The sequence below is a fragment of the Moraxella oculi genome, from assembly GCF_023336735.1.
Classification (GTDB): domain Bacteria; phylum Pseudomonadota; class Gammaproteobacteria; order Pseudomonadales; family Moraxellaceae; genus Moraxella; species Moraxella oculi.
Map to the genome: position 1 here is coordinate 115,344 of NZ_JAMBAQ010000003.1, position 57,671 is coordinate 173,014.

The following is a 57,671-nucleotide window of genomic DNA, read 5'->3' on the forward strand; positions in this document are numbered from 1 at the left end:
GATGTATTTTTTTTACCCCTAGTATTGTAGACATCATTAGGGAGTTGAATGAGCGAACCTATGCTAATTAAAAACAATAAGGTCGACGCAATAATCCATATTATGTTTGATGTTGGGTTTAAGAAACTAGCACCAACAAAGGCACATAATGCCATACCTAAACTATTGTATTTATTATCGTACGATAATAAAGTTTTATTGTCTAAATTTGGAGCTAGTTTATTTTTTGTATCAATTAAGTATGACACATAAGCACCATTAAATAATGATAGGGAAATTGCATTTAATGCTTCGGCTATATAAAACTGCCAAATATTAGAAGCGAATGCTGTCGTTAATAACCATAACGCACCAAAAAAAACTCCCAATATTGTGGATAGTTTGCGACTGTACCTGTCAGTAATATAGGAAAGAGGTAGGTCAACAATCATCATGAGACCAAATTGAAATGATTTTAGCAGACCTAAATCTGTTAAATTTATACCTTTACCTAAAAGATATAAAACAGAGACGCCTCCAACAAGCATGCGAAAACTACCAAAAGCCACGCCATAAAAAATGATAGTGCGTAATATTTTTGGCATGGTGACTATTTCTGACACAAGCAGTCCTTACGTGGATAAAAAACCTGCTCTTCAGTTCTTAAGCTGTCAAAATGTATGCCTATTCTCTTATTTTTTGATAAAATTTCTCCAAATCCACCCAAATAGCGTAGTATATCTCCAACCGCATACATGGCTGCAATGTTGCTAACAGGAGCGTAAGTGGCTGGTCTAAAATTTCTTTCAATGTCAGTAATAATTTGATGGAAAGGATCTCTCTCTGTATTGTCTGGCATATATTGAGTGCAATTGAAACAGGAGGTTATTTTTGGGATATAAAATGGACCAAATGTAGAAATATCGTTAATATAACCTGCATTAATATAGGCTTGTTTCTTTTTAACACAAGCAAGATTAACCCAATTAATCAGGTTGTTTGGCGTATCTGCTGATAGTATGTATAAATCTGAACTGTCTAGCTCTAGGATGTCATTCTCTGATTTAATGTTAAGATGCTGTGTTGTAATTTTAATTTCTGAGTTTCTTTTGATTAGCTCTCTGCTTAATATATCAATCTTTGCTTGACCGATGTCACTTTCACTAAAAAGCACTTGTCTTGTTAGATTGCTAATCTCTATAATATCACTATCAACCAAATGAATATGACCCATACCTGCAACTGCCAAAACTGATGCGATATGATTTCCAATGCCGCCACACCCAATGACCGTTACAGATGATTTCTTTAATTTTTCTTGAACCAATATCGGGTTTGCACCTTCATGGCTAAAATATAAGAAGTTTCTACTGTATCTCTCATCTGGATTAAACGCACCATGTATCATAATTAAGTGATTTTTGTAGATAATTTCAAAAGCTTCTTTGGTTTTTTGAATATGGAAACCTATTTTAGAAACTATTAATTTTTCCATATCCTCTTTGGTGCTTGGAGATAACCACTCATGTAAAATTAGTGCAATATTCTCCCATAACAATCTATCCTTGATTAGAATTTGCTTGGATCCAATACCAATAATACCAAAGTCTTGGTATGTTCCAATACTTGCATAATGAGCTGTTTGATATAACATATCTGTATCCCTACCTGATTGAATAATTAAAGAAAATAAGAAAAGACATTAGCCTCAATTATTACCCAGCTAACGCCTTTTATTTCAGATTGGCGTGTAGCCATCTTATTAGTTACGAACTGCTGCGATCATGGCAACTTCCTTGTCTATTGTGGGTTTTTGATGTACAATATGCGAATGATACGCTACTGCAAACTAAACAAATACAAGCAACCGTTTAGTTTGATTTAATTATATTCTTAATTAAATTTGATGTCAGTCATTTATTTTATGAAATATTTTTATATTTAATGAAATAAGATGTTATATTAGGCTATAGAATGACTGAACAAACCAAACCCAATTTTACCGAAACCAAATTAACCGAAGCCAAAACCATCATGTACAATATGCTCACCAAAGTCGTTGAGATTGGGGTATCGGATTTATTTATCACGGCAGAATTTTTGCCCAGCGTCAAACCCAAGGCTTGATGAAACCGCTTGGCAAGCAGGTGCTAAGTGCCGACAAAACCAAATTGTCTGTATGCAGTATCATGAACGATTATTAGCGTGATGAATTTGAACTTGAAAAGGCAAGCCCTTGAAGTGATTTTAATTGGTGAGATTCGAGATACCGAGACGATGGAGTGTGCCATTGCCTTTGCTGAGACGGGCATTTGTGCCCTGGTACGCTCCATGCCAACAACGCCAACCAAACGCTTGACCGTGTCATCAACTTCTTCCCGGAAGAACGCCGTGGACAGCTTTTGATAGATTTTTCTAGCAATATGAAAGCGATTATTAGCCAGCAACTCATTCGTACCGAAGATGGCAAAGGTCGGCGAGCGGCGGTGGAGATTATGCTTAACCACTCGCCTTGTGGCAGATTTGATTTTAAAGGGTGAAATGCACGAGTTAAAAGCGATTATGACAAAAAGCCGTGAAGCGGGTATGCAGACCTTTGACCAAGCCTTGTTTGATTTGTATGACGAGGGGGTGATATCGTATAATGAGGTGATTCATAATGCCAACTCTGCCAATGAACTTCGCCTACAAATTAAGTTAAAGGCAAAACGCCGTCCTGATGAGCAGGGGGGTGGCTTTTCGCTTCATAGTGATGCCCCTGAGAAGGAAGATAGAGAAGAAAGAGCAATCTAGGTAATATATGAGAATTGCTGTGAATACACCAATAATGCAATTACCCTTGTCTTTTGAATTGCCAATGGATAATGGAATTGCTGCGCCTAATCAAAATAGCAAACCTATTCAATTTATTGATTTATTTGCAGGGATTGGGGGTTTTCATCAAGCCTTGCACAATCAAGGGGCAAATTGTGTGTTTGCAAGCGAATGGGATAATAAATGCCGAGAAACTTATCAAGCGAATTTTCATCAAATTTCCCTCAATTTATTTACTCAAAATCATTTTGCAGGTGATATTACCAAGGTTAATCCAAGTTCAATTCCCAATCACGATGTGTTATGTGCAGGATTTCCGTGTCAGCCTTTTTCCATTTCAGGAAAACAAAAAGGATTTGATGACACTCGTGGTATTTTGATTTTTCAAAAATTAAAACCAAAAAAATCAAATTATTAAAGACTTTTTAGATAATGATGATTTTGAGTATCTTGACCCAAGTGAATATACTTTATTGGATAAATCATTATGGAAAGCCCAAAAGTCAGGTTTGATTTTTTGTGGTTATCGCAATAAATCCATTCGTATCAATGGCACTCGCCCCAATACCGAACATTTATCAAGGGTGCATAAACAGTCCAATCGTATTTATCATACTGACGGCACACACCCTACATTACCTTCACAAGAAACTTCGGAGCGGTTTTTTATTTATGACGGTATTGGTGTTAGAAAATTGACCATTGATGAATGTTATAAATTACAAGGGTTTAATAAAAATTTTCAAAAAAATGCTCAACTATCAGCCTGTTACAATCAAATTGGCAATTCAGTTGCTGTGCCAATGATTGAAGCGATTTACGAGCAAATTTTGGAGCAATATTTTAATGACTAATATCAACCCAAGACAAACTTTATTGGATATTTATCAAAAATCTGATGATATTTCTGATATTAATATTGATAAAAATATCAATGAGCAGTTACAATTTATTTTAAAAAGAATTACAAAAAATAAAGGGGTTTATACGGTTTTAATTACTTTGGCATTATATAAATATCTTTATCCTACCCAAGATATTAGACAGTACAAAATAGAATTACCAAACGGATTTTTTGGCAGAAGTTTTGATTTTAATTATGTTACACCAACTTTAAAAGAGATTGGTTTGCCTGCAATGGCGGAAAGTGGCTGGCTAACAAGAAGTTTAGAGCAACCATATCCTTATGATATGAATTATCAGGGTGAAATACGAGACTTAAAATCGGAATTTTTACATATTGTAGCCTATATTCAGCAAGGTCAAAATCAAGCCTATGATGTTTTAAGAATGCTATTAAATGGCGGTATTTTATTTAAACAAGCCAATGAGATTGCCATTCAAAAAATTGACAATCAAGAAATTCAAATTTTTCAAATCATTGAATTATTAAGACAACATTTTGAATTTAATTACCAAACACACGGTGGGTCAAAATTACCTGTGCTTGCATTTTATGCTATTTACCAAATTTTAATCCAAGAATTAAGCCGTTTTCAAAATTGTGAATTAGGAAAATTGGGTTCTCATACCGCATCTGATATAACTTCAAAAAGTGGTGGTGATATTGAAGTTTTTAAAAATGGGAAAGTTTTTGAAGCGCTGGAAATTAAACTGAATAAAGCTCCTGATAGCCATATGGTAAGAATTGCTTATGATAAAATCAACAAATTTGGCATAAGTCGTTATTATATTCTGTCGGGATTGCCTATCAACCCGAGTGAATTAGATGAAGTCAATAAGTTGATTGATGAAACTAGACAAGAATACGGTTGCCAATTGATTGTCAATGGCTTATATCCAAGTTTGAAATATTATTTGCGTTTGATTTCTGACCCTAAGCTATTTTTAAATCTATACATTGATTTGGTTGAAAAAGATAGTGAGTTACAAATTATCCATAAACAAAAATTGCAAGAACTGATAGCGAATATGGTTTAAGAAACAACATAGATGGCTTTGTGGCGATTGGGATTTGTAATGGCTCTACCAACCCCCACAAATCCGCCCAAAAATCGTGTATAATACGCACCGAAAAAGTGGTTTGCCAATTTAAGTAAATTTGAGAATGATTATTAAGAGTAGCGTTTACTTACATTGATAAATCAAAAAATAGCCAGTCCGCCCTACCAAGCAGGGTAACAGCTAAACAGGGCAATAGACTAGCAAGCAAGGTGGCTTTATGAAAATAGTAACCGACAAAACCCCCAAGGTCGCCATTGAGGCGATTTTAACGCCCCAAGAAATTGACGGCATTCATCATCACATTCATCACTACCCACAGGCTCGTGCGGCGGTGCTTGATGCCTTAAAACTGGTACAAAAACGCAACGGTTGGGTCAATGATGCTCAGCTTCATGCCATTGCTCAGATGCTCTCCATGCCCGTATCTGATGTTGAGGGCGTGGCGACATTTTTTAACCGCATTTACCGCTCACCAGTCGGTCGCCATGTGATTTTATTGTGCGACTCTATCGCCTGTTATTTGACGGGTTTTGAGGCAGTGGAAAAAGAATTGAAAGCTCAACTGGGCATAGAGTACGGTCAAACGACACCAGATGGACGCTTTACTCTATTGCCAATCTGTTGCTTGGGAAATTGTGATAAAGGACCTTCCATATTGATTGATGAAGATACTTATGGACCTGTTGAAGCCCATGAAGTCATGAAAATTTTGGAGCAATATCAATGATTTATAATCATATCAATAACAAAGCGGATTTGGCAAGCCAGATTCAAGCACGCCAAAAAGGACTTGCTCCCAGCCAGCTAAACCGCCAAAAAACCCCCATTTGGGGCGTGGGTCTTGAAAATGGACAAGCACCAACAAGCTTAACACACCCTTTAACATGGCGACTGTATCATCACGATGCTGTATTAAAGTTGGCTGATTATGAAAGATTGGACGGCTTTCAAGGCCTAAAAAATGCGTTAGCAAAAACCCCAAAAGAAGTGGGTGAAATGATTAAAACCGCCAATGTGCGTGGGCGTGGCGGTGCAGGTTTTAATGCAGGGTTAAAGTGGACATTCATGACACCACCTGATGGTGGCGTTCGTTATTTAATTTGTAATGCGGACGAAATGGAGCCAGGGACTTTTAAAGACCGCTTACTGATGGAGAGATTGCCGTTTCAGCTGATCGAAGGCATGCTGATTACTGCTTATGCGATTGGGGCGAGTGCGGGTTATATTTTCATTCGTGGAGAATATTTAATCGCTGCTGAGCGGCTACAAAACGCCATTGATGAATGCCTTGACAATCATTTGTTGGGTGATGGTATTTTGGGTACAGATTTTAAATTTCACTTACACATTCATACGGGGGCAGGACGCTATATTTGTGGCGAAGAAACTGCTTTGATAAATTGCCTAGAAGGCAGGCGAGCCAACCCACGCACCAAACCACCATTTCCCCAAGTGTCAGGAGCGTGGGGTCGCCCAACGGTGGTTAATAATGTAGAAACACTCAATAACATGCCTGCCATTTTAGTCAATGGCGTGGACTGGTATCTCAACTTGCCAAAAGCAAAAGGCAAATCTGAGACTCCTGGGACAAAAATCATGGGGTGTAGTGGGCGTGTCAAAGATGCGGGGCTTTGGGAATTGCCATTTGGTTACACCGCACGAGAAATTATTGAACTGGCTGGCGGTATGCAAGATGGCTTAACACTAAAAGCGTGGCTACCTGGCGGAGCGAGTACCGACTTTCTGACAGCAAGCGATGAGCATTTGGATTTGGTGATGGATTTTGACCCCATTATGAAAGCAGGTAGTCGTTTGGGAACCTGTTTGATGATGGTTGTTGATGAAACGCAAGACATGGTCAGCCTTTCGCATAATTTACAAAAGTTTTTTCAACGAGAATCTTGCGGTTGGTGCACACCTTGCCGAGATGGGTTGCCGTGGGGGGTGAAAATTTTAGACAGTCTTGACAAGGGGGAGGGTGAACAAGGCGATATTGAAAAACTCTCTGAGCTTACTCGTGATTTATGGCTTGGTAAGACCTTTTGTGCCCATGCACCAGGAGCGATGGAGCCTTTGATGAGTGCATTAAAATATTTTCGCCCAGAATTTGAAAGTAAGTTGGTTAATAACGGCAATAGTGAACAGGAGCGTATCTGATGGCGGTCATTCATATAGATGGCAAGAGCTATGAGGTGGACGGTAGCGATAATTTGCTCCAAGCATGTTTGAGTTTGGGCATTGATGTGCCATATTTTTGTTATCATCCAGCTTTGGGTTCAGTGGGGTCTTGCCGTCAATGTGCGGTCAAGCAGTATAATAATGAAGATGACTATAAGGCAGGTCGCGGACGGCTGGTCATGAGCTGCATGGTTGCTCCGACCAATGACATGTACATTTCGGTAGATGATGCGGAAGCTAAGGATTTTAGAAAACGCATTGTAGAATATCTGATGACTAATCACCCACATGACTGCCCTACTTGTGAGGAGGGTGGTCATTGTCATTTACAAGACATGACTTATATGAGTGGGCATAGAAGTCGCCGTTATCGCTTTACCAAAAGAGTGCATCATAACCAAGAGTTGGGAGCATTCATCAACCATGAAATGAATCGCTGTATCGCCTGTTATCGCTGTGTGCGTTTTTATAAAGATTATGCTGGTGGCGAAGATTTTGGCGTGTATGCAAGTAATAATCGTGTTTATTTTGGGCGTGATACTGATGGGCAGTTTGAAAGCGAATTTAGTGGAAATTTGACGGAAGTTTGTCCAACGGGGGTGTTTACTGATAAAACACATTCTGATAGATATAATCGCAAATGGGACATGCAATATGCCCCAAGCATTTGTCATGGTTGTTCAACAGGGTGTGGTATCTCAATCGGTGAACGCTATGGCGAGTTACGCAGAGTAGAAAATCGCTACAATCCTGATGTTAATGGCTATTTTTTATGCGATAAAGGGCGCTTTGGCTATGGTTATGTCAATCGTGCCGACCGCCCAGTCAAGCCATATGCCAATACCATTGCTGGTAAACAGCAACTTGATGCCAATCATGCCCTAGACCAAGTGGCAAGCTTTCTTAATGGCAAAAAAATCATCGGCATAGGCTCGACTCGTGCCAGCCTAGAAAGTAACTTTGCTCTAAAAAAACTGGTTGGAGAGGCTTGGTATAGTACGGGTGAACGCACAGCCATTAAGAATTTGGTTGATTTGGGTGTCAAAATCATGCAAAACAAAGACATTCATAATGTGTCTTTGGCACAGATTGAAATGGCAGATAGCGTGTTCATCTTGGGCGAAGATCTGACTCAAACCGCCAGTCGTGTCGCACTTGCGGTGCGTCAAGCCGCCAAAAATAAAGCTCGGCAAATGGCAGCAGCTCTTCGAACACAAGAGTGGTTGGCAGAACCCGTCAAGCGTATCGGTCAAGAAAATCACAGTCCGATTTATGTAGCAAGCGTCAATGAAACAAAGCTCGGTGACATCGCCAAAGTGGCAGCTGTCGCCACCCCAAATGACATTGCCAAGCTTGGTTTTATGGTGGGTGATGTTATCAAGGCATATGCTGATGAATTAACGCAAATCACAGAATTAGAAAATGCCATTTTTGCCAAAGAGCAAGATTCAAATCTACAAATTGATGATGGCATGGCATTGGAGTTTTTGGCACATCACATCGCTTATGATTTAGTCATGGCGGATCGTCCATTGGTAATTTCTGGCACGAGTTTGTCATCAAAGGCGGTGCTGCAAGCAACTGCCTACATTGCACAGACTTTGACGGTTAAGCGTGCCCAAATCGCTCATGTTGAGCGTAAGTTTATTGAGGTGGAAAATGCCAAAATTCGTGATGAGGTGATGCGTCAATTTGCCGATCCTGATAACAGTGCCAAGGTTGATGGAGAGCATCCGACCGAAAGAAATCCTGATGATTTTGAAAAGGCACTACAATCTCGCTTGTTGAAAGTGAATACTCACTATGCCCAAAAGACAGGTGTTTACATCGCCATGCCTGATGCTAACAGCGTGGGGTTGAATTTATTGGGCGGTCGTGCGATTGAGGAGGTTTTGGCAAGTGATTTTGATGTCTCGGTGGTGCTTGAATGTGATTTGGCTAATTTGACACCAGCTCAATTTGACCAAATCATCAGTAAGCCTTTGGTTGTGCTTGATCATCAAAGCTATGACTGGCATGATGAGGCAGATTTTGTCTTATCAAGTGGATCATTTGCTGAAAGTGATGGTACTCTTGTCTCAGCCGAAGGGCGGGCAGGGCGATTCTTTGCCGCTTATGACAAAAAATATTACGAACCAAACAGTGATGTTAAAGACAGCTGGCGATGGTTGCATGCATTAAGTAGCACGCTTAATGCCACTTCGTCTGCCAGTGAGCCAAGTTGGCATCACTTGGATGATGTCATTAAGGATCTTGTGGCAACATATCCGAAGTTTGAGATGATCAAGCATGTCGCCCCTGAATCAAGCTACCGCATCACAGGTTTGAAGATTGCACGCGAACCACGGCGTTATTCGGGTCGCACCGTTCTGCGCGCACCCATTTCCATTCATGAACCAATGCAGTCGAAAGATTTGGATTCGGCACTGACTTTCTCAATGGAGGGGTATGTAGGCGACAGAACAAACGCAAATTTAATTCCCTTTGCATGGGCGGCAGGCTGGAATTCACCACAAGCATGGAATAAGCTACAAGGCAAGGTTGGTGGCCATCTAAAGGGCGGTGATGTCGGCATTCGCTTGTTTGATCATTTGCCAACCAATGAGATGGTTTTTGAGAAAGTGATGGTGGATAAATCTTTGATTGGCGGCATGACTGACAGCAGGGTGTCTCTTGTGCCCATTTACCACCTGTTCGCAAGCTCGCCAATGACGGCTCGTAGCCCCATTGTGGCAAATCAGATGAAGCCTATTAGCTGGTTGATGGGATATGATGACGCTGCTCGCTGGATGATTGACGAAGGTGATGAGTTGACCATCACTCAGAATCAGACAAGCATTACTCTACCTGTGGCATTAACGGAATATTTGGCAGATGGCTGTATAGGGTATGTGGCAGGTGCGGTGCCTTTTGATTCTTATGTGCCAGTAACCATAAAAAAGGCTGACAATGATCACTCTGTCTTCATGCCAGCGTATGCACAAAGCATGGCTAAATTGGCAAGTGTGAAAAAACAAACGATTTTTACACCAAAAGCAGGCTTTAATAATCAGCCATTTTCTCAAATGATAACCAACCAAAACATGGAGGTTTAAGATGCGTGTGATTCCTGATATGCCCTTGATTTTTGGTGACTTATCTTTTGAGTGGTGGTCTTTCATTTATATGACGCTACAGACTTTGGTAATTTTCTTGGGTCTTGTGATGGTCGCTGCCTTAATGATCGTCTACGAGCGTCGCATGTTAGCACTGTGGCAAGACCGTTATGGGCCGAATCGTGTTGGCTGGCAGGGGTCTTTGCAACTCTTTGCGGACATGCTGAAGATTTTTTTTAAAGAAGATTGGACGCCAAATTTTGCTGACAGACGCATGTTTGTTCTGGCACCTGCGATTGCCATGTTTACCGCTTTGGCAAGTTTTGCCATCATTCCGTTAAGCCCTGCCTTGGGTGCGGCAAATTGGGATATTGGTATTTTGTTTTTCTTTGCCATGGCGGGACTTGCGGTATATGCTGTGATGTTCGGTGGCTGGGCAAGTGCCAATAAGTTCTCGCTGCTTGGCGGTTTGCGTTCGGCTGCTCAGACCATCAGCTATGAGGTTTTCTTAGGGTTGTCGTTAATGGGCGTGGTGGCAATGGCAGGTTCGTTTAACTTGCGAGATATTGTCATGGCTCAAACGGAAGTTTGGAATGTCATTCCGCAGTTTTTTGGTTTTTTATGCTTTGTGGTTGCAGGCGTGGCGGTGACGCATCGCCATCCATTTGACCAACCTGAAGCCGAGCAAGAGCTTGCCGAAGGCTATCATGTGGAATACTCTGGTATGAAATTTGGCATGTTTTTTATTGGTGAGTATGTCAATGTGGTGGTGATTTCAGCACTCATGACGACTTTATTCTTTGGCGGTTGGTTGGCACCATTTAATTGGGACATTGCGTTCATTCCGCCTGTTTTTTGGTTTTTGATTAAAACTTTATTTTTTATGACTTTATTTGTCTTGGCTCGTGGCTCTCTCATGCGTCCACGCTATGACCAAGTGATGAATTTTGGCTGGAAAGTGTGTTTGCCAGTTACTTTATTGAATTTGCTGGTGACAGCGACTGTGATTTTATGGTGGGGAGTGTAAAGTGTTTGCTACTTTAAAAAATACGGCAGTGGGCATTTTTACCATCGTGCGTTCTATGTGGATGGTTAATAGTCATGCAACACGCAAAAGGGATACCATTTTATATCCTGAAGTTCCAGCCAGTGAAATTGTGCCACCTCGTTTTCGTGGTCGAATTGTTTTGACAAGAGATCCAGATGGTGATGAACGCTGTGTGGCGTGCAACCTTTGTGCGGTCGCTTGCCCTGTTGGTTGTATTAGCCTACAAAAAGCCGAGAGAGAAGATGGACGGTGGTATCCTGAGTTTTTTCGCATCAATTTTAGTCGCTGTGTCTTTTGTGGCATGTGCGAAGAAGCTTGCCCAACCACAGCGATTCAATTAACGCCTGATTTTGAGTTAGGTGAGTACAATCGTCAAAATCTCGTTTATGAAAAAGAGCATCTTTTAATCAGTGGTGTGGGTAAATACCCTGATTATAATTACTATCGAGTTACAGGCATGGCAACCCAAGATAAACCAAAAGGGTCGCATGAGCATGAAAGTCAGCCGATTGATGTACGGAGTTTGTTGCCATGATTGAATTATTAAACAACCTGCTGGCGAGTGGTGAGATTGTTGGTTTTTATGCATTGGCCTTGGTTGCAATATGGTCAAGTCTAAGAGTAGTAACGCATGCCAATCCTGTCCATGCCATCTTATCCATGATTGTCAGCTTGCTGGCTGTTGCGGGAATTTTCTTTATCATTGGTGCTCCTTTTGCTGGCGTGCTTGAAATGATAGTGTATGCTGGGGCAATCCTGGTGTTATTTGTTTTTGTCATCATGATGCTTAATTTAGGTACGGACACTTTAGAAGAAAAAACATGGCTGACTGCCAATGCGTGGGCGGTGCCATGTTGTTTAACTCTCATCATTGGTGGTGTGCTTGTTAGCTTCTTAATGAGTGGTAAGCATGTCATGATGATGGATACGACCATTGAGATTAAGACGGTGGGTGTCAGTCTGTTTACGCAATATGTTTTATTGGTAGAGATGGCGGCGTTCTTATTGCTAGGTGCATTGGTGGCGGCGTATCATTTGGGTAAAAAAGCACTTGATGATGAGAATGTCAGTCATTTTCAAGATCAGGTAGATTTTCATGCCAACAAGGAGAATCCATGAGTACGGTTTTAACATCTGCGCAACCAACTTTGGGCATACCTGCCGAGCATGCACTGATTTTGTCAGCGATTTTATTTGTTATTGGCTTGGTTGGTGTGATGGCACGGCGTAATGTGCTGTTCATGCTGATGAGTCTTGAGATCATGATGAATGCAGCGGCACTCGCCTTTGTTGTGGGTGGTAACATGTGGGCTAAGCCTGATGGGCAAATTATGTTTATTTTTGTATTGACTTTAGCAGCGGCTGAAGCGGCGATTGGTTTGGCGATATTATTGCAGTTTTACCATCGCTTTAAAAGTCTTGATGTCAATCATGCCAGTAAATTGAAGGGGTAGGATTGTCATGAATATGTTGGCTTTGACTTTTATTTTTCCTCTGATCGGCTTTTTAATTTTGGCTGTGGGCAGGGATAGGCTTTCTGAAAAAATCGCAACCTTTATTGGGGTGGGCTCACTGTTCTTATCGGCCATGACAACGGCATTTGTCGGCGTGAAATTTTTGGCATATCATGGTGGTCAACCCGTATTCTTGCCACTTTGGACTTGGGTGTCGGTGGGTGAGTTTGCACCAAAATTTGGTCTGGTTTTAGATGGCCTGTCTTTGACGATGACCGCCATCATTACATGGGTGGGTTTTTTAATTCATCTGTTTGCCAGCTGGTATATGAAAGACGATGCAGGTTTTAGTAGATTTTTTAGCTACTTAAATTTGTTCGTTGCTAGCATGTTGTTGCTTGTGCAAGCGGACAATTTGCTCTTATTGTACCTTGGTTGGGAAGGGGTGGGTATTTGTTCATACCTACTCATTGGTTATTATTTTTCCAATCGTGCCAACGGTCGTGCTGCCATGAAGGCCTTTACGGTAACCCGTGTGGGGGATGTGTTTTTGGCGATTGGGTTGTTTTTGCTGTTTCGTGAATTTGGCACCTTGGACATTCACACAATCATTGCCAAAGCACCAGAAACTTTTACAATCAATCATCCGACCATGATTTTAACAGCACTCATGCTCATTGGTGGTGCGTTTGGTAAATCAGCACAGATTCCCTTGCATACTTGGCTGGCTGATGCGATGGCAGGACCTACACCTGTGTCGGCATTGATCCATGCAGCGACAATGGTAACCGCAGGCGTCTACTTGATTGCAAGAATGCACCCATTATTCATACTCACACCAGACACACTGTTGTATGTCGTGGGTGGTTTTGGTACAGTTTCTATGATTGTGGCGGGATTTTGTGCGTTGGCACAGACTGACATCAAAAGGGTTCTTGCCTATTCCACGATGAGTCAGCTTGGCTATATGTTCATTGCTTTGGGTGTGGGTGCTTGGCAAGTGGCGATTTTTCATTTGATGACACACGCATTTTTTAAAGCGTTACTATTTTTGGCATCAGGTGCGGTCATCATTTCAACACACCATGAACAAAATATCTTTAAAATGGGTGGTCTTCGCAAGAAAATCCCATTAGTATTTTACTCATTTGTTGTTGGCGGTGGTGCGTTGGTTGCTCTGCCTTTTGTGACCGTGGGTTTTTATTCTAAAGAAGCGATACTTTGGGAGACCTATGCCACAGGGCATATGGCATTGTTTTGGGCGGGAGCATTTGGGGCGTTTTTAACCGCTGTTTATACTTTTCGTTTGATTTACTTAGTATTTTTTGGTCAAGAAAAGACGCAGGCACACCCTTTATCAGGGCTTAGTTATGTCCTGCCACTTGTGGTATTGATTGTGCTGTCTACTGGTATTGGTGCATTGATTCATCCGCCATTGGGCAGTGTTTTACCAGCCAGTGTGGGGGCGACTTTGCATGAAGGTAAGCATACTGCCGAAGGGATTGCCATGGGCATGACGGCACTTGGTTTGTTGTTGGCTTATTATTTATATGTACTCAACAAAAGTAGCATTCTAAATAAATGGACGAACTCCACTTTGGGCGGTGCCTGCGTGTATTGGTGCTATCATGGTTTGGGCTTTGATGCACTTTATGATCTTGTATTTGTTAAGCCTTTTTTGGCAATTTGCCAATTCTTTAAGGCTGATCCTGTGGACAAACTGTGGGGTATTTTGCCTGCACTGACCAATTTGGGTAATCGCCTGATGACCAAAACTCAAACAGGACGACTTGGCAGTCATGCAATAAGCTTTGGCTTGGGTTTGGCGGTGGTGCTAATTTTGGCAATGATGACGGTGGTGTGATATGATAGAACAGAGTTGGCTTTTACCAGCATTGATTGCCATTCCTTTTTTTGCAGGCTTTTTGTGTTGGTTGATTGAGAAAGTAAATGACAAACTGCCACGCTGGATAGCATTGCTTGCCATGCTCACGACCTTTGGCGTCAGTTTATTACTTTGGTGGCAAAGTGACTTTGATGGCTTGTTTGTTGATGGGGCGACCAACACATCTTTGCCATGGTTGGCTCAATTTACGGTGCCTTGGATTCCACTGTTTGGCATTTCTTTTCACCTAGCGATTGATGGTCTTGCCCTAATGATGGTGGTGTTGACGGCATTTTTGGGCATTATGGCGGTAGGGTGCTCTTGGGGTGAGATTACTCGTCGAGTGGGTTTTTTTCATCTAAATCTACTGTGGAGCTTGGGTGGTGTCATCGGTGTTTTTTTGGCGATTGACCTATTCTTGTTTTTCTTTTTTTGGGAATTGATGTTATTGCCAATCTACTTTTTGATCGCACTATGGGGGCATAATGCGACTGGTGGGCGAACCAAAGAGTATGCGGCAACTAAGTTTTTTATCTATACCCAAGCGTCAGGTCTGATCATGCTCATTGGCATCGTCATGTTGGTCATCATTCATTTTAGTCAGACGGGCAATATCAGCTTTAATTACCATGACCTGCTGGGCTTAAACTTGGGTCATTGGGAATTCATCATCATGCTTTGCTTTTTTATTGGCTTTGCTGTGAAATTGCCTGTATTTACTTTGCATGGATGGTTGCCTGATGCACACGCTCAAGCACCGACGGCAGGTTCGGTGGATTTGGCTGGTATCTTAATTAAGACAGCTGCTTTTGGCTTGCTTCGTTTTGTTTTGCCATTATTTCCAAATGCTTCCGCAGAATTTGCACCAATCGCCATCGCTTTGGGTACGATTGGGATTTTTTATGGGGCATTTCTTGCTTTTGCTCAAACGGATCTAAAACGCTTGCTTGCTTATACCAGCATCTCTCACATGGGTTTTGTGTTATTGGCGATTTATGCAGGTAATATCATGTCGTTGCAAGGATTGATGGTGCAGATGATGGCTCATGGTTTATCAAGTGCGGCATTATTCATCATGGCAGGTCAGCTGTATGAGCGCCTGCATACTCGTGATTTGACACAGATGGGTGGTATGTGGGGGCAGTTTCGCTATTTTGCACCCTTGCTCATGTTTTTTTGTGCGGCGTTGCTCGGTATTCCAGGTACGGGTAACTTCATCGGTGAAATTTTAATTTTACTTGGCTCTTTTGATCAATATCCAGTGATTGTCATACTGGCTACCATCAGCCTAGTGCTTGGCGGTTTGTATGCGTTGATTTTAATTTACCAAGCACTCTTTGGTAATAATACCGCACCCAAGCTTGCAGATATGAATGGCGGTTGTTTAAAAGATTTGGGTAAGCGAGAAATCACTCTATTGGTGGTCTTAGCGTTTGGCTTGGTCTGGCTAGGTCTGTATCCACAACCTGTCATGAATGCCTCTGAAAATTCAATGAACTGGATTGCTAAGACCTATGCAGGTCATCTGACTGACCAATCAATCAGTATGCCAGTTGATGCAGCCCATGATCTTCATCAATTAACCAATCAAGCGACCAGTACCCATGGCAAATAAGGAGATGTTATTATGAGTTATTTTATTAAATCCTTATTGTCATTAGCGCCAATGGTGATTGTCGGCTTGACTTCGCTTGTGGTGATGCTTGTGATTGCCATGAAGCGTTCACACTTTTGGTCAGCAACATTGAGTGTGATTGGTTTGAATGGTGCTTTGATTGTCTTGATTTTACAAGCAGCGAGCATCTTGCCAATGGGTGTGTCAAATCATTTGTTTGTTGTTGATGGATTTGCTGTATTTAATATTGCAGTGATTTTGATTGCCTCTTTGGCATGTTGCACCTTATCTTATGGCTACTTTGAAAGTTTAAAAGATAATAAAGATGAGCTTTACTTGCTGATGCTGATTGCCACGCTGGGGGCGATGCTGATGGCATCCGCTGCACATTTGGCATCGTTTTTCATGGCACTAGAATTATTATCGATTCCGATGTATGGCATGCTGGCTTACACTTTTTTGCGTGCCCGTTCTTTGGAATCAGGTTTAAAATATCTTGTGTTATCGGCAACAGCATCAGCAACTTTGTTGATGGGTATGGCATTCATCTTTGCTGATACTGGTGTGCTTAGCTTTGATCAGATTGGTGTGTCTTTGGCATATGGACAAATTGGTCTTTGGTCTGTCGTTGGAGCAATCATGATGTTCGTGGCAATCGCCTTTAAACTGTCGGTCGCACCATTTCATTCATGGGTGTCTGATGTGTATGAAGGGGCACCTGCACCTGTGGCAGCGTTTTTGGCCAGTGTGAGTAAAGTGGCGATGATGGCACTTACCATTCGTTTCTTGACTTCAAGTGCGATTTTGTATTTAGAGAGTTTTAATGTGGTGCTAATTTTTCTTATTATTGCATCCATTTTGCTTGGCAATCTATTGGCGGTTCGTCAAACCAATCTAAAACGCTTGCTTGCTTATTCATCAATCGCACATATCGGATATGCGTTGGTTGCATTGGTGAGTGTGGGTGCTGATGGCGTGGCTGTGATCAGTATGTATATGGCGGTATATGCTTTGACAAGTATTGGTGCTTTTGGTGTCATCACGCTGATGTCAAGTCCCTATAAAGAGCGTGGACGCACCTCCATTTCCGGTGAAGCTGATGAGGTGAGATTTTATCAAGGATTGTTTTGGCGTCGTCCCATTTTAACCGCCATCTTGACCATCATGTTGTTGTCTTTGGCGGGTATTCCTTTGACAGCAGGCTTTATGACCAAATTTTGGGTGATTTTTTCATCGGTGCAGGGCATGAAATTTTGGGCATCGTTGATTGTGATTGTGGGCAGTGCGATTGGCTTGGCTTATTATTTGCGTATTTTGACCTGTCTGTATCAACGACCAAAAGCTCATTTGGAATATGACGCATCTCATGAGTGGGGCATCAAGGCTGGTGGTGTGATGCTATTGATTGTTACGGCATTAGTGATTGTTTTTGGTATCTTGCCAAATGGATTGATGACGATATCGGCATTTGCCACAATGCTTCCCTAACCATCTAAAAACAAGTGTCAGTTTGGCACTTGTTTTTTTTGGCAAGCTTGTTAAAATGAAGAAAAATATTCAAGAGAGAATCCATGTCTGATCAAAACGCCACGCCCATTAAGGTGCTTTCTAAGACCGTTTGGTCGCCCAATCTGTTTAGTTTTACCACCACACGACCTGATGGCTTTCGCTTTGAGGCAGGACAATTTGCTCGTTTAGGCTTGGCGACTGATGACTTGCTTGCCAATAAAAACGCAACAAAACCTGCCATTGCCTCTAAGATTTTTCGTGCTTATTCAATTGCTTCTGGTCCTTATGATGAGTATTTGGAGTTTTTTTCGGTTGTTGTGCCTGATGGGGCGTTCACAAGTCATTTACAGCATTTGCAGGTGGGCGATACGCTATACTTAAACCCTGAGCCTTTTGGATTTTTGACTTTATCTCGTTATCAAGAACCTACTCCAAAGACATTATGGTTATTGGCGACAGGTACTGGGCTTGCACCGTTTTTGTCAATGCTTGGTGAGTTGACTGTTTGGGAGAGTTATCAAAAGATCATCTTGGTGTATAGTGCCAGAACAAAAAAAGAGCTTGCTTATGGCGATCGCATTGGTGAGCTGGCCACAACTTTTGGTGAACTGTGTGATGATCCTGCACAGCTGATTTATCTGCCGATTGTTACTCGAGAACAGGTACAAGGTTGTTTGAATGCACGCATTCCTAAATTAATCGCTGATGGTAAAATTGAGCAAGCTGCAGGGACGGCATTCGAAGATACTTGCCATGTCATGCTTTGTGGAAATCCGCAGATGGTGGAAGACACAAAACAAGCCCTAAAAGATAGGGGGCTGACAATGAATCGTCGTGGTGTTGGTAATATTGCTGTTGAGAATTATTGGTAGTCAAAAAAGAGTAATCATCAATGACGAAATTTCCCAAGACGACAGCGCTCATTGTGGTTGATTTGCAGAATGACTTCATTACAGGTACCATGGCGGTACAAAAAGCGTCCGCCATCATCACCCCCATTAATGAATTGTCAAAGAGATTTGAGACCGTCATTTTGACTCAAGATTACCACCCAAGCAATCATGTTTCTTTTGCAGATACTCATGATTTACCACAGTTGAGTGTCATGAACATGCCCTATGGTCAACAAGTACTTTGGGCAAAACACTGTGTGCAAGGCGAATGGGGTGCAGAGTTATCTGAGGAGTTGAATATTACGCACGCACGGCTGATTGTCAGAAAAGGCTGTCGCCAAGATGTGGATAGCTATTCAGCATTCATAGAAGCGGACGGTAAGCAGACTGGACTTGATGGTTATTTGCGACAAATTGGGGTGGATCGAGTATTTGTGGTGGGTATTGCGACGGATTTTTGTGTTTCTTGGACAGCGATGGATGCGACAAAATTGGGCTATCAATGTGTCGTCATCACCGATGCAAGCGTGGCGATTGATGTCAATGACTCTTTTCGTGAATCGCTGATGCAAATGCAAGCACTGGGCGTAACATTGATGACCATAAAAGATGTTTTAAATCAATAGATTGTGAGATTTTTTATAAATTATAAAAAAAATTCTTGCCAAACTTTAAAAAATAAGTATAATAATCGTCATTAAAGCATCATGCTTTGATTACAACTTGGGGTCGTGGCGAAATTGGTAGACGCACCAGATTTAGGTTCTGGCGCCGCGAGGTGTGAGAGTTCGAGTCTCTCCGACCCCACCATATATAGAAAATCAACAGTTAAATGACTGTTGATTTTTTTTGTATTTAAAACTTGGCATAATTAAACTCATGATTTTTCGATTGCTCATCTTTACTTTTATCGGTGATGTGATCGTTCATATCTCTATGTTTTTGGGTGAGGGAGTGTTTGTTTGAATGATTGGAATTTTGTTCAATAATGACTAAAAAATTCTAGCCATTTTTTATAAAATTATGTATAATGGCGAAAATCTATGCTAAAGCGAGCGACCATGAAACTAACGACTTAACACTTGCTAAATTTGCAAAATTAAGTTGATTATTTTTGGTTGTTTGCTTTTTTTATGGCGTTTTGACAAAACTTCTGAATTGCTGGCAGTCACTGCCAAAAAATTTTGTCTAAAATTTGCCAGTAGCAAAACATTTTTATGAAATTTACAATAAAATCAATAGTGTTCGGAGTGTGTCATGACAACAAGAAAGGCCATTTTAGCTCTAGCTGATGGAACGATTTTCCATGGTGTGAGTATTGGAGCAAGTGGTAGCAGTGTTGGCGAGGTCGTATTTAATACAGCAATGACTGGCTATCAAGAGATTTTGACTGACCCAAGTTATGCAGGGCAAATGGTAACCTTGACCTATCCGCATATTGGCAATACTGGTTTTAATGTTGAAGATGTGGAGTCTGGACGCACTCACAAGGTGTGGGCAACTGGATTGATCATTCGTGATTTGCCACTCTTGCATAGCAATTTCCGTGCATCAAGCTCGCTGTCTGACTATTTGATTGCTAATGATGTTGTTGCGATCGGTGAAATTGATACTCGTCGTCTGACGACATTGCTCCGTAAGACAGGTGCCCAAAACGGTTGTATCTTGACAGCTGATGCACAAGGGGATATTGATGAGCAAAAGGCAGTTGAGCTTGCTAAGCTTGCTCCATCTATGAAAGGTCAAGATTTGGCAAAAGTATGCTGTGATCAAGAGGGGTTTTCTTGGACGCAAGGGTCGTGGCTATTGGCTCATGATGGTCGCAATGCCAAGACTACGGATACGGGCGGTCGTTTTAAAGAGCTTGGGGGGGATATCGAACATCGCTTTAATATCGTCGCCTATGATTTTGGTGTTAAGACGAATATCTTGCGTATGCTTGTTGATCGTGGTTGCCATGTGACTGTCGTGCCTGCAACCACACCTGCCAGTGAAGTATTAAAACATAATCCAGATGGCATTTTCTTATCCAATGGTCCTGGCGATCCAGAGCCTTGTACCTATGCCATTGATGCAATTCGCACAATCTGTGATACCACAAAAATTCCTGTGTTTGGTATTTGTTTGGGTCATCAATTATTAGCACTCGCAAGCGGAGCAAAAACCTTAAAAATGAATCACGGTCATCACGGAGCCAACCACCCTGTGCAAAATCTTGATGACGGTACGGTGATGATTACCAGCCAAAATCACGGCTTTGCGGTTGATGAAGCGACTTTGCCAAGCACTTTGCGTGCCACGCACCGTTCACTATTTGACGGCTCAAATCAGGGTATTGAACGCACTGACCGTGTGGCATTTAGTTTCCAAGGACACCCAGAAGCCAGCCCTGGCCCGCACGATTGCTCGGTGTTGTTTGATAGATTTGTGAGGGAGATTGAGAAGTTTAAGGCGTAAAAATGAATTTTGATTCTGTCACGAAACCACTTAAACATCAGCAAATTGCCCAACTTGTTGTATCTGCTTTAGAGTTTTATGGTGGGGAAGCTCATTTAGATGAGATAATAAAAAAGGTTCTTCAGCTTAATTGTCAGATTTTTGAGCATTCAAAGACTCCTGAGGTAGAGGTTCGTGATGCGATACAAAAATATTCATCTGATTCAAAAAAATACAGATATACCGATTTATTTCAATCGGTATATGGTGTTAATGCTGGTAAGGGAGTTTGGAGGTTAAGAGATTATCCCAAAGACGACATCAATGTAAGTCTTAAAGAATATGGCGATAGTTTTAATAAAGCTACATCTGTTGTGCAAACAGTTCCTGTGCGATTGGTTCAAAGAGATTTTCGTGCAAAATTAATTAAAAAATATAAATCAACTTGTCCTCTTACTGGCATTACAATCCCTCTATTTTTGGTGGCGAGTCATATAAAACCTTGGTCAAAATCCAATGATTTTGAAAGGCAAGATGTTGATAATGGAATTTTACTTTCAGTTCATTTTGATAAATTATTTGATTGTGGTGAAATTAGTTTTAATAATGAAGGAAAGATTTTATACAAGAATGAAATTATTGAGAGCTTGGTTAATGACAATTTTAGGTTATTGAATAACCAAATACAGGTGAATGAGCGAATGCGTGATTATCTGAGTTGGCATCGTGATTATTTTAATTATTAAATTGCGTGGGGCTTAAATGAACAAATGGCAAATCAAAGACCTAAAAGGCGTGGGCGATGTTGAGTTAATGCTTGACAGCAACCAGCGAGTTTTTACCTTTTTGGGAACAAATGGGGTTGGGAAAACTAAGACTTTGGAGGCTTTAAGTGTTTTATTATTGGGTTTAATCTTTCCTAATGAATTATATAAGAATATTGATGAATACTTGGAAAATTTAACAGATAATGATATTTTACCATTTAACAATATTTCTTTTAATGATTATTATATTAACTTAGACCTATTAACAATTACAGATAATTTTTTAAGTGCCAATACATTTTTTAATGCTTTTGCTTTTGTTACAGCAAAGCAAAGGTCATCTATCGCAAAACAAAATTCTATAATTCCTAAAGATATACAAAATTCTGATTATAGAAAATCCGAAAGATTGTTTTGGTTATTTGATGGAGCATTAAAGTCTGATTTGAGTAATGTGGATATTGGTGATACAAGTCATTCTTGGTTTTTAGCAAGGGCAAGATTTATCAACCCTTATCAAATTGAAAAAGACAATTCACAAATAGCCATAGAAAGCGTTTTACAATGCTTACATAAAATTGATAATGCTTTTGATGATAAATTTTTGCAAATCAATGAAAATAATAATGTTTATTTAAAAGTGCATGGCGAAGTTTTGGAACTTAGCGAACTAAGTTCAGGATTTTTATCACTTGTAAAAATTATTCAATCCATTATTGCAAGTTTTTCCGCTTTTACCAACGAAAAAGATTTGTTAAATGTCAAAGGTGTGGTGCTAATTGATGAAATAGAAAGCCATTTACATTTGGAATGGCAAGTTAAAATCATTCCAATTTTAAAGAATTTATTTCCCAATACCACCTTTTACATTACCACGCATTCACCACTGGTTTTATCGCAACTTAATGAAGGTGAGGCTTATTTATTAAAACGAGATGATGATAATACTGTGCGAAGTTATCTTATCAATTCACCCAATACCAGAACTTTATCCAATGTTTTGATTGATGCTTTTGGTATTAACCTTAATCAATTAAAAATTGACAATATTTCTAATATTGACCAAAGCAAAGTTAAAAATAAATTATTAGAATTATTGGATAAATAGGTGTGATAATGAAAGATAAAGCTTATTTACTTGATGCCAATATTTTAATTGCGGTTCTTGACGAAAATAAAGATAACCCAAATCATCAAAAAGCAAAAGAATTATATGATGATTTGAAGTCAAAAAATGCCAAAATGGTAATTACATCACTCATTCGTTATGAGATTTTGCGTGGTATAAAAAGCAAATCCATTAATGAAGCTCAAGCATTTTTAGATGACTTTATAGAACTTGAAATTACTGATTTAGAAGCCAATCCGTCTGCTAAAATTTTTCACGCTATGCCAAAAATAGATGAATTGGACGATATACAAAAGAAAAATGATAAACATAATTTTGATATTTTTCATTATGTCGTTGCCAAAAGATATAATTTAGATTTGGTTAATGTGAATGAAAAAGATTTTGAAAAGATTGATAAATTTGTCAATCAGTTACCCATCAACCCATTTGAATGGAATTAGTAAAGAGAGAAACCCTATGCCAAAGCGTACCGACATAAAATCCATTTTAATCATTGGGGCAGGTCCAATTGTGATTGGGCAGGCGTGTGAATTTGACTATTCTGGAGCTCAAGCGTGCAAAGCCTTGCGTGAAGAAGGCTATCGTGTGATATTAGTCAATTCTAATCCTGCCACGATTATGACCGACCCATCAATGGCGGATGCCACCTACATTGAGCCGATTACTTGGCAGACGGTGGAGCGCATCATTGACAAGGAGCGTCCAGATGCGATTTTGCCAACAATGGGCGGACAAACGGCATTGAATTGTGCTTTGGATTTGGACAAACACGGCGTACTTGCTAAGTATGGTTGTGAACTGATTGGTGCGACCAAAGAAGCCATTGAAAAAGCCGAAGACCGTGAGTTGTTTGATAAGGCGATGAAAAAAATTGGCTTAGAATGCCCACGCGCTGATGTTGCCGAGACAATGGAGGAAGCACTTGAAATCCAGTCTCGTTTTGGTTTTCCTGTCATCATCCGTCCTTCATTCACGATGGGTGGTTCTGGTGGTGGCATTGCTTATAATAAGGAAGAGTTTATTGAAATTTGTGAGCGAGGTTTTGATTTATCGCCCACTCACCAACTGCTCATTGACGAGTCTTTAATCGGCTGGAAAGAATATGAAATGGAGGTGGTGCGTGATAAAAACGACAACTGTATCATCGTTTGCTCCATTGAAAACTTTGACCCAATGGGCGTGCATACAGGCGACTCGATCACCGTTGCCCCTGCTCAAACCTTGACTGATAAAGAATATCAGCTAATGCGGAATGCGTCGATTGCTGTTTTGCGTGAAATTGGCGTAGAAACAGGCGGTTCAAATGTGCAATTTGGCATTAACCCTGATAATGGACGAATGGTCGTTATCGAAATGAATCCACGAGTCAGTCGCTCGTCTGCTTTGGCAAGTAAGGCCACAGGCTTTCCAATTGCCAAAATTGCTGCCAAATTGGCGGTCGGTTATACGCTTGATGAACTCAAAAACGACATCACAGGTGGTAAAACGCCAGCAAGCTTTGAGCCGAGCATTGACTATGTGGTTACCAAAATCCCTCGTTTTAATTTTGAAAAATTCCCCCAGGCTGATAATGTCTTAACAACACAGATGAAATCTGTCGGTGAGGTGATGGCGATTGGGCGTAATTTCCAAGAATCCATGCAAAAGGCTCTGCGTGGGCTTGAAACAGGTGTTATTGGATTTGATGAGGTATTGGATTTACCCAATAAAACCGCTAATGCCATTGTTTTGGAGATTAAAAATCGCCTAAGCATTCCAACGCCAGAGCGTATCTTTTACATCGCAGAAGCGTTCCGCCATGGGTTTGGTTTGGATGAGGTATTTGAATGTACGAAGATTGATCGTTGGTTCTTAGTGCAAATTGAAGATATTGTCAAGACAGAGAATCAAATCAAATCGCTTGGCTTCGGTGATCTGACAGCCGAAAACATTCGCCAATTTAAAAGAAAAGGCATGAGCGATTTGCGTATTGCCAATTTGATGGGCATCAGCCAAAAGCAGTTCCGTAAGCATCGCTGGAGTCTTGGGGTGTATCCTGTCTATAAGCGTGTGGATACTTGTGCAGCAGAATTTGAAACCAGCACAGCTTATATGTACTCTACTTATGATGAAGAATGTGAATCTCGCCCAAGCGAGAAAAATAAGATCATGGTCATTGGTGGTGGTCCTAACCGCATTGGACAAGGCATTGAGTTTGATTATTGTTGTGTGCATGCCGCCTTGGCGATGCGTGAAGATGGCTATGAAACCATCATGGTAAACTGCAACCCTGAAACCGTCTCTACAGACTATGACACATCAGACCGTCTGTATTTTGAGCCTGTCACGCTAGAAGATGTGCTTGAAATCGTACGCACTGAAAATCCAACAGGTGTGATTGTGCAATATGGCGGGCAAACACCACTCAAATTGGCAAGGGCGTTAGAAGAAGCAGGTGTGCCAATCATAGGTACAAGTCCAGATGCGATTGACCGTGCTGAAGATCGTGAAAGATTTCAAAGAATGCTGCATCAGCTTAATTTGAATCAGCCACCAAATGCCTTGGCTACCAGCACTGATGAAGGCATCATGCGTGCCAAAGAGGTTGGTTATCCATTGGTGGTGCGTCCCTCTTATGTGTTGGGCGGCCGTGCCATGGAAATCGTCTATAATGAGGACGAATTACGCCAATATCTAAAAACTGCTGTACAAGCATCAAACGAAGCACCTGTATTGCTTGATCGATTCTTAGATGATGCTATTGAGGTTGATGTGGATTGTGTGTCGGACGGTAAAGAAGTGGTTATTGGTGGCATCATGCAACACATTGAGCAGGCAGGTGTGCATTCTGGTGACTCAGCGTGTTCATTGCCACCATATTCATTAAGTCAGGAGATTCAAGACAAAATTCGTGAGCAAACCATTGCCATGGCAAAAGAACTTGGTGTGGTGGGACTGATGAATGTGCAATATGCCATTAAAGATAATACGGTATATATTTTGGAGGTTAACCCAAGAGCCAGCCGTACCGTACCTTTTGTCTCAAAGTGTATCGGTGTTTCTTTGGCAAAAGTAGCAGCTCGCTGTATGGCGGGACAGTCTTTGGCAGATCAGGACTTTACTAAAGAGATCATACCACAACATTACTCAGTCAAAGAGGCTGTATTTCCTTTTGCCAAGTTCCCAGGTGTTGACCCAATTTTAAGTCCAGAGATGAAATCGACAGGCGAGGTGATGGGTGTTGGTCGAAGTTTTGCGGAGGCGTTTTATAAATCAATCATTGGTTCAAATGAGCGCCTACCAGGATTACCAACCGAAGGTGAGGTAAAAACTGCCTTTTTATCTGTGCGTGATAGCGATAAGAAATATCTGCCACAACTTGCCAAGTCTTTGTATGATTACGGCTTTAAATTGGTGGCGACAGGTGGTACTCAAAAAGTATTGGCAGATGCTGGCATTCCTTGTGAGCGTGTCAATAAAGTCATTGAGGGTCGTCCACACATTGTTGATTCTATCAAAAATGGTGAGATTGATTTTATTGTTAATACCACTGAAGGCAAACAAGCTCACGAAGATTCGTTTTCCATTCGATCCAGTGCATTACAAGAAAAAGTGTATCATGTAACTACCATGTCAGCAGCATTGGCATCGGTGAAAGCTTATGAGATCAGCTTGCCGTTTGATGTGTACAAGTTACAAGATTTGCATGGTCAATGATGACTGTGTCAAAATAATAAAAAAAACACCAAGTCAGCTTGGTGTTTTTTTTATTGTCTTGTTAATCATGGTTAAATCGTCAAGATTTTTTTTATTTGAGTGCCTTTTAGTGTTTAGGATGGCGATTGTGAATGTATGTAAATTGTTTTTCATGGTAATGCCTCATTTTTTGCGTCTTGCATCTTTATTAGAAAATTGCTAAAATACGAAAAGTTTTATCCGTGTCAGTCTTGCCAGATGGTCATTTGGCAGGATTTTTTGTACTTGTATGATTGCCACTGATGCGGACATGATTGATTTGACATTCATCAAAAAGGAACGCTTATGCAACGCTACCCAATGACACCAGAAGGTCATGCTGCTTTGGAAGCAGAGTTAAAACAGTTAAAAACCATTGATCGTCCCCGCATTACCAATGCGATTGCTGAAGCCAGAGAACACGGCGACCTAAAAGAAAATGCGGAGTATCACGCCGCTCGTGAACAGCAAGGTTTGTGCGAGGCACGCATCCGTGATATTGAAGCGAAGCTGGGCGGTGCACAGGTGATTGATCCAAGTAAGCTAAACCAAGATGGTCGTGTGGTTTTTGGAGTGACTGTTGTGCTAGAAAACATCGATGATGGTGAGGAATGTCGCTATAAGATCGTCGGTGATGATGAGGCGGATTTTAAGACAGGTAAAATCTCAGTCAACTCTCCAATTGCTCGTGGTTTGATTGGTAAGTATGAAGGCGATGATGCTAGGATTCAGACACCCAGCGGCTTAGTGGAGTTTGAGATTTTAAAAGTCATCTATGAATAAGGACGACGAATGAAACACATGCATATGCTGATGGCATTTTTGTTGCTGTTCTTATTCATCATACAAGCAATGCCCATACTGACACAAAAAGGAAGTCGGTCGCCAGCAATCATGAAGGTGTGTAATCATCTCTTGTATGCCCTTGTGATGGCATCGGGTTTTTGGTTGTTTTGGCAACTCTACCAAGTGGCAGGTGTACAACATTGGGCAATTGCCAAGTTGGTATTGTTGATTGTGGCAGCGTCTGCCACCGCTAAGGCACAGCGTAACCATCTTGTGGCATCTGGTCAGGCTAAGGCAGGATTGCTCATTGCTACGGTCGCTTATGTGGGCATTGTATTTTTGGCATTTGCCAAACCTATGCTGATCTGATTGTACTTGTCAAGGTCATAAACTCTTTATGGGGTGCTGTGGGCGATATTGTCTACAGCACTACCTTTCTTCATCATGCAACAGTCCAACTTGAACGCATGACATTCTTGATTCATCATCCAAATCTTTTAAGATGAGGTGAAAAGATGGGTTAAACCAACCTTGGTTACAAAACTACCACCAAAGAATACGCTCAAAATTCTTTAAATCCATCGTCATCGCAACCATTTACTAATAATAATGATGCGACTGATGACTGATGGCTTGTGAGAAAGGGTGGTGAAACTGATCAAATCATGCAGCATGCTTTGCCAGCAAATCTTTCTCATGTCGTTTGGTTGAGCGGTTGATGGATTTTGGGGATTGATAAAATAATGAATCATGAACGCATTGAGCAAAAACTCGCCATTCTTGCTGATGCTGCCAAATATGATGTTTCATGTTCGTCAAGTGGTGGCAATCGCAAAAATAAAGGGGGGGTTGGGCAACTCCTCAAAATCAGGCATTTGCCATAGCTACACCGAAGATGGTCGTTGTGTTTCTTTATTAAAAATCTTATTGACTAACCACTGCATATATGACTGTGCCTATTGTACTTCTCGTCGCAGTCATGACACGCCTAGGGCTGCTTTTACGGTAGAGGAAGTGGTGGATTTGACGATGCAGTTTTATCGGCGTAATTATATCGAAGGTCTGTTTTTGAGCTCGGGAATTTTCAAGAATGCCGATCATACAATGGAGCGACTTGTGCGTGTTGCTAAGACTTTACGCATTGATCGTAACTTTCATGGCTATATCCATTTAAAGACCATTCCAGGTGCTTCAGAAGAATTGATGAAAGAAGCGGGTTTGTATGCTGACCGTCTGTCGGTAAATATGGAAATTCCGACCAAATCAGGACTGGCTTTACTCGCTCCTGAAAAAAATCACGAGGACATGAAAGCACCCATGCAGACCGTGCAGGAGCAAATTGTTCAGTTTAGAGAGTCGCGTAAAGTCCATAAACATGCACCAAAGTACACGCCAGCAGGGCAATCTACGCAATTTATCGTTGGTGCAACAGGAGAGAGTGATCATCAAATCATTCGTCTATCAAGCCATTTTTATCAAAAATATGATCTAAAACGCGTCTATTATTCAGGTTATGTGCCGATGCTTTCGGATAAGCGTTTGCCAGATGTCAGTACGCCAGTACCTTTAGTCCGTGAAAACAGACTGTACCAAGCAGATTGGCTAATGCGATTTTATGGGTTTGGGGCGGATGAGATTGTCAATGAGACTCACCCATTTTTAGATTTGCAATTTGACCCTAAAATGGCATGGGCAATTCGCCATCGTGAGCATTTTCCTGTTAATATTCAGACCGCTCCTTATGAAATGGTGGTGCGTGTGCCTGGCATAGGTGTGCAGACGGCAAAAAAAATCATGAGTGCCAGACGGTTCACCACGCTGACGCTTGATCATCTCAAACAGATGGGTGCTGCCGTGAATCGTGCCAAATATTTCGTCGCATTGCATGTACCAAACCCCCATCTAAATGACTTGACCCGTGAAAATTTTCGTGAATTGTTGCTTGGGCGAACCAATAGCAAATTTAAAGACAGTCGTACAGGACAGCTTTCATTATTTTAGTCCAAATTGATATTGTTGGCATTGTTGATGTGTGATGAAATTATCTTTATTTGAGTCTTGTGATGCTGCTGGTGTGGTATTGTTGTTTGATGGCAGTTTTGAAGGTTGGCTGTCTGCGGTGTTTTACGCTTATGAGCATCGGCTTGTTCGTACAAACTTGTCTATCATGGCAAGAACTGACTATGATGATGACTTTTTAGATGAAGTTATTTTTGTCCCAGTTGATGTCGATAAATCTAAGCGAGTGCTGAATAAAATATGCGACATACTTAACATCAAAGAGATCATTTGGGCATTTTTATCCGAAGATAAGAAAGTGTATACATGTCTATTTCGTGTGCTAGAATACCAGTTGCAAACGCCCAACCAATCCGTCATGGCAAACTTCGCCCATCCTGATGTGCAAGCAGTGCATGCGTGTATCAAAAAAGTGCGACGAGAACGCCATCGAATGCAGGCTTTCGTGCGTTTTGAGGATACGACTCAAGGCGTGTATTTCGCTAAGGTCAATCCTGATTGTAATGTCTTGCCACTCATTGCAGACTTTTTCGCTCGGCGATTTGCCGATCAAAGTTGGCTAATCTTTGATGTTGTGCGTGGCTATGGGATTTTCTATGACCATCACAATCCACAGGCAGGCGTGTGTGAGATTGTCGATATTGATGAAAGAATGCTGCTGGATTGTCATGAGCTGCATGCGGATAAAGAGCGGATGTATCAGCGACTTTGGCAAGCGTATTTTCGTCATGTAACGATAAAAGAGCGTATCAATCCTAAGCATCACATTGCTCAAATGCCAAGGCGGTATTGGCGGTATTTGGTGGAGAAAAAGGGGTGTGTTTAGGCTTGGTCATGATGACATGATTCATCGCTGTGTTTACAACCATCCAGCCAGACGGAATTTGGAGTATAAATAAGCACAAATGACCAAGATGGCACTGATGACAATAAAATAGCTATATCGCCATGACAACTCTGGCATGAATTCAAAGTTCATGCCATAAATACCAGCGACTGCAGTAGGCACGGCGGCGATACCTGCCCAAGCAGCAAGCTTTCTTACCACATCATTTTGCCCCATTGTTACCATGGTGGTGTAAGTATTCATGGCGACAGAGAGCATTTCATTAAGCCCGTTAACGGCATCAAGAGAACGCAGCAGATGATCATTGACATCTCTAAAATAAGGCTGGGCTGCGGTGGGAAAAGCAGAGATGAGTTCATTTTTTTTATGATTGATGAAGAAATTGCACACATCTTGTACGGGCAAAATCACTGCACGCATATGTACGAGCTGCGATTTTAATTCGTAAAGGCTTTTGAGTGTGTCTCGACTAAACTCAGAAGAAAAAATGTTCCGCTCTTGTTCACGCAGGTAATTACCCAGTCGGTCGGTGATGGGTGAGTAGTTATCAACAATGAAATCTAAGATGGCATGCAAGACAAAAATGGGTCCTAAACGCAGACGCTCAGGGCGACGATGATAATGTTCACGCACGGGTGAATAAGAGTTGGACGCACCACGACGCACACTGATGATGAAATTTTTTCCCATGAATATTGCCGTCGTACCATAGCGAATTTGATTGTCTTCAAGTTTTGCGGTACGCACCACCACAAAAATCATGTCATTGCCATAGCTTTCGACTTTTGGTCGTTGGTGGTCTGCAAGTGCATCTTCTAATGCCAGTTCATGCAAATCAAAAGCGTCCTTAACCTCGTAAACCGTCTCAATGCTAGGATCGTAAAGCCCAAGCCAGATGAATTGATTGTTATTCGTTAAAGCACGACTGACCTCATCAATACGCAGCTGTTCAATCGGTTCACCTGTTTTTCGTGAGTATGAATAACAAACAATCGTCTCATTATCACCCGAGTCCTCCAAATCCTCAAAACGGTCTGCATCAGGATCGTAAACCGTCATCGTTTCAATGGTGTCTTCATCTGTGGCATCAGCATCACCATAGATGTAGCTATCTTGACTTTCAAGTGACAGATCTTCATCGGAATCTTCGATGGTGTTGATCATTTCATCATGTGGGCGTTGACTTTCGGTCATGTCAAGTTTATGTTTGGGGCTATGATTGTCATTGTGTTCTTGCTTGTGCATGGCTTGCCCCTTATGCTTTGGTGAATGGAATGCTAAAAACTGAACTGATGAAATCACCATATTATAGCAATATTTCTACACTTTTTCATCCGTACTTTATGATGAAATGAGTCATCATGCCAATCATTGATGCGTTAAAAAGTATGATTTTGCCACTGTTTGTATGGTCATTTCATTGATCATGACATTTTGATGCTGATATGGTAAGTGGTTTTGAAAAATAATTTGTAATTTAACCTAGTCGCAAGATGAATTTAATGATACACTAAGCACGAAAAAATCAATGAAATTCTGTTGTTTTTCAAAATGGCAAGCAATGACTTGCTATTTTTATGCAATTACTTGTATTTATCAATCATGAATTAGGGGTTTGTTGTGCGGACCTGTACGATGGCAACCAACTTACGGTGTGCTGATGCTCAAAACTGGCTATTGCCTGATGGTGTGGCGGATGTGCTATTTAAAGATGCTCAAAAACTAGAAAGCCTGCGAGATGCGTTGCTTTTTGTATTAACGGCACATGGCTATCGTTTGGTATCGCCACCAATCATCGAATACACAGAAACATTGCTTGGTGGGGCGGATGAAGACTTAAAACGCCAGACATTCAAATTGGTTGATCAACTCACAGGGCGAATGATGGGTCTGCGTGCTGACATGACGCCGCAAATTACTCGTATTGATGCTCAGCATGGGCGTGGCATCAGTCGATACTGCTATATTGGTCAAGTGGTTAAGACACTGCCAACTGGTCTGTTTGGGCTACGCACGCCATTGCAGTTGGGTGCTGAGATTTTTGGCGTGAGTGATGTTGGGGCGGAGATTGCTCTCATCGATTTGCTGATGGCGTTGACTGATGAGATTGGCATGAGTCGTGATAACCTGCATGTTGATGTGGGCCATGTGGCGATTTTTGATGCTTTATGCAAATTGTATGATGTTGATGTACATACTGCTGATGGTTTGATGAAATTGTACATTAAAAAGAATCTGCCAGAGCTTGAAAAAGTATGTCTGACGATTGATGGTGGTGCAGATTTTTTGGTGCTTGCCAAGCACACACTGACACAAGATGCCGTACCCACCGCCAGCCATCTGTTATCTAAATTATCTCCTAAGGCACAGGCAGATGAGACGATTTGCCACGCTGCTCAAGAAATTGCAACACTGACATCACACATCAAATCGCTTGGAATAAGCGTGAGCGTAGACATTACTGAGCTTTCAGGATATCACTATCATACGGGCCTAGTGTTTAATGTCTACTTAAATCAAACATCTACAGCACAGACACAGGCATTGGTGCGTGGTGGTCGTTTTTGTGCCAGCATTGGCAGACAAGCGACCGGATTTAGTATGGATATTAATCGTTTGCTTGAATTTGTTGAATTGCAAGAAGACACCGTCATTTTGGTAGATTATCAGGACATGGCAAATGCCAGTAAAGAGCAGATTGAGGATTTGGCTGGTCAAATTAAGACTCTACAAGATGAAGGTTGTATCGTCATTAAGCCACTGTCTGCTGAAGATGGATTTGTGTATGTTGATGGTGTGATGCATCTTGATGGTGGTGAATGGGTGGTAAGACTTGTCGGTGATGATGACTGATTATCCAAAAATCATTCATATGACCATTTTTTTGTTACTAAACTGATTAATCATTGAAAAAGAGGAAAATCATGGGTAAAAATGTCGTTGTGCTTGGTAGCCAGTGGGGCGATGAGGGCAAAGGTAAGATTGTTGATCTGTTGACTGAAAAAGCGACCGCAGTGGCACGCTATCAGGGTGGTCATAATGCTGGTCATACGCTGGTAGTTGGTGGTGAAAAGACGGTTTTACATTTAATTCCGTCTGGTATTTTGCGTGAAGGTGTGACTTGCTTTATTGGCAATGGCGTGGTTCTTGCACCAGATGCCCTATTAAAAGAAATGAATGGGTTGATTGATAAGGGCGTGCCTGTGCGTCAGCGTTTGCGCATCTCTCCATCTTGTCCGCTCATCATGCCTTACCATACCGCATTGGATCAGGCTCGTGAATTAAAGCGTGGCAACGCTAAAATCGGGACGACTGGTCGTGGCATTGGTCCTGCTTACGAAGATAAGGTGGCTCGCCGTGCACTTAAAGTTGCTGACTTATTCCGTGCTGATTTGCCACAAAAATTACAAGCCATCTTAGAATATCACAATTTTTCTCTAACGCAATACTATAAGGTTGATGCGATTGACTATCAAGCAACTCTTGATTTGTGCCAAGTATGGGCAGCGGAACTCAAAGAGTTGGTGGTTGATGTTACTGATGAATTGGAAAAACGCCGTCAAGCAGGCGAAAATCTCATGTTTGAAGGTGCACAAGGTACTTTACTGGATATCGATCATGGCACCTATCCATTTGTAACAAGCTCAAATACGACAGCAGGCGGTGTGGCAACAGGCACGGGATTGGGTCCGTTATATTTTGATTATGTGCTTGGCATTACCAAAGCTTATACCACGCGTGTGGGTTCAGGTCCATTCCCTACTGAGCTGTTTGATGATGTGGGTACTCATCTGGCAAAAGTGGGTCATGAATTTGGTGCGACGACTGGCAGAGCTCGCCGCTGTGGCTGGTTTGATGCAGTGAGTCTACGCCGTGCGGTGGTACTCAACTCAATGTCTGGTATTTGCTTGACTAAGCTTGATGTGCTAGATGGTTTGAGTGAGATTAAGATTGCAACTGATTATCAAACATCATCAAGCGAGTGTGCTGGTGCGTTTGATGCTGAGTTTTATGATCAGGTTGAGCCTGTTTATGAAACATTGGCAGGTTGGAGCGAATCGACGATTGGCATCACCAAATTTGAGGACTTGCCTGAAAACGCCAAAATCTACATCAAGCGTATTGAAGAGCTGGTGGGTTGTCCAGTGGACATCATTTCAACAGGTCCAGATCGTGATGAGACCATTGTGCTTCGAGATCCTTACGATGTTTAATGATTAAACCACCCCCCCTCATTGAGCTTGACTTAATGAGGGTTTTTATTGAAACTAAGAAAGAAACATCGATGACTTAGTAGGGAAATTTTACCATTTGATGAATGATGGTAACATTTTTTTAACAAATTACTTGACTTTTGATGGGTTATTAGATTATATATATAACAGTCATTGATGAGTTCGTCAGTATGGCTTTTTAATTTATTTATCATAAGGATCTTGTTATGAGTTTAAAATTTTTGCCGTCGGCTTTAGTATTGTCCGTTACCGCTGCTTTATTTGGTTGTGGTGATAAAACAACTACTGAAAACACAAATACAAGCAAGGATGGTTCAGCGACTTTGACAACAGGCGAGTTGGCTGAAAAACAAGAGATCATCATCAATAATGGCACAGAGCCAGAATCTCTTGATCCACACAAAGTAAGCGGCGTGCCTGAATCAAATATTTTGCGTCAGATGCTGGTCGGTCTGACTACAACTGATGATAAGGGTAAGACTGTACCAGGCATGGCAACAGAGTGGTCTTCACCTGATAACAAAGTATGGACATTTAAGTTGCGTGATGCCAAGTGGTCAAATGGCGATCCAGTTACTGCACAAGACTTTGTGTATAGTTTTCGTCGTTTAGTAAATCCTGAAACTGCATCACCTTATTCAACTTATCTGGTAGGTCTTAAAGTCTTGAATGCCCAAGACATCGTTGATGGCAAGCTTGATCCTAATCAACTCGGCGTCAAGGCAATTGATGATAAGACATTTGAAGTAACCTTGACTGAGCCTGTGCCATACTTCCCACAAGCAATGTTCCACACTTCTGTTCGACCCGTTAATCAAAAAGTCATAGAACAATATGGCGACAAATGGACGAATGTTGGCAATTTTGTGGGTAATGGTCCGTACGGTCTAAAAGAGTGGAAAGTGAATGAACGCATTATCCTTGAGCGTAATAAAAACTACTATGATGATGCCAACACCACGATTGACCAAGTAACCTTGCTTGCCATCTCGTCTGATACGACAGATGTGCAACGCTATAAAGCTGGTGAAGTGGATATGACGCACAATGCTTTACCACCTACTCAGTTTAAGCAACTACAAAGTGAGCTTGGTGATCAGGTTAAGGTGCAGCCAATGTTATGTACTTACTACTATGAATTCAATCACACCAAAGCACCATTTAATGATGTGCGTGTACGCAAAGCATTGTCATTGGCACTGGATCGTGATACCATCGTGGATAAAGTTATGGGGCAGGGTCAAAAAGTTGCCTATCAATTCACCCCAGAGGCGACCGATGGCATCGAAAATTATACGCCAGAATGGAAATCTTGGGACAGGGCAAAACGCATTGAAGAAGCTAAAAAGCTACTGAACGAAGCTGGCTATAATGAATCCAACCCATTAAACTTTGAGTTGCTGTACAACTCTAGTGAGCAACACAAAACCATCGCAGTGGCAGCGACTTCATTTTGGAAAGAGGCACTTGGATTTGTGAATGTGACACTTTCTAACCAAGAATGGAAAACTTTCTTAGATACTCGCCGTAACCAAAATCATCAGATATCGCGTGCTGGTTGGTGTGCTGACTATAACGAACCATCAAGCTTCCTAAATACTTTCATATCGACCGATTCAAGCAACTATGGTAAGTACAAAAACCCAAGCTTTGATGCCATCATGGCAAAAACTTTGGCAGCTGGCATGACAAAAGAAGAGCGAGCCAAACTGTATCATCAAGCTGAAGAGCTGTTAGATAAAGATGCAGCCAGCATTTTTGTTTATCAATATGTATCACCACGCTTAGTTAAGCCTTATGTGGCAGGATTTGCCGATCAAGATCCAATGAATAAGTGGCAAGTCAAAGATCTGAAAATATTAAAGCACTAAGAAGCTGATGTCATAGCCAGTCACAAGTAGGTGCTTGTGATTGGTTTTTTAAATACGATTTGAGAGATTTTAAATTTTTTAAAACAGATTTAGTGTACAAAGCCTGCTTTTTAAGACATGAAAGTATTTGGCATGGATAATGATGCTTGATTAAACTGATGATTTACCAGTTTTTATAAAAATTTATCATGTTTTGGCGAATTAATACATACAAATTCAAATCAATCATGTATAATTCGCTTGCCAGCTAAGTTTACAAATAATCAACATCAATGACCACTTTGGTGGTTGTGAGTTTTGATCAAAATTTTTGTCGTATTTATTGCGATTTGATACATGGAGTGTATCCAGCGATGCCCTCTGGAATGCGGGTATTTTATGATGGATGTGCGAACACGAGGTTTTATATGTTTAAGCTGATTTTTAAGCGTACGCTTGAAGCCATTCCAACGATGTTATTTCTCATCACCATATCTTTTTTTATGATGCGATTGGCACCAGGTAGCCCTTTTACAGGCGAACGCAATCTCCCTCCTGCGGTGATGGCAAATATTGAAGCCAAATATCACCTAAATGATCCGATGTGGTTGCAATTTCTGAATTATTTAAAGCAATTGTTGTTGCATGGTGATTTTGGCCCATCTTTTAAATATAAAGATTATACCATTAATGAACTGCTGGCACAGTCTTTGCCTGTATCTGTAGAGATCGGTATTTGGGCATTCATCATTGCTTTGGTGCTTGGTGTAACTTTGGGGGTGATTGCTGCCTTAAAACAGAACAGCTTTTTTGATTATTCACTAATGACGGTAGCGATGACAGGTGTGGTCATGCCAAGTTTTGTCAAAGCACCGTTATTTGTACTGTTATTCGCTGTTACTTTACAGTGGTTGCCTGCTGGTGGCTGGAATGATGGTGCACTCAAAAATATGATTTTGCCAGTGGGTACTTTGGCAATTGCTTATACTTCTAGCATTGCTCGTGTGACTCGTGGTTCGATGATTGAGGTGATGAATAGTCCATTCATTCGTACGGCATATGCCAAAGGATTGCCTTTGTCGCACATTGTATTAAAGCATGCTTTGCGTCCTGCGATGTTGCCTGTAATTTCTTTCCTGGGCCCTGCATTTGTGGGGATTATCACAGGCTCTATCGTCATTGAGTCAATCTTTGGCTTACCGGGCATCGGTCAATTATTTGTCAATGGTGCGTTAAACCGTGATTATAGTTTGGTGCTAAGCTTGACGATTTTGGTGGGTGTATTGACAATTGTGTTTAATGCAATTGTGGATATTTTGTACACAGTAATTGATCCAAAAATCAAATATTGATAAGGATATGTTATGTCAATAGTTAGCAACACAGCACAAGAAGAGTCATCGGTTGAGATTAAAGGTCGTAGTTTATGGCAGGATGCCTGGCGTCGTTTCAGTCGCAATAAAGCAGCAATTGCCAGTATGGCAATCTTAACAATCATCACTGCTTTCGTCATCATCGCTCCGATGTTTTCGCAATTTGGCTACGCTGATACAGACTGGTCAAATATGGGGGTAGCACCTTCTACTGAAAATGGACATTATTTTGGCACAGATACGCTAGGGCGTGATCTGTTGGTTCGTGTTGCCTTTGGTGGGCGAATCTCTTTGATGGTGGGTATCGCAGGGGCATTTGTCGCCGTATTGATTGGCACGATATACGGTGCCATCTCGGGCTATGCAGGCGGTAAAATTGACATGTTGATGATGCGATTTTTAGAAGTGTTGAGTGCATTTCCATTCATGTTTTTTGTGATTTTATTGGTTACTTTATTTGGTCGCAATATTTTTCTGATCTTTGTGGCGATTGGTTTGGTTTCCTGGCTTGATGTTGCGCGTATGGTACGAGGTCAGACTTTAAGTCTGAAAAATAAAGAGTTCATCACAGCGGCTCATGTTGCTGGTGTGTCAAATTGGAAAATAATCACGCGTCATATCGTGCCGAATGTGCTGGGTGTGGTTGTGGTCTATGCTTCACTGATTGTGCCGAGCATGATTTTATTTGAATCTTTCCTGAGCTTCTTGGGTCTTGGTGTGCAAGAGCCGATGACCAGTTGGGGTGCATTGTTGCAAGAAGGTGCTCAAACAATGCAAGTTGCTCCTTGGCAACTGATTGTACCATCGATATTTTTGGTTGTAACGCTATTTTGTTTCAATTTCATCGGCGATGGTTTGCGTGATGCTCTTGACCCAAAAGATAAATAGGATGTGATGATGAAATTATTAGAAGTAAAGAACCTTGATGTCTATCTGAAGACTGATGAAGAGCTGGTACATGCAGTCAAGTCATTATCATTTGAATTGGAGTCGGGTCGTACACTGGCAATTGTTGGGGAATCAGGCTCTGGTAAGTCTGTAACATCAATGGCCATCATGCGGTTGCTACCAAAAAATATTGTCAGTCATAGTGATCAATCTTCAGTATTATTTGAAGGTGAAGAAATTTTGACCAAAACTGACAAGCAGATGCGTAGCATTCGTGGTAAGCGTATTGGAATGATTTTCCAAGAGCCAATGACATCGCTCAATCCTTATGTCAAAATTGGTCAACAAGTCTCCGAAGCGGTATTGATTCACAATCCAGGCATGAGCAAAGCACAGGCTAATGAATTGGCATTAAAGACTTTGGAAAAAGTGAACATTCCAAATGCCGATAAAAAGATGAATTGCTATCCGCATGAATTTTCAGGTGGTCAATTACAACGCATCATGATTGCAATGGCGATCATTAATGAACCTGATTTACTGATTGCCGATGAGCCAACTACGGCACTTGATGTTACCACGCAGGCAGAAATTTTGGATCTGATGCGTGAGTTGCAAAGGGACATGGGCATGGCAATCATATTAATTTCGCATGACTTGCGTCTTGTTAAGCGTTATAGTGATGATGTGTGCGTGATGCAACATGGTGTCATCATTGAGCGTGGTACCACTCAAAGTGTTTTTAATAATCCGCAGCATCCTTATACGGTTGAATTGCTAACTCCAATCCCACACAGCCAAAAACCGGCCATCAGTGATGATGCCCCTAGAATCATCACAGCTGATGATGTTAAAGTGGATTATGTCATCAAACGAAACTTCTTGGGTAAACCTGTGCAAGTGTTTAATGCGGTCAAAGGCATTTCACTTGATTTGAAAGTGGGTGAGACCTTGGGGATTGTTGGTGAGTCTGGTTCGGGCAAATCAACACTTGGGCGTGCCATCATGCAAATCGTTGAATCAAGTGGCGACATTCGTTTTCATGGAAAGGACATTCGTACTCTTTCAAATGATGAGCGTCAATCACTTAAAAATGACATGCAGATGGTCTTTCAAGACCCTTTCAACTCCTTATCACCTCGGTTGACAGTGGGCGAAATCATTGCTGAAGGCTTGACAGTGCATCGTCCTCAGATGAGTGCTGCTGAACGCCGTGAGAGGGTTGCTAACATGCTTACTGAAGTGAATCTGTCGCCATCGATGATTAATCGTTATCCACATGAGTTCTCTGGCGGTCAGCGTCAGCGTATTGCAATTGCTCGTGCCATCATTTTGGAACCTAAGTTTGTTTTGCTGGACGAACCCACCTCTGCATTAGACCGCTCAACTCAAATCAAGGTAGTGGAGCTACTCAATGATTTGCAGGAAAAATACGATTTGAGTTACATTTTTATCAGTCATGATTTGTCTGTGGTTCAGGCATTGTCTGATAGGGTGATTGTCATGAGTCAAGGTCGTGTTGTTGAGATGGGTTCGGCAGAGCAAATTTTCAAAAACCCACAAGAAGAATATACCAAAATCTTGGTGCAAGCATCAAACTTATCTTAGTTTGATGTTAAAAAAGGATTGCGTATGCAATCCTTTTTTATTAGTAATATGTGTTTTATGAGCTTAAAGGAGTTTTGAGTCAAAATAATCAGACAACGCACTCATCATGGTTGATTGGTGGTAAAGGTATCGCATTGGTTAATGTCGCCTGATTCAAATCCACGATAAAACCAATACTGACGCTGCTGACTGGTGCCATGTGTAAAGCTGTCTGGTACAGCATGGCCGTGTGCCTTATGTTGCAAATAGTCGTCGCCAATTTTTTCAGCAGCATCTAATGCCTCCTCAATATCGCCTTTTTGCAAAAATTGCGTGCGTTCGTGATTGTGCCTTGCCCATAGACCTGCAAAGCAGTCAGCTTGAAGCTCCATGCGTACAGATAGGTTATTGGCTGCAATTTTACTGACCTTGTTTTGAGCTTGGCGAACTTGACTGGATATGCCTAGCAAAGTTTGAACATGATGTCCGACTTCATGAGCAATCACATACGCTTGAGCAAAATCAGCAGCTTGATCTTGACGGTTTAGCTGAGTATGATTACGCTCGCCTGTAATGCCCATCTGCGTTCGCATGGCTTTAAAAAATGAAGTATCAAGGTAGATTTTTTGATCGGCGGGGCAATAAAAAGGACCGCTCGCCGAATTGGCTGAGCCGCATGCCGACTGCACAAAATCAGTGAACATCACCAGCTTGGGTGCTTGATAAGTGCCACCAAGCTGTTGAAAAATCGGTGCCCAAACATCTTCAGTATCTGCCAATATGGTGGCAACAAATTCACGAGATTCTGTCTGATCGACGGTCTCATGGCTGGGTGCTTGGGCGGTATGATGTTGCTGTGTGATGTTTTGAGTGATGCCGAGTGTTGTTTCAGGACTGATGCCAAATACTTTCCAGACAATGAGTGCTAAAATAAGACCAAACACACTCACGCCACCAACTTTCGTAGCACGACCACCACGACGGTCTTCAATATTTGAGCTTTGTCTACGACCTCTCCACTGCATGACAGTTACCTTTTTTTGAATAAAATCGGGTTATTATAGCGTTTTTTCATGGTTTTTTGAGAGCTTTCATAAAATTTACTCAATAAATCTTGGGTGTGATGATTGATTGTGCTATGATGATTTGTCATGATGGCATCTGTTGGCGTCATCGTTTTGTAAAAATAGGAAGTGAGTATGTGTGAGATTCTGCCTTGTGTGATTGTTGAGCATAACCCTGCCAATCAACCGATAGAGCATGCGGTTATTTGGTTGCATGGTTTGGGTGCAAGTGGACATGATTTTGAGCCTATTGTGCCAGAGCTTGGTTTGGGTGAATTGCCAATTCGATTTGTTTTTCCTCATGCTCCAAAGATTCCAGTAACGATCAATGGAGGTTATGTCATGCCTGCATGGTACGACATCATTGAGATGACTTTGGATCGTAAAGTTGATATCAATCAAATCCAGCAATCGGCTCGTGCCATTGATAAGCTCATTGAAAAACAAGTGGCAAATGGCATTCCAAGTCAAAACATCATTATTGCAGGTTTTTCCCAAGGTGGAGCGGTGGCTTATCATCATGCGTTCACAACGCCATATCAGCTGGGAGGATTGCTTGCTCTTTCTACCTACTTTGCTACCAAAAATGAGATTGCTGATGTTGGGATAAATGGCAATATTTTGGTAAAAATAGATCATGGAGAGTATGATGATATCGTCCCTGTCATCTTAGGTAACCAAGCAAAAGCGTTACTAGAAAAACTGGGGCTTCAGCCTAAGTATAACACTTATCCGATGACACATCAGCTTTGTTTGCAACAAGTTAAAGATATTGGTCATTGGATTCGGACTGTGTTTAAGGCGTGATTGATAGGGTAAAGCTTGCGTTAATTTCGTGGTTGGGTAATTGATTCGTTGCATTTGTATGGTTGTTGGTGGTGTGAGGTTTTGATGATTTGCCTTTGGATGAATTAAGCTTGCAATACTAAACACACATCAACCAAATTCATCAACCACTGATGTCCTTTGGGTGCTTTATTTCTGTTGATGCCCGTCGAATTGACCATGTTTTAAAAAGTATGCTGTTTGACTGGCCGTGGTTTTGTCAGTCAGTAGCCCTGTGTGCGAAACAGGTAAAGTAAGGTAATCTTTGGCATATGCCAGATGAGTTTCTGACAAATAAACCGTACCATCATGAATGCTTGCATCATCAGTTAAGCAATGTCGGTGTGTGTGATAGGCTAAAATCGGTAAGCCAATTCCAAATGGACGCGTGCCAGCAATCACGCCAAATTCTATCTGTGTGTCTTTTGGGTGTACACAAGTGCCATCTAGGGCGTTGGGATATGCGTGGTGTACCAGCATGGATAATAAGCGATTACCATACTGGGCGCAGATGCTGCCTTGATGTGGTGTGCCAAGTGTTACGCAGCGATGTACCTGCCACATCGGATAATTGAACAAAAAATGTCGAATGACCAAGCCACCCAAACTATGACCCACCATATGCAAAGGTTTGTTAATATCATGATGATGAGTCAGGTACTCGTGTAGTCGCTGGCTATGTGCTTCGATTGGGCGTGTCAAGCTATGATAACTTGGGGTATGCGTAATGAATCCTGCTTGCACAAGCCTTCTGGCGAGTGGATGCATGAACAATCCACTCATGTGCAGACCATGAACAAGTAGGATGGGGGGTTGATGACTCATGAAAGATGTAAATTAAGCCCAATCAATGGGCGGGGCTTAACATGTAATCATTTGCCACGATAAGTGATGCGACCTTTTGATAGATCATAGGGGGTCATTTCAACTTTTACTTTATCGCCTGTCAAGATGCGAATGTAATGTTTGCGCATTTTTCCAGAGATGTGAGCGATGATTTCGTGTCCATTGTCTAGACGGACTTTAAAGAGGGTGTTTGGTAAAGTATCAATCACTTCACCTTCAAATTCGATGATGTCGTCTTTTTTTGCCATAGGTCAAGATGGGGTTAAATGAAAAAAATGTATTATAGTAGAAAGTTGGCATAAATGCAAATCATCCTTTCATCAGCCTGTTAGGGTGGATTTTATGCCATGGCCATCAAGTGATGATATTTTGATGTCAATCTGCCAGGTTTAGCCAAATGGGCGTGAGCGGCATTTTTGGTAGCAGTTGTTGGAATCGCTGTGGATAATACGCATTGATGAAATAAAGCCCATCGGCAGATGCGGTTGGTGGGGCAAGGCTGCGATTTTTTGCCTCAATTAATCGAGTGATGTCACTGACTTCAAGTTCGCCCTTACCAATGGCAAATAGCGTTCCCATGATGTTTCTTACCATGTGATGTAAAAAACCATCAGCTTGAATGTCGAGTACCAAAAAGACACCGTGCTGAATCAGATTGGCATGACTGACGGTACGCACAGGTTGATTGGATTGGCATTGTGCGGCACGAAAGCTACTAAAATCATGAGTTCCGATCAGTATTTTGCTTGCTTGTATCATGGCATTGACATTAAGTGGGGCGTATTCATGTGTTACTTGACCATTTAGGATGGCGGTTCGGTAGGGTTGGTTGAGAGTGATGTAGCGATAGCGTCTGGCGATGGCTGAAAATCGCGCATGAAAATCAGCGGGCATGGCGACAATCCAACGCAAAGCAATGTCTTTGGGTAGTAAGGTATTGGTGCCACGCATCCAGCTGTATTCGCTGCGTTTTGCGGTGGTCTGAAAATGTGCAACCATGTTGCTGGCATGCACTCCTGCATCAGTACGACCAGCGGCAATCAGTTCGATTGGTTCATTGGCGATGGTTGATAGGGCTTTTTCAATGACTGCCTGTACACCAATAACGCTTTCTTGGCGTTGCCAACCACGGTAATTGGTGCCAATGAATTCAATACCTACCGCATAAGTGTGTTCGATGCTGTTTGATTGTTTTTTTTCTATCATTGTAGAACCTGCCAAAGTGTTTTTCCATAAGTTCCTGCAATGCCAAGATGACTTGCTTGCACGCCGTATTGATATTGCCAAGATCCTGCTGCATAATCAGTAGAGATGCCACCAAAAGCACACATTGTGGTACAAATCACCATCACTTTTTTGGCCTGTAGCTCTTCCAAAAGTTGTTTTAATGTTTGTGATGAAGGAAGATTGCCTTTACCAAAAGCGATTAAGATGACCGCCTTGGTGTCATCATGCAACTGCGTGAGTTGATGTTCTAGGTTTTTGACATCATTTGGTAGGCAGTAGATGGCTGTGATTTGTGTGTGCTTGGCATGATTTAAGAGAGTTGGTAGCTGAGCCAGCTTGTCATTGATTGTGTGATGAGGTGAGTTGTACTTAAAATCTTCATTAAAAACCGACCGATTGGTTTTTTTATGAGTTATTACCTTGCCAACAAAAGCATCATGGTCTTGGTTGTTTATTTTTTGAGTATCAAGAGCGTCCATTAACTTTTCTGCAAATTGTACAAACACGCCTGTGTGTGCCATTGCATCAGAAATACTGGCTGCAAGATTCATCCAGGCATCTGAATGGTCATCAATGGTGTAAATTGCTTCATCACTGATAAGTAACGGCTGCATGCTCCCTGTGATGACAAGGCTTAAGTCAGTCAAATCTTTTAAAGCGTGAGCTAAAAAAGCCGCCAAAAAACTCAAAGTATCCGTACCTGTGATGAGCACGAATTTTCGCCCTCCTTTAGCATAAGCTTGTAAAATTAGACCGTACAACTGCACAAAATCACTGGGTGTTAATGTGCTGCTGTCTTTGATGATTTTGTTTGAAAGTGTTGCGATGTCGATGTTGGGTAGCTTGATGCGACAGTGTGCTTGCAAGATTGGCAAGAATTCATCAGCGGATAAGGGTGATAATGGCGTACCATGTGAACCAAAAGTACCACCAGCATGAATGAGATAAACGGCTGTATTCATAGCATATTAATGGGGTTAATTTTTTTGATGATGATGTGGTTGGTATGACGCATAATAAAAGCACGCCACTGCGTGCTTTTAGGGTTGGCTATTAAATGCGACCTTGTATGATAGCAAGCATGCGACGAAGTGGTTCGGCTGCACCCCATAATAACTGATCTCCGACGGTAAAGGCACTGAGATATTCGCCGCCCATATTCATCTTGCGTAGGCGACCGACGGCAACTTTGAGTGTGCCAGTTACCGCTACTGGTGTCAGTCGCTCCATGCTTGCTGACTTGTCATTTTCTACAACATCCAGCCACGGATTGTCGCTGGCACGCAGGGCTTGTTCTATTTGTGATAAGGGAATGTCCTTGTTCAGCTTGATGGTTAGGGCTTGGCTATGGCAACGCATGGCACCGATACGCACACAAATTCCGTCAATGTTAATCAATTCATCACCAGATTTTCCAAGTATTTTATTGGTTTCGGCTTGACCTTTAAACTCTTCTCTGGATTGACCATTCTCTAGCTGGCTGTCAATGTAGGGAATTAAGCTGCCTGCCAATACCGCACCAAAATTTTGTTTTGGAAAATCATCAGCACGCTGTGTATTGGCAATCGTCCGATCAATCTCTAAGATGGCGGAAGCTGGATCATTCAGCTTGTCAGACACGCTATCGTGCAACACGCCCATTCCAGTAATCAATTCACGCATGTTGGCGGCACCTGCACCAGATGCAGCTTGGTAAGTCATCGCAGACACCCATTCTACCCAACCACGGCGGAACAATTCACCGATTGCCATCAGCATCAGGCTGACTGTACAATTACCACCAATGAAGTCTTTTTTGCCCGCTGCTAATGCTTGGTCAATCACATGGCGATTCATGGGGTCTAAGATGATGATGGCATCATGATCCATACGCAGAGTGCTTGCAGCATCAATCCAATAGCCATTCCAACCCAAATCTCTTAGGGCGGGGTGTATGGCTTTGGTGTAGTCGCCACCTTGACAGGTGATGATGGCATCACATTTGGCAAGTTCGTTGATGTCGTTTGCATCTTTTAAAGTGCCTGCATCCACGCCGAAATTGGGAGCGTCGCCACCAGCATTGCTGGTTGAAAAAAACACAGGCGTTATGTGATCAAAATCACCTTCTTCAACCATGCGAGCCATGAGTACAGAGCCAACCATGCCACGCCAACCAACCAGACCAACTGCCATTTTTTTTGCCATCATTTCCACCTTTGGGTCATAAAAATAACTGTCTAAATTTCGCTTGGATTAAGCGATGTGAATGCTTAACTAAGCATAAAAGAAAGCATATAACTATGCACTGTTATTGATGAAAAATCAAGCTTTTTTTGTGGTTTTTTGATGAAGTTTTTTAAGCAAAATTTGCCTTATTATTTTGCCTTTATTGTTACAATCCGTCAAACATGATTTTGATTGGGGTGGTGATGAGGGTGGATTGTTGATTGTCGGTAAAATCTTACAAGCTTTGATGGTAATGACTGATGGTATGTGACATGTTTTGCCTTTATAATGCACGCCATAGTATCAAGGATTGAATAGGCAAGGACGCTTAGGAATGATTCTTATGGATAAGCTTTACCCAAATGCCCAGTTTACCCAAGCTGGGTATTTTTTTATCTGTATTGTCTGTCATCGATTGACCGTGTTTTTTCTTGCGTTTTATTCATCAATGCGAATGCAGACCAGATTATCATGACGATCGCTTTTGACCAGTTGGCAGTTTGGTACGAGCGACTGATAAATGGCAAGCGTTTCGGCGGTCATTTGTTCGATGGTGTACTGATGTGTCATGTTAGGGCGTAATCGGTTTTGTAGATGAGATTTGACCGTGCGACATAAAGCGATGGCAGTTTCTTCTTTAACCAATCCTTGTGGATAGGTGGCGGTGAGAATGTCGGCAAACGCTCCTTTTGCCCAGCCGATGACAGGTGTACCAAGATGAATGGCCTGTAAAGCAGTCATGCCAATGCTTTCAGGATAATTTGCCAAAGCAAGTACGATATTGGCAGATGAAAGCCACTCTTTCATATCAGGTGGTTGTCTGCCGATGAAAGTAACACGGTCATTTAAGCCTAAGGTATGTATGCGTTGAATGAATTCTTCGTGAGCGACATCTTGGTCGGTAGGATCGGTTTCCAAATCTTCAGCAATGATGGCGTGAATGTCTGGGAATTTCTCCTTTAAATTTCCTAAAATATCCACAAGCCATTCTTGACCATACTCTGTGCCGATGGGTGTGGGGAAGAGCAGCCATTTTTTATGCTCCAATTCTGGATATTCGGTAAATACACTATGTAGCCAATATACCGATGAATTGTGTCGATAAGGATAAGTACGCACATCAACCCCACGACGCACGCAGATGATGTCAAAAGGATGATTTTGAATATTAAGCATCTCTTGTTTTTGCAGGATTTTGTCTTTTAGATATTTATGAATGCTTAAAGATGCTGTGATGATGACATCAGAATAGAATAATGCTCGTGAATAAGAATTGATGGGATAAAAGCCATATATGGTGGCAATGACTTTTGGGTGTTCTGTTTTTGGTAATAGTCTTAGCGTCCAGTGCAGCACCCAGGCAGGCGTGCGAGAATGTACATGAATGATGTCTGGTCGGTGTGTTTGAATGATTTTTTTAAGCTTGAAAACATGTTTTAATGCCCACCATGATTTTTTTGGCATTGGTAATTTTTGATACACAGTGCCATCACGCATTAGGCGTATGACCAGTTCGCAATCTTCATCTGCTGACCCAATGACGACTGACTCATGACCTGCGCGCATGAGTGCGTGAGTGATGGCATAAATGCCACGCTCGGCTTCGTCGTGTTTGAGTGATGATGACAGATGCAGTACTTTCATCTTTTTTTGGCTCGTCATAGAATATCTAGTAAAGCTTGTGCGTGTCCCTTTGCTTTAATGTTGCGAAAGCTTGCTTTGATTTGCCCATGTTCATCAAAAACGAAAGTGGAGCGAACGATGCCAAGATGAGTTTTGCCGTACATCTTTTTTTCTTTGATGACATCAAAATGTTGGCATAGTGCTTCATCAGCATCACTGATTAAAGCAATGCCCAATGATTTTTTATGGATAAAGTTGTGATGCGACTTGATGCCATCACGAGACACGCCGATGATTTGATAGCCTTTATCGCCGAACTGTGTTTTTAGTTGGGTGAATTCACTGGCTTGGACACTACAGCCTACCGTGTTGTCTTTGGGATAAAAATACAGAATCAGACCTTGATGATTGTCTTTAACAAAATCAACCAAATTGATGGTTTTTTCTATGCCATCTTGAACCATCATGACATCAAAGTCGGGTAGGCAGATGGATTCTCGGGACTCTTTCATCATTTAAAACACCATTTTAATAGTTTGATGGTTGTAGAAATCAGCATATTTTAACCAAAAAATTGATTGTTGTGTGTAGAAAATTTTTGTAACTTTGTTTATGATAAATTGTAAAAATTATCACTATTTAGTAAAATTATTAATTTTTTATTGTTGTTTCCATCATTGTTTTTTTATGGGTTTTTTATGTCTTTATCCTCTTTTTTTAAACTTGGTGAACGCAAGACAACCATTCGCCAAGAGATTTTGGCTGGCTTAACGACTTTTTTGGCGATGGTGTATTCCGTCATTGTTGTGCCAAACATGCTTAGTAACGCAGGCTTTCCTGCTGAATCTGTGTTCATTGCCACTTGCCTTGTGGCAGGTCTTGGGTCAATTTTCATTGGTCTTTGGGCAAATGTGCCAATGGCGATTGGGTGTGCCATCAGTTTGACGGCATTCACAGCATTTAGCTTGGTACTTGGTCAAGGCATCAGCGTGCCTGTGGCGTTGGGTGCGATTTTTTTAATGGGTGTGTTGTTCACGCTGATTTCCGTTACAGGCATTCGTGCTTGGATTCTGCGAAATCTGCCCATATCGATTGCTCATGGTGCAGGCATTGGCATCGGTTTGTTTTTATTGCTGATTGCTGCCAATGGCGTGGGGCTGGTTGTGAGTAATGAAGCGGGCTTGCCTGTTAAGATGGGTGAGTTTACCTCGTTTCCTGTCATCATGTCTTTACTTGGTCTAGCGGCAATCATTGGTTTGGAACGCAGAAAAATTAAAGGAAGTATTCTATGGGTAATCATCGCCATCACAGTGATTGGGCTTATCTTTGATTCGAATGTTAAGTTTGGTGGAGAAATTTTTAAATTACCCAGCGTTTCAGGCGATTCATTATTTTTTAGTATGGACTTAATGGGCGCATTGAATGCAGCGGTGTTGCCTGCAGTTTTTGCCCTTGTGATGACAGCGGTATTTGATGCGACAGGAACGATTCGTGCGGTGGCAGGACAGGCGGATTTGATCGATCAAGATGGTCAAATCATTCATGGTGGTCGTGCTTTAACCTCAGATTCGGTGTCTAGCATTTTTTCTGGTCTGTTTGGCACGGCACCTGCAGCAGTGTATATTGAGTCTGCGGCAGGTACGGCTGTGGGCGGTAAGACAGGTTTGACTGCAGTGGTTGTTGGCTTGCTGTTTTTACTCATGCTGTTTTTTGGACCTTTGGCATTTTTAGTACCCAGCTACGCAACCGCACCTGCATTGATGTATGTGGGTTTGCTCATGCTTAGTAATGTTTCCAAACTGGATTTTGATGATTTTGTGGGTGCAATGAGTGGTTTGGTGTGTGCGGTATTTATCGTCTTGACTGCGAACATCGTTACAGGCATCATGTTGGGTTTTGCAGGCTTGGTGCTTGGTCGTGTGATGGCAGGCGAGTTTGATGAATTGAATGCTGGTACCGTGATCATAGCGGTGGTACTGGTGGCATTTTATGCGTTGGGCTATGCGATTTAATATCATTGATTGCTTTTACTGAATAAAAAAAATCATCAATTTGCTGATCAAATTGATGATTTTTAATTGGCATTTTGACAATCTAGATAAATTGACATGATCATTGCTAAAAACTATAAACCACCAAACTCACCCCAAACTTGTGGTGTTTCTGATCTCATCAATCAAACCAACCAGATACGCATGCAGCATTGGCAAATTGTCAGATGATAGATTATTTAGCCACGCACCATCTGCTGCACATCGAATGGCGAATAGTCGTATGTCATCATCGGTGGTGGCATGGCTTTGCAGTTTTTGATTCAGCCATTCATTCCAAAAATTGACCAGCTTGCTTTCAGCATTCATGGCACGAACCAATCCTGCCCAATCACTAGATAAGCCAATGCTTTGATTGGTAAAAAATACATTCACATAAGCATGAGTAAATACGCCTTTTTGCTTACCAATTTGTTCGATTTCCTGCAAGATGGCTGTGTTGATTTGGGCGATGAACAATCCAAAAACCGACTCAATAAGTTCATCTTTATTTTTAAAGTGGTGGAATAATCCGCCCTTGCTTGTGCCAGCAGCATCCGCCACTTTTTGCATGGAAATGTTGGCAATGCCATCTGCTAGCATGATATTTTTGGCGGCGATGAGAATGCTGTGTCGAAGCAGTTGCGGATTGTTTTTGCGTTTTGTTTTGGGTGATTGATTATCCATATAGGTTTCCTTGGGAGGTGATGATTTGCAGGCGTCTGTGGGTCAATACTGATCATAATGAATGACGCATCCATTGATGATGTGATGAAAAAATAAAAAGTCCGACTGGTCGGTATCTAAAATAGAGTGGAGCACCTTTTAAAATCAGTTGGGTGTATTGCCCATCTTAAATGATGCTTACTGATGACACATAGCGAGTGGGATCGTTAACGCCAGCGTCAATAAACCCTTGTCGGCGTAAAGAGCAACTGTCGCACACACCACAAGCATGTCCATCGGCATCAGCTTGATAGCAAGATACGGTTTGCCCATAGTCCACGCCAAGCGACAAACCCAATTCTAATGTTTGGGCTTTCGATAGGTATTGTAAAGGAGCGACTACGGATAATTGGTTTCCTGCACGCCCTGCAACAGTAGCAAGATTGGCAAGATGCTCAAAGGCTTGAATAAAGTCTGGTCGGCAATCAGGATAGCCAGAAAAATCCACCGAGCTGACGCCGATGACGATGTGGTTGGCACCCATTACCTCAGCGACTGCCAATGCGTAGGACAAAAAAATCGTATTGCGAGCTGGTACATAGGTAACAGGAACGGCATTTGAGTTGGCGTCATAATTTGGCACATTAATGCTTTGGTCGGTGAGTGCTGACCCGCCAAGCCAAGCGATGTCAATGTCAATAATGCGATGATTCACCCCCAGTCTTTGGGTGATTTTTTGTGCGGCGATAAGCTCGCTAGAATGACGCTGACCATAGCGAAAACTGATGGCGGTAATTTCTTTGAAATTTGCCTTAGCCCAGTAAAGACAGGTGGTGGAGTCAAGCCCACCAGAGAACAGAACGATGGCTTTTTTATCGTAAAAATCAGGATTCATGGCATAAAATGATGAAAAAATTGATAAAATTTTACCATAAAAATACAGATTATGGTGAGATTTTAGTGGTGCTTATGGTAGAATATTTTGCATGATGTTTTTAATAAAAGAAAGTCTATGGATACAGAACTGATAAAAATCATCTTGGCATTTGTGGTGCTGATCAACCCATTTAGCGTGCTTGGATTGTTTTTAAACATTACTAAAGGATATGGCGTTCAAGACCGCAAAAAGGTTGCTCAAATTGCTTGTTTGACGGTATTAATTACCATCAGCTTTTTTACGCTGCTGGGCGAAGCTTTGCTAAAAATACTGGGAATCTCAGTTGGTTCATTCCAAGTGGCAGGTGGCATTTTGGTGTTTTTGATTGCCATCAATATGATGAACGGTGGGGGCAATCCTGTCAAACCAAAGGAAGACGAGGTGGAGGTTAATTCCTCATTGGCAGCATCAGCGGTCGTGCCATTGGCCATTCCGATGATGATTGGTCCAGGTGGCATTTCGGCGGTGATTATTTATAGCAGCCAAGTAAAAGATTTTTTTCAAGTGGGCATGATGCTCATCGCAGGTCTGTGCATCAGTGTGTTTTGTTATGCCTCACTCATGGCGGCAGGGCGTATCAGTCGATTTTTGGGGGATACGGGGCTGAATATCTTAAGTCGTGTCATGGGCATGCTTTTAGCGGCAGTTGCCATTGAGATTTTGGTTCATGGGTTAAGAGCGATTTTCCCTGGTTTGTTACACTGACTTTGATTTGATGAATTAAAATCAATCAATGCTAAATTTAGGTTTTTTGATTTTAATTCATCGGTAGCAGTTTGAATTGTTTAAATCTCAAACACTTGCCAAAAGATTTGCCAATGCCTGTCCTGCATCATCGGTCTTCATGAATTGTTCACCGATTAAAAAGTGATGAATGTTGTTTTTTTGCATAAAATGAATGTCATCAGCATTATTGATACCGCTTTCAGACACGACCAATGCGTCATCGCCAAGAGCATCAAATAGCTGTTGAGATAGACGGATGCTGTGTGCCAAATCCACCTGAAATGTGTTTAGATCTCGATTGTTAATGCCGTAAATGTTGTGCATGCTTTTGGGTAATTTTAAGGCACGCTCAAGCTCATCTTGAGTATGAATTTCTATCAGCGTGTCCATGCCAAGACCGATGGCAATTTCATGCAGTCTTCTGACCATCTTATCATCAAGGCAAGCCATAATGAGTAAAATGCAATCCGCTCCTAGGGCGTAAGATTCATAAATGTGGTAATCATCAACCATGAAGTCTTTACGCAAAACAGGCAAATCACATGCTTGACGAGCTGCTTGCATGTAGTCATCATGACCCAAAAAATAATCACGATCGGTCAATACTGACAAACAAGTCGCCCCAGCTTTTGCGTAATTTTGGGCGGTGACGATGGGGTCAAAATTTTGGCAAATCACACCTTTTGAAGGACTGGCTTTCTTAATTTCGCTGATGATGCCAACTTGACCAGCAGAGATGGCAACACCACGCAGAGCATTGGCAAACCCTCTTGGCGTGTCGGTTTTTTGTTTGATGATGTCAAGCAGTTGTTCTTGACTGACCTTCGCTTTGGCGAGTCTGATCTCTTGGTGCTTGGTGGTAACGATTTTTTGTAAAATGCTGGGGGTATTTGCTTGAGTCATGACGATGTTCCGTTGGAGGGGGGGGCTTGTCTTGTATTGGACTAGATGGTTTTGAATGCTTGAGTGAACTGTACGAAATCTTTCATTTTTTGTCGTGCCATTCCGTCATCAATGATATTTTTGGCGATTTGCACACCGTGTTTGAGTGTTGTTGCTTGACCAGCAACATAAATCGCTGCACCTGCATTAAAAGCAATCATTGATTGAGCTTTTTGAATGAGTGAATCGTCTGAACGACCAGATAGGGCGGTTTCTATGAGTGCCAAACTGTCTTTTGATGAACTGACACCAAGGCCATCTAGATTTTGTACTGTCAGGTCGACATCTTCTGGGGTGATGATGTGATCGCGTACCACGCCATCTTTTAATTCGCTAACGAAATTTTGACCTGCTAGGCTAAATTCATCCAGCCCATCTGCTGAATGCACAACAATGGCATGATGACTTCCCAGATTTTTTAAGACATGAGCAAGCGGATTGCATAATTTAGCATCAAAAACACCAATCACTTGATTGACGACGCCAGCAGGATTGGTGAGCGGTCCTAAGACATTAAATATGGTCCGCACCTTTAATTGGCCGCGAACCCCAGCAGCATGTTTCATTGCTTGATGATGATTGGGAGCAAATAAGAATCCTAAATGCTGTGTTTGCAAGCATTGCAGTAATTCGCCATGAGTCAGATCCAAGCATGCGCCAGCGGTTTGTAATAAGTCGGAGGACCCTGACTTGGTAGACACGCCACGATTGCCGTGCTTAGCGACAATCGCACCGCTACTTGCGATGACGAAACTGGCTGCAGTTGAAACATTAAAGAGATTGGCACCATCACCTCCTGTGCCAACAATATCCACCACATGAGTCAAGCTGGGCAATGTGATGCCATCAGCCAATGTTTTCATGACGGTGGCTGCGGCAGTGATTTCATCAATACTTTCACCTTTGGTGCGCAATGCCACCAAAATCGCCCCCATCAAGGCATCAGGACAACGCCCATGCATGATGGCAAGCATGACCGAACGCATGACAAGAGCATCTAAATCTTGCCCTTGTAATAAGATGTTTAAGGCATGACTCAAAAACTGCTGAATCTCTGTATCGTCTAATGTATGAATGTTATCGACGGTAATCACGGCATTCCTTATCTAAGAACAGTCAGGCGACTTGTGGTAAGTTGGTATTGTTTAATTTGGCAAGTCCATGATGTCGCAGAAAATTATTAAAAATCTGATAACCATGTTCGCTTAGTATGGATTCTGGGTGAAATTGCACACCTTCTATCGCCAAAGTCTTGTGTCGGACGCCCATAATTTCCCCCATGGAGCCGTCGGCACTCTCTGTCCATGCGGTGACTTCCAGACAATCTGGTAGGGTTGCTTTATCAATCACAAGCGAATGATAGCGAGTGGCATTGAACGGTTTTGGTAAATCTTCAAAAACTCCCACGCCGTAATGATGAATGGGTGATAGTCTGCCGTGCATGACTTCGCTGGCTCTGATGACCTGCCCGCCAAATGCTTGACCAATCGCCTGATGACCCAGACAAACCCCCAAAATGGGAATGCGACCAGCTAAGTCATGCAGGATGGGCAAGGTAACCCCAGCTTCGGTAGGGCTGCAAGGACCAGGGCCTAAAATGATGGCTTTGGGGGAGAGTTCTACAATGTTGTCTAGAGTGGTTTCGTTATTACGCAATACTTTGATGTTTTGTTGTAATTCGCCAAAATACTGCACGATATTGTAGGTAAAACTACAATAGTTATCAATCATTAAAATCATATAAAGTTCAACTCCTTGATTTTATTAGTATTTTTATCAAAATACATATAACCACACTCGATATTGCATTCAAGCAACACACTCTTTTTTTGAGTATGTCTTGCCATCTTCGTTGTCGATGAGCTGCATTCTATAGACCATCAATGGCATGGGTTACCGCTGTTTTGATGTTGATATTTTACCATTCTTATGCGATATAAATCAAACTCCTGATGAAAACTCATGCTTCATTGGTGCGTGATAAGCATTTTAAAATCACTTGATCAGTGGTGATGTTTGATAAAGGCTTGCCATCAAGAAATATGCCGCCGACCAACATGCCAAGTGTGAAACTGACGGCATTTAAAAACACAACTTGACAAAAGCGTTAATAAAACCTACCTTTTGTGATAGGTTGTGCTGAGTGATGATAAAGCAATGCTAAAAGATGGCATGAAAAAGACGGTGCGAGCATTTCGGATAAATGGGAAAGTGATGTATATGGACATCACGAAAGTATTTTTATCCACATACACTGAGGTTGAATGTTCGGCAACAAAATAAGGTGCGGTACCGCTGAGGATGCCATTAAAATCGACAGTATGGGTGATTCGTAAAATCCCTATAATCTGCTTGTAGGGAATAACCACCTGCGTCGTATCATCAACGCCCTAAGAGCCGTATCGCCTTTAGTGGTGTTTACTATGGCGTAAGTAGCGTCTGTACCTCTAGTAGATAACAATACCCTCATCGTGTTTATGACATCGCCGTTTGCATTTCTTAGGGGGGTTGATTTGTCAAAAACCGTTCTAAGTCTTTATCTGTATCAAGGGCTATTAGCGTATTGCCATATGCCTTAGCCTCTACCTGTTCAGCGTTTTTAGAAGTTGGTTTTTTTCCTGCATTTGTTTTTTATCTGTCATCAGGTTTGATGATTTTGCAATTTGCTTCCGCATGGGTGTTTTTTCATCATGATTAATATCTAGTTTGGTGTTAAGTTTGGTGGTTTTAAGGCTGGCAAGCTTGCCTTTATATTTAAGTTCATTTCGCTTTTTAGGGCTTTGTTGATCAGTTGAGTGGAATACAAAAGCAAAACCTTGTGATGGCGGTTTTGCTTTTTTTGGTGGCTTGAATTGAGGTTTTTTTAAACATCAATCACGGAAGCTGGCGAACAAATCGTATTCGCTGGCTTCATCAATCACGACGGTTAAGAAGTCGCCAACCCTGACGCTGTCATCAATGTTGTCAACATAAACATGACCATCAATTTCTGGTGCGTCTGCATAACTGCGACAAATAGCGATATTTTCTTCGACATCAATCTCATCAACCAGCACTACCAATTTTTGACCGACTTTTTCTTGAAGTTTCTCTTCGCTGATGGCCTGAGCGACCGCCATGAATCGCTCATAGCGATCTTGTTTTACCGCTTCTGGAACAGGGTTTGGCAAATCATTTGCTACCGCACCGTCAATCTCTGAATAGGTAAAGCAACCCACCCGATCAAGTCGAGCTTGTTTTAACCAAGTGAGTAAATACTCAAAATCTTCTTCTGTCTCCCCAGGAAAACCCACCACAAAAGTTGAACGAATTACGATGTTTGGACAAATCTTCCGCCAGGCATGAATGCGATCAAGGGTGTTTTCACTCATTGCAGGGCGTTTCATTGCTTTTAGGACATTTGGACTGGCGTGCTGAAACGGAATGTCTAAATAGGGCAATAGGCCACCTTGACCATTGCTTTTTGCCATACTTTCTGCCATGATTTGTACCACATGATCCACATGTGGATAAGGGTACACATAATGTAAGCGAACCCAAATGCCAAGCTTTGCCATTGCTTCACACATATCAAAAAACTTGGTTTTTAGTGGTTGACCTTCCCAAAAAGTGGTTTTGTATTTAAGATCCACCCCATAAGCAGAAGTGTCTTGACTGATGATGAGTAGCTCTTTTACGCCAGATTTTTTCAAGGCGACCGCTTCTTTCATCACGCTATCAATGGTGCGAGAGACCAAATCACCACGCAAGGAGGGAATGATGCAAAAAGTACAACGATGATTACAGCCTTCAGAAATTTTAAGGTAGGCATAGTGCTTGGGTGTTAGTTTGATGCCAGCATCATCAATCAAATCAATCTTTGGGTCATAAGCTTTATTTTTGATGGGTTTAGGAACATGATGCGTAACCGCCGAGATGACTTCTTCGTAAGCATGGGCGCCAGTGACTGCCAGTACGGCAGGGTGCATGGTGCGAATCTTATCAGCATCTTTGCCTAAGCAGCCTGTTACAATGACACGACCATTTTGATTGATGGCTTCACCAATCGCATCAAGTGACTCTTGTACTGCTGACTCAATGAAGCCACAAGTATTAACCACAACCAAATCCGCCCCATCATAGTCCTTAGCGACTTGGTAGCCTTCTTTGGTAAGTTCGGTGATGATTCGTTCACTATCCACCAATGCTTTTGGGCAACCTAATGATACAAAACCAATTTTTGGTGTGATGACATCACTCATTGATGTGGCAAGTTGGGCGGATTGCTCAATGCTGCGATTTTGGTTGTGATTGGCTTTATGATGAGTTGCTTTGTTATGATTTGGTTGTTTTGGATGAAAAGTTTGAACGGTCATGAGCTGTCTTATCGATGGCTGAATAAAGGAGTATGATAACATAAATACCGATCGCACATGCGACTTGGGTGGGCGATGGATAAGTAAAAAGCCCTAAATCAAAAGATTTAGGGCTTTTCAATAGTGGCGCAGCGGACGGGGCTCGAACCCGCGACC

The 57,671-nt window shown here is 41.8% G+C and carries 50 protein-coding genes, 2 tRNA genes and 2 pseudogenes (2 of these 54 cut by a window edge); 36 read left to right on the top strand and 18 right to left on the bottom strand.

Translation table 11 applies throughout. The features are described 5' to 3' along the window. Together M2R47_RS02705 and M2R47_RS02710 are read right to left on the bottom strand one after the other, a co-directional pair. Positions 1-584, bottom strand: the 5' portion of a protein-coding gene (locus M2R47_RS02705; RefSeq protein ID WP_283162895.1) for an MFS transporter. It extends 613 nt beyond the left edge of the window; the window shows 584 of its 1,197 coding nt (coding positions 1-584); the start codon lies at positions 582-584; its stop codon lies off the left edge, out of view. A 5-nt stretch (positions 585-589) separates the two neighbouring features. Further along, complete coding sequence (locus M2R47_RS02710) at positions 590-1,633, bottom strand: HesA/MoeB/ThiF family protein (RefSeq protein WP_249098557.1); 1,044 nt, start codon at positions 1,631-1,633, stop codon at positions 590-592. A 320-nt stretch (positions 1,634-1,953) separates the two neighbouring features. Here M2R47_RS02710 and M2R47_RS09685 point away from each other — a divergent pair, with 320 nt between their 5' ends. The 27 genes and pseudogenes from M2R47_RS09685 (at position 1,954) to M2R47_RS02845 (ending at position 30,115) form a co-directional block, all read left to right on the top strand. Beyond that, the gene (locus tag M2R47_RS09685) at positions 1,954-2,106 is read left to right on the top strand and encodes a hypothetical protein (RefSeq protein WP_249098560.1); all 153 of its coding nucleotides are present in this window, start codon (positions 1,954-1,956) and stop codon (positions 2,104-2,106) included. A 90-nt stretch (positions 2,107-2,196) separates the two neighbouring features. Continuing rightward, positions 2,197-2,772, top strand: a pseudogene (locus M2R47_RS02720) (ATPase, T2SS/T4P/T4SS family); the annotation flags it as partial. 19 nt (positions 2,773-2,791) lie between these two features. Further along, positions 2,792-3,211 (top strand): DNA cytosine methyltransferase, encoded by a 420-nt coding sequence (locus tag M2R47_RS02725; RefSeq protein ID WP_249098563.1) that lies wholly within the window; start codon positions 2,792-2,794, stop codon positions 3,209-3,211. A 55-nt stretch (positions 3,212-3,266) separates the two neighbouring features. Next, positions 3,267-3,647, top strand: coding sequence for a DNA cytosine methyltransferase (locus M2R47_RS02730; RefSeq protein WP_249098567.1), 381 nt, complete (start codon positions 3,267-3,269; stop codon positions 3,645-3,647). Then, complete coding sequence (locus M2R47_RS02735; protein WP_249098571.1) at positions 3,640-4,734, top strand: restriction endonuclease, SacI family; 1,095 nt, start codon at positions 3,640-3,642, stop codon at positions 4,732-4,734. Before M2R47_RS02730 ends, M2R47_RS02735 begins: the two co-directional genes overlap by 8 nt. A 241-nt stretch (positions 4,735-4,975) precedes the next feature. Continuing rightward, on the top strand, positions 4,976-5,485 hold the full coding sequence (gene nuoE / locus M2R47_RS02740; RefSeq protein WP_249098574.1) for an NADH-quinone oxidoreductase subunit NuoE: 510 nt from the start codon (positions 4,976-4,978) through the stop codon (positions 5,483-5,485). After that, positions 5,482-6,915, top strand: a complete 1,434-nt coding sequence (gene nuoF, locus M2R47_RS02745) for an NADH-quinone oxidoreductase subunit NuoF (RefSeq protein ID WP_249098577.1) — start codon at positions 5,482-5,484, stop codon at positions 6,913-6,915. Before nuoE ends, nuoF begins: the two co-directional genes overlap by 4 nt. Further along, positions 6,915-10,031 carry an NADH-quinone oxidoreductase subunit NuoG gene (gene nuoG, locus M2R47_RS02750; RefSeq protein ID WP_249098580.1) on the top strand — a complete coding sequence of 1,039 codons (3,117 nt, stop codon included), beginning with the start codon at positions 6,915-6,917 and terminating at the stop codon, positions 10,029-10,031. Before nuoF ends, nuoG begins: the two co-directional genes overlap by 1 nt. A gap of 19 nt (positions 10,032-10,050) precedes the next feature. After that, a complete protein-coding gene (nuoH, locus tag M2R47_RS02755; protein WP_249098703.1) occupies positions 10,051-11,058 on the top strand; it encodes an NADH-quinone oxidoreductase subunit NuoH in 1,008 nt (335 codons plus the stop codon). A gap of 55 nt (positions 11,059-11,113) precedes the next feature. Continuing rightward, positions 11,114-11,614, top strand: coding sequence for an NADH-quinone oxidoreductase subunit NuoI (gene nuoI, locus M2R47_RS02760; protein WP_249098707.1), 501 nt, complete (start codon positions 11,114-11,116; stop codon positions 11,612-11,614). Next, positions 11,611-12,198 carry an NADH-quinone oxidoreductase subunit J gene (nuoJ, locus tag M2R47_RS02765; RefSeq protein WP_249098582.1) on the top strand — a complete coding sequence of 196 codons (588 nt, stop codon included), beginning with the start codon at positions 11,611-11,613 and terminating at the stop codon, positions 12,196-12,198. Before nuoI ends, nuoJ begins: the two co-directional genes overlap by 4 nt. After that, a complete protein-coding gene (gene nuoK / locus M2R47_RS02770) occupies positions 12,195-12,533 on the top strand; it encodes an NADH-quinone oxidoreductase subunit NuoK (protein WP_418001178.1) in 339 nt (112 codons plus the stop codon). Before nuoJ ends, nuoK begins: the two co-directional genes overlap by 4 nt. 7 nt (positions 12,534-12,540) lie before the next feature. Further along, positions 12,541-14,397, top strand: coding sequence for an NADH-quinone oxidoreductase subunit L (nuoL, locus tag M2R47_RS02775; RefSeq protein WP_249098585.1), 1,857 nt, complete (start codon positions 12,541-12,543; stop codon positions 14,395-14,397). A gap of 1 nt (position 14,398) precedes the next feature. Next, positions 14,399-16,033: an NADH-quinone oxidoreductase subunit M gene (nuoM, locus tag M2R47_RS02780; protein WP_249098587.1), complete on the top strand. Its 1,635-nt coding sequence runs from the start codon at positions 14,399-14,401 to the stop codon at positions 16,031-16,033. A gap of 9 nt (positions 16,034-16,042) precedes the next feature. Continuing rightward, complete coding sequence (locus M2R47_RS02785) at positions 16,043-17,521, top strand: NADH-quinone oxidoreductase subunit N (RefSeq protein WP_418001179.1); 1,479 nt, start codon at positions 16,043-16,045, stop codon at positions 17,519-17,521. Positions 17,522-17,604: 83 nt separating this feature from the next. After that, positions 17,605-18,414, top strand: a complete 810-nt coding sequence (locus tag M2R47_RS02790) for a ferredoxin--NADP reductase (protein WP_249098592.1) — start codon at positions 17,605-17,607, stop codon at positions 18,412-18,414. 20 nt (positions 18,415-18,434) lie between these two features. After that, positions 18,435-19,061: a nicotinamidase gene (locus M2R47_RS02795; protein WP_249098595.1), complete on the top strand. Its 627-nt coding sequence runs from the start codon at positions 18,435-18,437 to the stop codon at positions 19,059-19,061. A gap of 99 nt (positions 19,062-19,160) precedes the next feature. Further along, a tRNA-Leu gene (locus tag M2R47_RS02800) sits at positions 19,161-19,245 on the top strand. A gap of 447 nt (positions 19,246-19,692) precedes the next feature. Then, the gene (carA, locus tag M2R47_RS02805; protein ID WP_249098597.1) at positions 19,693-20,892 is read left to right on the top strand and encodes a glutamine-hydrolyzing carbamoyl-phosphate synthase small subunit; all 1,200 of its coding nucleotides are present in this window, start codon (positions 19,693-19,695) and stop codon (positions 20,890-20,892) included. Positions 20,893-20,894: 2 nt separating this feature from the next. Continuing rightward, a complete protein-coding gene (locus tag M2R47_RS02810; RefSeq protein WP_249098600.1) occupies positions 20,895-21,617 on the top strand; it encodes an HNH endonuclease in 723 nt (240 codons plus the stop codon). A 16-nt stretch (positions 21,618-21,633) separates the two neighbouring features. Beyond that, a complete protein-coding gene (locus tag M2R47_RS02815) occupies positions 21,634-22,746 on the top strand; it encodes an AAA family ATPase (protein WP_249098603.1) in 1,113 nt (370 codons plus the stop codon). Positions 22,747-22,754: 8 nt separating this feature from the next. Then, positions 22,755-23,210, top strand: coding sequence for a type II toxin-antitoxin system VapC family toxin (locus M2R47_RS02820; RefSeq protein ID WP_249098605.1), 456 nt, complete (start codon positions 22,755-22,757; stop codon positions 23,208-23,210). A gap of 16 nt (positions 23,211-23,226) precedes the next feature. After that, the gene (carB, locus tag M2R47_RS02825) at positions 23,227-26,466 is read left to right on the top strand and encodes a carbamoyl-phosphate synthase large subunit (protein ID WP_249098608.1); all 3,240 of its coding nucleotides are present in this window, start codon (positions 23,227-23,229) and stop codon (positions 26,464-26,466) included. 324 nt (positions 26,467-26,790) lie between these two features. After that, positions 26,791-27,267, top strand: coding sequence for a transcription elongation factor GreA (gene greA, locus M2R47_RS02830; protein WP_249098610.1), 477 nt, complete (start codon positions 26,791-26,793; stop codon positions 27,265-27,267). A gap of 9 nt (positions 27,268-27,276) precedes the next feature. Further along, positions 27,277-27,639, top strand: a complete 363-nt coding sequence (locus tag M2R47_RS02835; RefSeq protein WP_249098612.1) for a SirB2 family protein — start codon at positions 27,277-27,279, stop codon at positions 27,637-27,639. 374 nt (positions 27,640-28,013) lie between these two features. Continuing rightward, a pseudogene (locus M2R47_RS02840) lies at positions 28,014-29,271 on the top strand (putative DNA modification/repair radical SAM protein). Positions 29,272-29,305: 34 nt separating this feature from the next. Further along, positions 29,306-30,115, top strand: a complete 810-nt coding sequence (locus tag M2R47_RS02845; RefSeq protein ID WP_249098615.1) for a TIGR03915 family putative DNA repair protein — start codon at positions 29,306-29,308, stop codon at positions 30,113-30,115. 33 nt (positions 30,116-30,148) lie between these two features. On the opposite strand, the gene M2R47_RS02850 is transcribed toward M2R47_RS02845, so the two are convergent. After that, entirely contained in the window at positions 30,149-31,300 is a 1,152-nt protein-coding gene (locus M2R47_RS02850) for a magnesium and cobalt transport protein CorA (RefSeq protein ID WP_249098714.1), read from the bottom strand. Between the two features lie 471 nt (positions 31,301-31,771). Between M2R47_RS02850 and M2R47_RS02855 the strand changes: the two genes are divergently transcribed. The 6 genes from M2R47_RS02855 (at position 31,772) to M2R47_RS02880 (ending at position 40,090) form a co-directional block, all read left to right on the top strand. Further along, on the top strand, positions 31,772-32,989 hold the full coding sequence (locus M2R47_RS02855) for an ATP phosphoribosyltransferase regulatory subunit (protein WP_249098618.1): 1,218 nt from the start codon (positions 31,772-31,774) through the stop codon (positions 32,987-32,989). Between the two features lie 71 nt (positions 32,990-33,060). Further along, positions 33,061-34,350 (top strand): adenylosuccinate synthase, encoded by a 1,290-nt coding sequence (locus M2R47_RS02860; RefSeq protein ID WP_249098621.1) that lies wholly within the window; start codon positions 33,061-33,063, stop codon positions 34,348-34,350. Positions 34,351-34,577: 227 nt separating this feature from the next. Continuing rightward, positions 34,578-36,242, top strand: a complete 1,665-nt coding sequence (locus tag M2R47_RS02865; RefSeq protein ID WP_249098624.1) for an ABC transporter substrate-binding protein — start codon at positions 34,578-34,580, stop codon at positions 36,240-36,242. Positions 36,243-36,649: 407 nt separating this feature from the next. Beyond that, positions 36,650-37,573 carry an oligopeptide ABC transporter permease OppB gene (oppB, locus tag M2R47_RS02870; RefSeq protein WP_249098626.1) on the top strand — a complete coding sequence of 308 codons (924 nt, stop codon included), beginning with the start codon at positions 36,650-36,652 and terminating at the stop codon, positions 37,571-37,573. Positions 37,574-37,585: 12 nt separating this feature from the next. After that, positions 37,586-38,482, top strand: coding sequence for an oligopeptide ABC transporter permease OppC (oppC, locus tag M2R47_RS02875; RefSeq protein WP_249098629.1), 897 nt, complete (start codon positions 37,586-37,588; stop codon positions 38,480-38,482). A 6-nt stretch (positions 38,483-38,488) separates the two neighbouring features. After that, positions 38,489-40,090: an ABC transporter ATP-binding protein gene (locus M2R47_RS02880; protein ID WP_249098631.1), complete on the top strand. Its 1,602-nt coding sequence runs from the start codon at positions 38,489-38,491 to the stop codon at positions 40,088-40,090. A gap of 104 nt (positions 40,091-40,194) precedes the next feature. Here the strand turns inward: M2R47_RS02880 and ypfJ are convergent, their stop codons facing one another. Then, complete coding sequence (ypfJ, locus tag M2R47_RS02885) at positions 40,195-41,094, bottom strand: KPN_02809 family neutral zinc metallopeptidase (protein ID WP_249098634.1); 900 nt, start codon at positions 41,092-41,094, stop codon at positions 40,195-40,197. Between the two features lie 174 nt (positions 41,095-41,268). Here ypfJ and M2R47_RS02890 point away from each other — a divergent pair, with 174 nt between their 5' ends. Beyond that, on the top strand, positions 41,269-41,940 hold the full coding sequence (locus M2R47_RS02890; RefSeq protein ID WP_249098637.1) for an alpha/beta hydrolase: 672 nt from the start codon (positions 41,269-41,271) through the stop codon (positions 41,938-41,940). Between the two features lie 168 nt (positions 41,941-42,108). Here M2R47_RS02890 and M2R47_RS02895 read toward each other — a convergent pair whose 3' ends face one another. The 7 genes from M2R47_RS02895 to M2R47_RS02925 form a co-directional block, all read right to left on the bottom strand. After that, complete coding sequence (locus M2R47_RS02895; RefSeq protein WP_249098640.1) at positions 42,109-42,783, bottom strand: esterase/lipase family protein; 675 nt, start codon at positions 42,781-42,783, stop codon at positions 42,109-42,111. 47 nt (positions 42,784-42,830) lie between these two features. Beyond that, positions 42,831-43,052, bottom strand: coding sequence for a translation initiation factor IF-1 (gene infA / locus M2R47_RS02900; protein WP_029102801.1), 222 nt, complete (start codon positions 43,050-43,052; stop codon positions 42,831-42,833). 127 nt (positions 43,053-43,179) lie between these two features. Continuing rightward, complete coding sequence (gene truA / locus M2R47_RS02905; protein ID WP_249098715.1) at positions 43,180-44,010, bottom strand: tRNA pseudouridine(38-40) synthase TruA; 831 nt, start codon at positions 44,008-44,010, stop codon at positions 43,180-43,182. Continuing rightward, positions 44,007-44,993, bottom strand: coding sequence for an asparaginase domain-containing protein (locus M2R47_RS02910; protein WP_249098643.1), 987 nt, complete (start codon positions 44,991-44,993; stop codon positions 44,007-44,009). Before M2R47_RS02910 ends, truA begins: the two co-directional genes overlap by 4 nt. 91 nt (positions 44,994-45,084) lie before the next feature. After that, positions 45,085-46,203 (bottom strand): aspartate-semialdehyde dehydrogenase, encoded by a 1,119-nt coding sequence (gene asd / locus M2R47_RS02915; protein WP_249098719.1) that lies wholly within the window; start codon positions 46,201-46,203, stop codon positions 45,085-45,087. Positions 46,204-46,674: 471 nt separating this feature from the next. Continuing rightward, a complete protein-coding gene (locus tag M2R47_RS02920; RefSeq protein ID WP_249098645.1) occupies positions 46,675-47,898 on the bottom strand; it encodes a glycosyltransferase family 4 protein in 1,224 nt (407 codons plus the stop codon). Next, positions 47,895-48,374, bottom strand: coding sequence for a peroxiredoxin (locus tag M2R47_RS02925; protein WP_249098647.1), 480 nt, complete (start codon positions 48,372-48,374; stop codon positions 47,895-47,897). Before M2R47_RS02925 ends, M2R47_RS02920 begins: the two co-directional genes overlap by 4 nt. Positions 48,375-48,557: 183 nt before the next feature. Here M2R47_RS02925 and M2R47_RS02930 point away from each other — a divergent pair, with 183 nt between their 5' ends. Continuing rightward, positions 48,558-49,871, top strand: coding sequence for an NCS2 family permease (locus tag M2R47_RS02930; RefSeq protein ID WP_249098650.1), 1,314 nt, complete (start codon positions 48,558-48,560; stop codon positions 49,869-49,871). A 129-nt stretch (positions 49,872-50,000) separates the two neighbouring features. On the opposite strand, the gene M2R47_RS02935 is transcribed toward M2R47_RS02930, so the two are convergent. Next, a complete protein-coding gene (locus M2R47_RS02935) occupies positions 50,001-50,576 on the bottom strand; it encodes a TetR/AcrR family transcriptional regulator (RefSeq protein WP_249098653.1) in 576 nt (191 codons plus the stop codon). Between the two features lie 166 nt (positions 50,577-50,742). Beyond that, on the bottom strand, positions 50,743-51,450 hold the full coding sequence (queC, locus tag M2R47_RS02940) for a 7-cyano-7-deazaguanine synthase QueC (protein ID WP_249098656.1): 708 nt from the start codon (positions 51,448-51,450) through the stop codon (positions 50,743-50,745). Between the two features lie 117 nt (positions 51,451-51,567). Here queC and M2R47_RS02945 point away from each other — a divergent pair, with 117 nt between their 5' ends. Next, on the top strand, positions 51,568-52,197 hold the full coding sequence (locus tag M2R47_RS02945) for a MarC family protein (protein ID WP_249098658.1): 630 nt from the start codon (positions 51,568-51,570) through the stop codon (positions 52,195-52,197). A gap of 87 nt (positions 52,198-52,284) precedes the next feature. On the opposite strand, the gene trpC is transcribed toward M2R47_RS02945, so the two are convergent. The 5 genes from trpC to M2R47_RS02970 form a co-directional block, all read right to left on the bottom strand. Then, the gene (trpC, locus tag M2R47_RS02950; RefSeq protein WP_249098660.1) at positions 52,285-53,121 is read right to left on the bottom strand and encodes an indole-3-glycerol phosphate synthase TrpC; all 837 of its coding nucleotides are present in this window, start codon (positions 53,119-53,121) and stop codon (positions 52,285-52,287) included. A 41-nt stretch (positions 53,122-53,162) separates the two neighbouring features. After that, the gene (gene trpD / locus M2R47_RS02955; protein WP_249098663.1) at positions 53,163-54,254 is read right to left on the bottom strand and encodes an anthranilate phosphoribosyltransferase; all 1,092 of its coding nucleotides are present in this window, start codon (positions 54,252-54,254) and stop codon (positions 53,163-53,165) included. A 22-nt stretch (positions 54,255-54,276) separates the two neighbouring features. Continuing rightward, positions 54,277-54,900, bottom strand: a complete 624-nt coding sequence (locus M2R47_RS02960) for an anthranilate synthase component II (RefSeq protein WP_249098665.1) — start codon at positions 54,898-54,900, stop codon at positions 54,277-54,279. A gap of 1,130 nt (positions 54,901-56,030) precedes the next feature. Beyond that, positions 56,031-57,515, bottom strand: a complete 1,485-nt coding sequence (gene rimO, locus M2R47_RS02965; RefSeq protein WP_249098668.1) for a 30S ribosomal protein S12 methylthiotransferase RimO — start codon at positions 57,513-57,515, stop codon at positions 56,031-56,033. A gap of 124 nt (positions 57,516-57,639) precedes the next feature. Then, positions 57,640-57,671, bottom strand: a tRNA-Asp gene (locus M2R47_RS02970) (it continues 45 nt past the right edge of the window).

Bases quoted from the DNA above. Each gene is read 5' to 3' on its own strand.
- M2R47_RS02710 (WP_249098557.1), bottom strand. From the start codon at position 1,633: ATGTTATATCAAACAGCTCATTATGCAAGTATTGGAACATACCAAGAC.
- M2R47_RS09685 (WP_249098560.1), top strand. From the start codon at position 1,954: ATGACTGAACAAACCAAACCCAATTTTACCGAAACCAAATTAACCGAA.
- M2R47_RS02735 (WP_249098571.1), top strand. From the start codon at position 3,640: ATGACTAATATCAACCCAAGACAAACTTTATTGGATATTTATCAAAAA.
- nuoE (WP_249098574.1), top strand. From the start codon at position 4,976: ATGAAAATAGTAACCGACAAAACCCCCAAGGTCGCCATTGAGGCGATT.
- nuoF (WP_249098577.1), top strand. From the start codon at position 5,482: ATGATTTATAATCATATCAATAACAAAGCGGATTTGGCAAGCCAGATT.
- nuoG (WP_249098580.1), top strand. From the start codon at position 6,915: ATGGCGGTCATTCATATAGATGGCAAGAGCTATGAGGTGGACGGTAGC.
- nuoH (WP_249098703.1), top strand. From the start codon at position 10,051: ATGCCCTTGATTTTTGGTGACTTATCTTTTGAGTGGTGGTCTTTCATT.
- nuoI (WP_249098707.1), top strand. From the start codon at position 11,114: ATGTGGATGGTTAATAGTCATGCAACACGCAAAAGGGATACCATTTTA.
- nuoJ (WP_249098582.1), top strand. From the start codon at position 11,611: ATGATTGAATTATTAAACAACCTGCTGGCGAGTGGTGAGATTGTTGGT.
- nuoK (WP_418001178.1), top strand. From the start codon at position 12,195: ATGAGTACGGTTTTAACATCTGCGCAACCAACTTTGGGCATACCTGCC.
- nuoL (WP_249098585.1), top strand. From the start codon at position 12,541: ATGAATATGTTGGCTTTGACTTTTATTTTTCCTCTGATCGGCTTTTTA.
- nuoM (WP_249098587.1), top strand. From the start codon at position 14,399: ATGATAGAACAGAGTTGGCTTTTACCAGCATTGATTGCCATTCCTTTT.
- M2R47_RS02790 (WP_249098592.1), top strand. From the start codon at position 17,605: ATGTCTGATCAAAACGCCACGCCCATTAAGGTGCTTTCTAAGACCGTT.
- M2R47_RS02795 (WP_249098595.1), top strand. From the start codon at position 18,435: ATGACGAAATTTCCCAAGACGACAGCGCTCATTGTGGTTGATTTGCAG.
- carA (WP_249098597.1), top strand. From the start codon at position 19,693: ATGACAACAAGAAAGGCCATTTTAGCTCTAGCTGATGGAACGATTTTC.
- M2R47_RS02810 (WP_249098600.1), top strand. From the start codon at position 20,895: ATGAATTTTGATTCTGTCACGAAACCACTTAAACATCAGCAAATTGCC.
- M2R47_RS02815 (WP_249098603.1), top strand. From the start codon at position 21,634: ATGAACAAATGGCAAATCAAAGACCTAAAAGGCGTGGGCGATGTTGAG.
- M2R47_RS02820 (WP_249098605.1), top strand. From the start codon at position 22,755: ATGAAAGATAAAGCTTATTTACTTGATGCCAATATTTTAATTGCGGTT.
- carB (WP_249098608.1), top strand. From the start codon at position 23,227: ATGCCAAAGCGTACCGACATAAAATCCATTTTAATCATTGGGGCAGGT.
- greA (WP_249098610.1), top strand. From the start codon at position 26,791: ATGCAACGCTACCCAATGACACCAGAAGGTCATGCTGCTTTGGAAGCA.
- M2R47_RS02835 (WP_249098612.1), top strand. From the start codon at position 27,277: ATGAAACACATGCATATGCTGATGGCATTTTTGTTGCTGTTCTTATTC.
- M2R47_RS02845 (WP_249098615.1), top strand. From the start codon at position 29,306: ATGAAATTATCTTTATTTGAGTCTTGTGATGCTGCTGGTGTGGTATTG.
- M2R47_RS02850 (WP_249098714.1), bottom strand. From the start codon at position 31,300: ATGATCAACACCATCGAAGATTCCGATGAAGATCTGTCACTTGAAAGT.
- M2R47_RS02855 (WP_249098618.1), top strand. From the start codon at position 31,772: ATGGCAACCAACTTACGGTGTGCTGATGCTCAAAACTGGCTATTGCCT.
- M2R47_RS02860 (WP_249098621.1), top strand. From the start codon at position 33,061: ATGGGTAAAAATGTCGTTGTGCTTGGTAGCCAGTGGGGCGATGAGGGC.
- M2R47_RS02865 (WP_249098624.1), top strand. From the start codon at position 34,578: ATGAGTTTAAAATTTTTGCCGTCGGCTTTAGTATTGTCCGTTACCGCT.
- oppB (WP_249098626.1), top strand. From the start codon at position 36,650: ATGTTTAAGCTGATTTTTAAGCGTACGCTTGAAGCCATTCCAACGATG.
- oppC (WP_249098629.1), top strand. From the start codon at position 37,586: ATGTCAATAGTTAGCAACACAGCACAAGAAGAGTCATCGGTTGAGATT.
- M2R47_RS02880 (WP_249098631.1), top strand. From the start codon at position 38,489: ATGATGAAATTATTAGAAGTAAAGAACCTTGATGTCTATCTGAAGACT.
- ypfJ (WP_249098634.1), bottom strand. From the start codon at position 41,094: ATGCAGTGGAGAGGTCGTAGACAAAGCTCAAATATTGAAGACCGTCGT.
- M2R47_RS02890 (WP_249098637.1), top strand. From the start codon at position 41,269: ATGTGTGAGATTCTGCCTTGTGTGATTGTTGAGCATAACCCTGCCAAT.
- M2R47_RS02895 (WP_249098640.1), bottom strand. From the start codon at position 42,783: ATGAGTCATCAACCCCCCATCCTACTTGTTCATGGTCTGCACATGAGT.
- infA (WP_029102801.1), bottom strand. From the start codon at position 43,052: ATGGCAAAAAAAGACGACATCATCGAATTTGAAGGTGAAGTGATTGAT.
- truA (WP_249098715.1), bottom strand. From the start codon at position 44,010: ATGATAGAAAAAAAACAATCAAACAGCATCGAACACACTTATGCGGTA.
- M2R47_RS02910 (WP_249098643.1), bottom strand. From the start codon at position 44,993: ATGAATACAGCCGTTTATCTCATTCATGCTGGTGGTACTTTTGGTTCA.
- asd (WP_249098719.1), bottom strand. From the start codon at position 46,203: ATGGCAGTTGGTCTGGTTGGTTGGCGTGGCATGGTTGGCTCTGTACTC.
- M2R47_RS02920 (WP_249098645.1), bottom strand. From the start codon at position 47,898: ATGACGAGCCAAAAAAAGATGAAAGTACTGCATCTGTCATCATCACTC.
- M2R47_RS02925 (WP_249098647.1), bottom strand. From the start codon at position 48,374: ATGATGAAAGAGTCCCGAGAATCCATCTGCCTACCCGACTTTGATGTC.
- M2R47_RS02930 (WP_249098650.1), top strand. From the start codon at position 48,558: ATGTCTTTATCCTCTTTTTTTAAACTTGGTGAACGCAAGACAACCATT.
- M2R47_RS02935 (WP_249098653.1), bottom strand. From the start codon at position 50,576: ATGGATAATCAATCACCCAAAACAAAACGCAAAAACAATCCGCAACTG.
- queC (WP_249098656.1), bottom strand. From the start codon at position 51,450: ATGAATCCTGATTTTTACGATAAAAAAGCCATCGTTCTGTTCTCTGGT.
- M2R47_RS02945 (WP_249098658.1), top strand. From the start codon at position 51,568: ATGGATACAGAACTGATAAAAATCATCTTGGCATTTGTGGTGCTGATC.
- trpC (WP_249098660.1), bottom strand. From the start codon at position 53,121: ATGACTCAAGCAAATACCCCCAGCATTTTACAAAAAATCGTTACCACC.
- M2R47_RS02960 (WP_249098665.1), bottom strand. From the start codon at position 54,900: ATGATTTTAATGATTGATAACTATTGTAGTTTTACCTACAATATCGTG.
- rimO (WP_249098668.1), bottom strand. From the start codon at position 57,515: ATGACCGTTCAAACTTTTCATCCAAAACAACCAAATCATAACAAAGCA.